The following is a 41,809-nucleotide window of genomic DNA, read 5'->3' as shown; positions in this document are numbered from 1 at the left end:
CTCGACCGGCCGTTCGTCATCGAGCGCCCCGATGAACTGCGCGACCTCGTCACCGCGCTCGCCGATCGCCTCACGTCCTATGCTCGCCAAGCCTGACCGCGAGGAACCAATGTCATGAGATGGCACAGCTAGCCAGGCAACGTCGCCGTCATTGATATGCGAGGGGCCTGGCGGCCAGCCACCGAGCCAGGCCCCTCGCTCATGCAGGGGACTGTCCCAGCCGACGATCTACCACCACCTCAGGCTGCTCAAGCAGGTTGGGCTCATCGACTCCGAGCGGGGCGGAACATGGGTGTACGGCGGGACGCCCCCGCCCTCACCGACGCCTGCTGCGTCCAACCTGCTGACGATCTCGCGCTGCGTTGTATGAGTGAGAGCGTAGGAGTGAGGCTCTCCGCCCCGGACGGAAACCTCCACGAGTACCGACATGCAGCCTGACCAGCGTGGATGTGCTTTCCGGCACCCACAAGGCCGGAGCTGCCACTTGCACCTGAAGTCCCCGCACCGCGGTGTCAGGTGACGGAAGTGGACTGCGGCGTAATGCTCCCCGTGTGCGCTACAGCTGTCGCGTCCCACACTCCCATGAGGTAGCCGACTGCCGCGTCGAGTCTGCCCGCGGGGACACCGTCCCGGGCTTCGGTGGACAGGCCCCACAGGAAGCTGACGAAGACCGACGCCAGCGCTTGGGCGTCGGTGCCGGACGGAAGTTCGCCCAGCGACTTCGCCCGCTCGACGCATGCCACGACGTTGGCGCGCACGAGGTTCCGTCGCCCCGTGAGCAACTCATGCACCGTCACGTTCGCCGGTGAGCAGGTCGCGCCGGACACCAGTAGGCATCCACTGGGGTGCGACGCGTCGGTCTGCATCTGAGCGGACTGCCGCAAGATCCGCTCCACCGCCTCCCGCGGTGGTAGCTCGTCGTCCGCAATCGCGTCCGTCACCCGGCCGAAGCTCGACGCGTACCGTTCCACGACGGCGTCGAACAACTGCTCCTTCGACGAGAACGCCGCATAGAAACTCGCCGACGACATCCGCATGGCCTCACGCAGCTGGGCCAGGCTCGTCGCTGCGTACCCGTGTTCCCAGAACAGCCTCAGCGCCGCCTCCAGGACATCGTCGCGGTCGAACTGTCGTGGCCTGCCTGTGCGCGCCATGCGGTTCTCCCTCCTCGCACCATTTAAAGAATAGTCGATCCAAAAATCCTTGACAAGAGCATCTTCGGGGCCCTTGACTTATGGCATGACCGATCCAAAACTCGGTGTGGAGCAAGTTGCTTCAGTGCACGCAGACTCGACGCGGCTGCCGCACGACCGGCCTCCGCCAGGCGGCAGAAACCGCCCGCGGCTGCCGTGGCCGGCGTTGCTCGCGATGGCCCTGACCGGATTCGTCATCATCATGACCGAGACGATCCCGGCCGGTCTGCTGCCCCAGCTGGCCGACGGCCTCTCAGTGAGCCAAGCGGCAGCAGGGCAACTGGTGAGCGCCTACGCACTCGGGACGGTCATCGCCGCTGTCCCGGCGGTGGCGATCACCCGGGGCATGGACCGCAAACCGGTCCTGGTCACCGGCATCCTCGGCTTCGTCGCGGCGAACACCGCCACCGCCCTCGCGGGGGACTACACGTTCGCACTGGTCGCACGGCTGATAGCCGGAGCCTTCTCCGGCCTGCTCTGGGGCATGATCGCCGGGTACGCCCGCAGCATCGTGCCACCGCAAATCGCCGGCAAGGGACTGGCCGTCGCCATGGCCGGGACGCCCGTGGCGCTCTCGATCGGCACACCGCTCGGCAGTTTCGCCGGCTCGGCCGCCGGCTGGCGCTGGACCTTCGCGGCCATGTCGATCATCACGGTGGCACTCGTCGCGTGGGTGCTCGCGGTCGTGCCGAACAGGCCCGGCCAAACCCGTGAGGACCGCACTCCCGTGCTGCGCGCACTGTCGATCCCCGGCGTCCGTCCAGTCCTCGCCGTCGTCTTCACCTGGATGCTCGCGCACAACATCCTCTACACCTACGCCGCACCCTTCCTCGCCGACGCGGGTGTCCCCGGCCGGGTCGATGCCGTCCTCCTGGTCTTCGGCCTCACCTCCCTGATCGGGATCTGGTTCACCGGCCTGTTCATCGACAGGGCCCTTCGCAGGCTGGTGCTTCTCAGCCTTGGCGGGTTCGGTCTGGCTGCAGTGGGCTTCGCCTTCGCCGAAGGCGTCGCCATCGCCTTCTACGCGGCAACGGTCGTGTGGGGACTGGCCTTCGGCGGTGCGGCAACCCAGCTTCAGACGGCCTCGGCCGACGCCGCCGGAGCCGACGCCGATGTCGCCCAGGCCATGATCACTGCAGTGTGGAACCTCGCCATCTTCGGTGGCGGCGCCGTCGGCGGGGCCTTGTTGGCGACCGCGGGCACGGGGTCCTTCCCCTGGGTGCTGCTCGTACTCGCCGCCATCGCCCTGACGATCGTCGGCAGTTCCCGACGGCACGCCTTCCCGCCCGGCCCCCCGGCAACAGCCAACCGACCACCACGCACATCCGAGCGCGGTCACCGACTCGGTGACCGACCTGCACAAGGAGTTCTGACCACCATGACCTCAACATCCCAGCAGACCAGCCCCAGGCCGACCGGATTCGGCACGGTAACCGGCGTGCCCGATCTTCCTGTGGGCTTCGCCGAGGTCTTCTCCAGCCGGTACGTCGATGTCGCCGGCGTGCGCTTGCACACCGTCACCGGCGGATCCGGCCCGGCCCTGCTGCTGATCGGCGGCTGGCCCCAGTTCTGGTACCAGTGGCGCCACGTCATGCTGCCGCTGGCCGAGCACCACACCGTGATCGTGGCCGACCCACGCGGCACGGGGCTGTCCGACAAACCGGCGACAGGCTATGACTCCGCGACCTCGGCCCGTGAGTTCCATGAACTCATGGCCGTGCTCGGCCATGAGAAGTTCGCCGTCATCGGGCACGACATAGGGATGTGGACGGCCTACGCGATGGCGGCCGACCGTCCCGCCCCCATCGAACGGATGGCCCTGGTGGATGCCATCATCCCCGGCATCTCTCCTTCACCTCCGCTCCTCGGCGACCGACGGCTGAGCGACTTCCTGTGGCACTTCAACTTCAACCGGGCGCACGAAGTCAACGAGCAACTGGTCGAGGGCCGCGAAGACATCTACTTCGGTCACCAATTCGCCACCAAGGCGGCGACACCGACCTCCATCCCGGCTTCGGCGGTGGAGGTCTACGTCCAGGCGCTGCGTCTGCCGGGGGCGCTGCGGGCGAGTTTCGACTACTACCGCGCCATCGACGAGACGATGGACCAGAGCACCCGCCGGAAGCAGAAGAAGCTCGAAATCCCGGTACTCGCCGTGGCCGGGGACGCACTCGGCGGAGAGAACATGGAATCCGAGGTCCGGTCACTGGCCGACGACGTGACCGGCGTCGTCATCCCGAACTGCGGCCACTTCGTCCCCGAAGAAGCCCCCGAAGCCTTCCTCGACGCCGTGTTCCCGTTCCTTAAGCCCTACCGCACAACAGGCTGAGCAGCCGGCGGCGTCGACCAGGCACGGTAGTACCCGCGCCGGTCGCAAGCTGCGCAATCGACGCGGCCCCGCATCAACGGGGCCGCGTCTGCGCATTCACTGGACGACAGGAGCCGGCAGCACGAAGCCTTCCTCCGCCTCGGTTTGCTGCCCGACCCTGCGGGTGCCGATGAACCTTCCGTCCAGGCCGCGACCTTGATCGCCGGGCTCCAGACACAGACGGCGGTCTCCGCAAGCGGTTCTGATCCACTTCTTGTGGAGCGGTCGCGGAGTCCGGTCTTGATGGTTCAGGCGGATTGTGGGACTCGCTCTTGGCTCCGCCAGAAATCCCGTTCGTACTCGCTGGGCGGTACGTAGTCGAGCGCGGAGTGGAGACGCTCTTCGTTCTGCCACGTGACCCACTGGAAGATCGCCCGCTCGACCTGGTCGACGTCCTTCCAAGGACCCTGCATCTCGATCAGCTCGGCCTTGAACGTGCCGTTCAGGGCCTCAGCCATCGCGTTGCCGTAGCTGTCCGCGACGGAGCCGACCGAGGCCGAAGCCCCGATGTCGGACAGCCGCTCGGTATACCGAATTGATACGTATTGCGATCCGCGGTCGCTGTGATGAACCAGACCGGAGTCCTTCTTGATCTTCCGCCGCCACAGCGCCATCTCCAAGGATTCCAGAGGGAGTTCGGTGCGCATGTGGTTCGCGACCTGCCAGCCGACGATCATCCGCGAGTGCACGTCCAGGACGAACGCCACATACGCCCACCCCGACCAGGTGCGGACATACGTCATGTCCGTGACCCATAGCTGGTCGGGCCGGGACGCGGTGAAGTCGCGGTCGACCAGGTCCGGCGGACGAGGCGCCGACGGCTCCGGAATCGTGGTCCGGCGCCGCTGGCCACGGATCACGCCTTCCAGGCCGAGCTCAGCCATCAGCCGCTCAACGGTGCAGCGGGCCACCTCGACGCCCTTGCCCCGCAGAGCGCGCGTGATCCGGCGGGCGCCATAGGTGCCGCCCGACTCGGCGTGGATCTCCTCGATCACCGGCATGAGCTGTTCGTCCCGGAGCCGGCGGGCCGACGCGGGCCGATTCTTGCGGGCGAAGTACGTCGACGGAGACAGTTCCAGCACCCGGCAGACGGGATCGACCCCGAGGCCGTTCGCGCGCAGATGATCGATCACCTGCTCGGCCTCGTCCGGGGACGGTCGATCTCCTGGGCAAAAACACCGAGGCGGCTTTCCGGATCTCGTTCGCCCGCCTCAGCTCCACCACTCTCTTGCGGAGTCGCTTCAACTCGTCATGCTCGGCAGTGGCGAGCCGGTCGTTCCGCTCGCCACGGTCGGCCTCGGCCTGCCGGACCCAGCCACACAGGGCTTCTTTGTTCGTCCGGATATTTACGGGGTGCTGCCATGGTGCTGGTGGTTCTCCTTCGCCAGGACCGTAAGCCTGGCATCACGGACTCCACAAATCTCAGTACAGCTCACTCTTCCGCCGGTCCGACAACTATCTGCTGGGTTTCTACGTGCAGCACGAGAACCGCCGGATCGTCTACACGTTCACCGAGGACGGCAACGACATGGTCCCGGGGGATGTGTACCCACAGGCCCAGAGGTCGTGCTTCCCCTTCCCTGTCACCTATCGCGGCCTCCCCACCATCCAAGTCGGCCGGGGGCATCTGAGGGACGCCGTACTCCAGTTGTTCGACACCGACCCCGGCACGAGCAACCACCATCTGCGGGGCAGCGTCGAGACGCTGGCCGTGGCCCTGGCCGAAGGTGGCGCGGTTCCAGGTGATCCCCGGGCTGATCGCCCAGCACATCCGGGGCGGGCAGGACTGGACCGTGAACCGCCACGCGGATGAGATCCAGAACTGGGGCCAGCGGTCCGAGGTCGTCGTGGACGCGCACCGGGCCGCCCTGAGCGGCAACAGCTCCGTGTGGCAGCGGCAGCGCTCGTACCGCTGGAACGGCACCGACGTGATGCTGACCGGTCTGGACCTGGCCGCCGGCTCTACCTGATCAAGCCGCTGCCGAAGCACTGACGTACTGCCGGTGTAACCTGCGCGAATACCACCGCCAGGCCAGCGCGGTGCACATCCCGTGCACGACATTTCTGATGGCCCGACACATCCGGCGATCGGTGATTTCCTGCGTACGTCATCCGTGACCGCTGTTCGCAGCGGTCACGGGCCGCCGGCTCCCCGGCTCCCCGGCTCGACGCCGACAAGAACGGGCAGCCCGGCGTCAGACGGCTTGGGCCAAGGCTTCGAACCCGGTGTCCGGCAAGTTGATGCCGGCGGCTTCGACGTTCTCCTCCAGGTGTTTGACCGAAGAGGTTCCCGGGATCGGCAGCACAGCCGGCGAACGCTTCAGCAACCACGCCAGGGCGAGTTGCGCGGGGGTCGCGCCGAGTTGCCGTGCCAGGCCGGCGAGTGGTCCGTCGGCCAGCGACAGTCTTCCGGTGGCCAGCGGGAACCAGGGGATGAAGCCGATGCCGTGATCCGTTGCGTATTCCAGCAGTGGCTCGGCCTTGCGGTCGGCGAGATTGAACAGGTTCTGCACCGACACGATCGGGGTGGTCCTCATCGCCCTCTCAACGTCCTCGATGGAGACCTCGGAGAGTCCGATGTGCCGGATCTTGCCTTCCTGCTGGAGGAGTTGGAGCTCACCGAGTTGTTCTTCAAGGGGCACCTTGGGGTCGATGCGATGGAGCTGGAAGAGGTCGATGCGGTCCAGGCCCAGGTGGCGCAGGCTCATCTCGGCCTGCTGGCGCAGGTATTCGGGCCTGCCCACCGGGATCCACTGGTCGGGACCCGGGCGGGTCAGCCCGGCCTTGGTGGCGATCACCAGGTCCTTCGGGTAGGGGTGCAGCGCCTTCTTGATGAGCGGTTCGGTGACGACAGGGCCGTAGGAGTCGGCGGTGTCGATGAGGTTCACTCCGAGGTCGACGGCGCGGCGCAGGACGCGGACGGCCTCGTCCGGGTCCTGCGGGTCCCCCCAGACCCCCCGGCCAGTCATCTGCATGGTGCCGAGGCCGAGGCGGACGACGGGGAGGTCGGCGCCTAGGGGGAAGGTGCCTGCCGCGGTGGCGGGCTGGTTCATGGAGTTCATTTACGGGTCTCCGCGCTGGTTGTACGTGTTGTTGATGTGTGAGCGGGGGGATCGGACGTCCGTTCAGTCGTTCCACGGGCGCCAGTGGCCGGTACCGTCGACGGTACCGAGCTGCTGGTCCGCGAAGTGGACGCCGAAGCCGAAGACCCCGTCTCGGGCGAGGAATTGGACGAGTCGGCGCCGTGAGCGTTCTGCCTCGGCGGGGTCGTGGTCGAGGACGACTTCCCAGTCGGGGTGCCGGACCTGGACGGGTGAGTGCATGGCGTCGCCGAAGGCCACGATCTGACGCCCGTCGCCGGTGTCGAGGATCCAGGCTGTGTGCCCGGGGGTGTGTCCGGGCAAGGCCCAGGCGCGGACCCCTTCGGAGATCTCGGTCCCGTCGGCGACAGTGGTGGTTCGTTCACTCTGCCCGGCCAGCCGTGGGCCCGCCGCGGGGTCCAGACCTTGCAGTTCCCCTTCTCCGACGAGCCAACGCGCGTGGGGGAAGAGGCTGTGCGCATCGTCGACCGCGTCGGGTCGGGCCCAGCCGCTGTGGTCGTCGTGCAAGTGGGAGAAGGCGACCGTCTCCAGGGCTGCTGGGGCGACGCCGAGGCTTGCCAGAGCGTCGGGCAGGTCCTGCACGTGGTCGAAGCCGTGCTGGAAGTGTTCCGGATCGTCGCCCGAGATGCGGCCGTGGCCGGCGTCGAGGAGCAGGCGGGTTCCGCCCCGCTCGACGAGCAGTGCCCCGCAGCCCATGGCCAGGTGGCCGGCGTCCGTCACGTGCGGGCGGTGCGTCGTCCAGTGCTCGTCCCTGGTGGTGGGGTAGACCCGCGTCGGGATCATGTGGACGCCGGCGTCGGGAAGGTAGCTCAGGGTGAGCTGTCCGATGGTGCGGGTCCACGGCCCCGGCAGCCGGCGTCCCGAGTTGTCGGTGCCGTCGTCCTGCGCCGTGCCGGTGGTGGGCGTGTGCATCGTCATGGTCGGTCCTTTTCTCCGTTCGTGTTTCGTGTGGTGGTGGCGTGACTCGCTCACTGCGCGATCACGCGTATCGGTTGGCCCGCGGCGTAGGCGAGGATGTCGTCGAGTGCGTCGCGGTAGAAGGTCTCGTAGGTCCCGGCGGTGACGTAGCCGAGGTGTGGGGTGAGAACCGTCCGCGGCGCGCTGCGCCACGGAGAATCGGCGGGGAGCGGTTCAGATGGGTGGACGTCCAGAGCGGCTCCGCCCAGGTTCTCCGCCTTGAGAGCGGCGTGCAGCGCCTGCTCGTCGACGAGGCGGGCCCGGGAGGTGTTGATCAGGAGAGCGTCCGGCCGCATGAGGGCGAGTTCGTCGCGCCCGATGAGACCGGCGGTGCGCGGGGAGAGCGGGACATGCAGTGTCACCACGTCCGAGGTGGCGAGGAGTTCGTGCTTGCCGACGGGTGTGACGCCCAAGGCTTTGGCGCGCTCGGTATCCAGGTGGGCGCTCCAGGCGACGACGTCCATGTCGAAGGCGAGTCCGACTCGGGCTACGCGACTTCCCACGTTTCCCAGGCCGATGACGCCGAGGCGGGCTCCGTGCAAGTCGCGTCCGACCGTGTGCTGCCAGGCGCCCTCTCGCAGGCCACGGTCCTCGGTGGGGATGGAGCGGGCGAGGGCGTGGATCAGGCCCCAGGTGAGCTCGGCGGTAGGGATCAGACCTGCCGCGCGCGTGCCGGACACCGCGATTCCCGCGCGCTCGGCGGCGGTCACGTCGATGGCCGTGTTGACCGGGCCCGTGGTCACCAGCAGGCGCAGGTTCGGCAGCCCGTCGAGTACCTCGGCCGGGAAGGCGGTGCGCTCACGCATGGCAACGACGACGTCGAACGGCTCCAGCGCGGCGACCACTTGCTCCGGGCCACCCAGGTGCTCGGTGAAGACGCTGAGGCGGGCGCCGTCGGGCAGGGCGCTCCAGTCGGCGTACCGGTGGGCGACCTGCTGGTAGTCGTCCAGGATTGCCACTCGGTGTATCTCAGGCACGAACGGGCTCCTTTGGGCACGGGTCCTCGTGGTCGGTGCGTGCCGCGACTCCCGTCGCGGTAGCACAGGCGCCCACAGTGGCCGACGGGGCGGCGAACGGTTCGGAGGGGCTGGGGCGAAGAAGTTCGAGCGTCCAGATTCCAACGCCGATCAGCGCGATCACGGCGCCGAGCGCGCACACCCCGACCCAGCCCACGAGCGAGTACAGCGCCGACGCCAGCGCGGAAGCGACGGTACTGCCGGCGAACGAGGCGACCATGAGGGCCGTTGTCGCCCGGCTGCGTGCGTGCGGGACTCGGCGGTAGAGGGCGCTCTGATGGCTGATCAGCAAGGCTTGCTGAGCGAGGTTGAGCGCCATGATGCCGACGACCAGCGCGATCACGCCGCCGGCACCACCGGCGTCAGCGAGGGCGAGCACTCCCCAACTGCCCGTCAGCACAAGCAGTCCGCCGGTCACCACCTGGCGGCCACGGCCGCGATCCGCCCATCGGCCGGCGGCCACCGCTGCGGTGGCCCCCACCACCCCGGCCAGACCGAACAGACCGATGGCGGCGGGGCCGTACCCGTAGCGCGGGCCGGCGAGCAGGAACGACGACGCGGTCCACAGGATGGTGAAGCACCCCATGCCGACCGCGGCCAGGCCCATGCGCCGGCGCAGCAGTGACTCGGAACGTACCAGCGTCAGCACCGAGTGCAGCAGCCGGTGGTAGGGGGTGTTCTCGGACGGCGGTATCGGACGGAGAACCAGGCGCAGGATGATCGCCAGTGCCACCATCAGCAGCGCTGCGAAGACGAACACCAGCCGCCAGTCGCCGAATTGGGCGACGAACCCGGCGGCGGTACGCGCGAGCATGATGCCGACGAGCAGGCCGCTCATCACCGTGCCCACCACCGAACCGCGTTCGTGGTCGGCGGCCAGCGACGCGGCCATCGGCACTACGATCTGCGACACGGCCGAGGTCACCCCGACCAGCGCGACCGCGGCGTACAACGGACCCAGCGAAGGGGCGAGGGCCGCTGCGAGCAGGGCAACGGCGCTCAGTCCGAGAAGCACGGTCACCAGTCGACGCCGTTCCAGTACGTCGCCCAGTGGCACGAGCAGGGCCAGCGAGATCGCGTAGCCGATCTGCGAGGCGGTGACGACCAGGCCGCCGGCACCCTCGGTGACTCCCAGCGCGCGGGAGATGACCGGCAACAGCGGCTGCGCGTAGTAGATGTTCGCCACCGTCGCGCCGCACACGACGGCCAGCAGGAGAACTGTCGTGCGGCGCAGTGGTGGCCGGGCGGCGGCACCGCCCGACCCGGATTGTGGATCGTTCATGCCAGAATCCTCACACCGGACACGATGCCAGTCAAGGCATTCTGGATTGATCGATCCAAAGGTGGTGAGGGTCACCCGACCCCACCCGCCCCGGTCGCCGGTCACGCAGGGGCATCGATAAGGGTTACGGAGCGCGTGGTCCAGAATGGAGGAGAAGGGCAGCGCTTCCCCGTGCCGAAGCGTTCGTTTCACGACACAGGAGGTCCATGTGCCGTCCGCCGGGCGACCCCGCGCCTTCGACATGGAGGCCGTACTTGAGGCCGCGATGCTGCTGTTCTGGGAGCAGGGGTACGAAGCAACCTCGATGTCGCAGTTGCGTGCGGCCACCGAGCTGTCCTCGGCGAGCCTGTACGCCGCCTTCGGGTCGAAAGAGGGGCTGTTCCAGCGGGTCGTCGAGCACTATGTGAAGGGTCCGGGCAGCGCCACCGACATCGTCGCGGACGAGACGATAAGTCCCCGTGAGGCCATCTCCGGCCTGCTGCACGGCTCGATCGATATGCAGGCCGACCCGTCACACCCTGTCGGCTGCCTCATCGCCTTGTCCGGCACCATGCGGGCGCCGGGGGAGGATCATGTCGGCATGCGTGCAGTTGTCGCGGCACGCCGACGAGCCGACCGGATGCGCATCAAGAGGTGCGTGGAACGGGGAGTCGCCGCCGGTGAACTCGATACCGACACCGATATCGACGGGATGACATCCATGATCCACGGCTTCCTTCTGGGCATCTCCACGCAGTTGCGAGACGGAGTGACCGCGACGGCCCTGCACACAGCGGCCGACATGCTGCTCTCGAGACGGTGACGTCGGCGCGGCCGTCGTCCCGGGCGGTGGCGGTGAGGTCGCAGGTGACGACGCCGACGTCATCGGTCGTCACCCCGCCGGGGCCGGCGGTCACCTCGTCCGCGTCTGGGCACCGACTTCAGCCCGCTCCGCGGCGACGGCCCGGCGGGAGCCGACGGCTACAGCCAGGCGGCATGACCTCTCGCCCTACAGGCGGGCCGGGAGCAGGGTGATCCTGGCGCTTGTGGCCCAGGTACAGGTTGAACGGAGCCACACCAGCCCCTCGCGCACAGTCTCGGTCAGCCACTGGTCGTCACCGGCTTCGTCGCGGCGCACGTGCGGGTGCCCGTCCAACTCCACGAGCAGGGCGGCCCGTTACAGCCGCTCACGGGCGCCGCTCGTTGATTCGTCAGGGTCGGTCGAACGGCTCCGGAGCCTGGCGTTCTGTCACCCACTGACTGGCGCGCCGAGTACGCGTGGGCGGAATTGGATGACGGCGTCGGCCACCGAGTCGGGGTGGCTCTCCAGGAGGAAGTGGCCGCCGTCGAGCAGGACGATCTCCGCGTCCGGGGCGTCGCGCCGGAACGCCTCCGCACCAGCCGGCGCGAAGATTTCGTCGTTGCGGCCCCAGATCGCGAGGACGGGGACACGGCTCGACCGCAGCCACTCGTGCACCGCCGGGTACAGGGTGCGGTTGCTGGCGTAGTCGCCGAACAGGGCGAGTTGGGCGCGGTCGATGCCGGGGCGGGCAAGAAGCGCCAGGTCGTGCTCCCAGGCGTCGGGATCGATCAGGCTGGGGTCTGGAACGCCGTGGGTGTACTGCCACTCGACGGCTTTCCGGCCCAGAGCGGGCCGTAGCCGTGCTTCGTTCTCCGGGCTGCGTTGCGCTCCGTAGGCCCAGATGGGTTCCCAGAAGTCTGGTACGAACCCTTCCTCGTAGGCGTTGCCGTTTTGTGAGACGACGGCGAGGACCGCTTCCGGGGACGCCAGCGCGAGTCGCCAGCCGATGGGCGCGCCGTAGTCCTGTACGTAGATTGCGTAGCGGTGCACGCCGAGGCCGGCCAGGAAGTCGCGGGTTACCTCGGTGAGGGCGTCGAAGGTGTAGGTGAAGTCCGTCGTGCTGGGCGCCGACGAGCGGCCGAAGCCGATGTGGTCGGGTGCGATCACCCGGTAAGGACCGGCCAGTGCCGGGATCAGGTGGCGGAACATGTGGGAACTCGTCGGGTAGCCGTGGAGCAGCAGGAGGACGGGGGCGTCCGATGGGCCCGCCTCTCGGTAGAAGACGGTCAAGCCGTTGACGTCCACGGTCCGGTGATGAACAGCAACCACGGTAACCTCTTATTTAGGTTTAACAGGTTAGGTTATGCTGATCATGCACAGGACTGAATGACATGTCAAGGAGAGTGAGCCGTGGTCGAGGACGAGGATTTGCTGCTCACCGTGCTCAACAGCGCACCGGTGATCGACGGGCACCCCACGGACGTCCTGAGCGGGGACGGGGCGGCGGACTGGATACGAGCACTGGGCGGGTGTGGCACGAGGGGGGAGTGCGGCCCTTTGCGCCTCGTACGTGACACGCTGCACCTACTGATTCGGGGGACATCCTCAGATGTCAGCAGCCTTGCCTCCGCGCTCGACCGGGCACGACTCCGCCCTGCCGTCTCGCCCGCAGGCGTGTCCTGGCAACTGGAGGCAGCGCCTGATGAGGAGCTTGCGGTCCGCGTAGTACTCGCGTGGTCGCGCGTCACCACGGAACTCCCGCAACGGCTGCGGGCCTGCGCGAATGAGGAGTGCAATCTGTTCCTCATAGACCACAGCCGACCCGGGACTGCCCGGTGGTGTTCCATGGCAGCCTGCGGCAACCGAATGAAGGCGCGAACCCACGCACGCAAGCGGCGCTTCGAGAAGTGATCGCCCGAGCGGAAGCCGGACCGTAGCCGCCGCCGGTGCCCACACTGCGGGCTTTCCGCGAACCCCAGCAGCCCCCGGCCTGTGTGCTGGCCCACCGGGATCGATCTCACCTGGATTTCCGGTACCTCAACTACTCACGCCCGCGCCTGCCTTGCCGTCAATCGATGGCGAGCTCAAGCAGCCAGCGCATCACCGCTGTTCAGGAGGCCGGCGTGGACCTCTGCCGGGGTGCGGTAGCCGTGGGTCTTGCGTGGACGGTGGTTGAGCTCGTCGGCGATGGCGTCCAGGTCGGCCTGGCTGAACGTGCGGAGGTCCGCGGCCCTGGGTCCGAGATGTTCCGCCTCGTGCGCGGGACCCAGCACGTCCTGGATGTGCTCGACGTCCTCCGCCTGATCGTCTCGCCCTGCGCTTCCACGACGGCGCGTTCTCCGCTATGGACCTCACCGTGCGCCACCCGCGCACCGGGGTACTGCTGTGCACGGTGAAGTTCATGGTGCAGACTCTCGCCGGCGTCGGCGAACTCCAGCGTGACCTCCAGCGCGAGCTGACCTACGGCGGGCTGCGGGCAGCCGAGGCCAAGGGCGGCAAGGGCGGCCGCCGCCCGGCCATCGCGGCTGAGAAGGCCAAGGCTGTGCGCGCGGTGTATCCGGAGGGCTGGTCCATCGCCGCCGCCCCGGCCCGCGAGCACGGCGTCAGCCGCGGCGGCGTTCGTACGGCCGTTGCCGACCTCGTGCCTGAGTGCACCGCAGCTGATCGCGAGGACGCCCCGGCCGCGGAGCTGTCAGTCATCCTCGACATGCCGGGCAAGATCGCCGACATCCTCCGCACGGCCGAACTGGAGCCCGCCGAGCGGGCCGCGCCCGACCACGGCGTGACCGTACGGCGCGGCCAGGGCTACACCCTTGGCGTCAGCACCACGCCCGCGGTCCACCGCCGGCTCCTTGCTCGCCGCCAACCCCTCGACGGCGTCCGAGGTGTCCCGGCGGTCCCGGCACCGCGCAAGGCCAGCCGCGAGTACGAGGGCCGCGTCAACGCCCCCACGAGAACAGCCGAGCCGTGATCAACAACTTGGCGTTGACCGCCTTACCAGTCCCAAGTCCGCCGCACAGTCCTATCGTTGGCCGATGCGTGCACACCCTATTGACCGCCCGGCCGATCTCGACGTGGTCCGTGAGTCCTATGACCGCGTGGCCGACAACTACGCCCACATGGTGGTGACCACGGGAGTCGGCGACATCCGTCGCCATCCCTGGCTCAAGGCGGCGATCGACGCCTTCGCCGACACCGTGAGCGGGCTCGGGCCTGTCCTCGATGTCGGCTGCGGACCCGGAACGGTGACCGCCTACCTCGCCGAACGCGGACTCGACGTGTCCGGGGTGGATCTCTCTCCTCGCATGATCGAGAACGCGCGCCGTCTTCATCCGCAATGCCGCTTCAGCGTCGCCTCCGCCACCGATCTCAACCTTGGCGAAGCGTCCCTCGGCGGCGTGCTCGGGTGGTGGTCACTGTTCAACCTGCCCCGTGACGTCCTTCCCCAGGTTCTCGCCCTGTTCGCCCGCGCGTTGAAGCCAGGCGGACACTTCATCATCGGCACACACATGGGCAACGAAGACGCGGTGCGCACCGAGGCATACGGGGGCGTACCCGTTCGTTGGACGACACACAAATGGCGGCCGGAACAACTCGTGGAGCTGATCGAGCAGGCCGGCCTGCACCTGGTCGCCGAACTCCGGCTCCCTCCGGAGGAGTACAGCGGGCCGGGTCTGGTCGTCATGGCCAAGCGCCCCAGCTGACGATCAGGCGTCGGAAGCGGCACAGGATCTCCTGCCGGAACCCATCATCCGGCGCCTACCGCTGTTTTCCGTTCGGATGCTGTGGGCGCGGTGGATGAGTCGGGAGGCTAGGACCTTGCCCCTGCCTGCGGCAAGAACCTCCTGCCGGGGCCCTGCCGCAGTCTCGGCGCGAACCGGGTGCCGCTTGTGCCGGTGGGGTCACCGCATGAGGACGCCGCCGTTGATGTCGTAGGTGGCACCGGTGATGAAGGCGCCCGTATCGCCGGCGAGGAAGCAGACGAGGTCGGCGACCTCAGTCGGCTCGGCGATACGGCCGACGGGGATATCGGCAGCGAGCTCGGCCATCTTCTGCTTCCCGATGGTGTGCACCATGGGCGTTTCGATCATGCCGGGCGCGACCGCGTTCACGGTGACGCCATGGGCGGCGAGGTCGAGGGCGAAGTTGCGGGTCATGGCGATGAGCGCGGCCTTGGACACGCCGTAGTGGACGCTGGTGGGGCGGGCCTTCTGGCCGGACAGCGAGGCGATGTTGACGACGCGGCCGAAACCGCGCGTCCGCATGCCCTCAGCGACAGTGCGGGTGAGGAAGAAGGAGGCGCGGACGTTGACGGCGAACACGGCGTCCCACTCGGCGGGCTCGATCTCCCACAGCCCGTTCATGGGTGCCATCGCCGCGTTGTTCACCAGGATGTCGATCGTGCCGAGGCGTTCAACGGCCTCGCGGTGGGCTCGATCGAGTTGAGTGAGGTCGGCGAGGTCCGCGGTGATAGCGACGGCGCTGTCGCCGATGCGCGTCGCGGTGTGTCGATTGGCCTCGCTGTCCTGGTCCAGCAGGGCCACCTGCGCTCCGGCGTTGTGGAGGGTTTCGGCGACGGCGGCGCCGAGGCCGCCCGCGGCGCCGGTGACCAGCGCGGTCCTGCCCGACAGGTTGATGGTGGTCATGCTCTGCTCCCTGGCGTCTCAGTTGGTGGCGAAAAAGAGTTCGTGGCCGATGCGCGCATCGATCTCCAGGAACTTCCACAGCGGGAAGTCGCCGACCTGCCCGGTGCGCACTATCTGGCACACGGCCTGGACGGCGGTCAGGTCGGGCGCGTCGGCGAGCACGTAGGAGACCGGTTCCCGTGCGCCGGTGCCGACTTGGAGTACGTCCTCGTCGAGGGTGCCGAGCACGGTGATGCCGAAGCGCTCGCCGAGCCGGTCAAAGGCGGGTGGGAGCGCGCGGAAGACACGAGCCTGCTCCTCGGCGGGGGCCGCGTAGAACTCGCGGGTCACCCAGAGGCGGAACAGGACGCGGAGCGGGCCGGGCGTGGACATGGTGGTCCCCTTTGTGGGTTGCGACGGTACGATTCGTAGAGGAACTTCGAACTGTAAGAAGACTATCTAATAGTTAGAGAGTTATCTACATGGTACGTGTCGCAGACTCATCGGGTTCGGCCCCCGCCGACTCGGACCAGCCGGACGTCGCCGACATCGCACTGGATGCCGTGTTGCACGCGGTGGCCGATCCGCTGCGAAGGCACATGCTGTCGCTGCTGGCCGAGCACGGGGAACTCACCGCTGCGGAGATGGATCTTCCGGTGACCCGGGCGACCGGCAGCTACCACTGCCGAATCCTGCGGCAGGCAGGATGGACACACACCCGCGTGCGTGGGCGGGAACGCTACCTGTCGCTGCGTCGGCGGGATCTCGACGAGCTCTATCCGGGGCTGGTGGACGCGGTGCTCGCCGCGGACGGAATCGAGCGGAAACGCTCGCGATGAGCAGTGAGGGGCGAGCTTCCCGGCCGTACCGGGCGAGGGCGGTGGCCGCACCCTCGCGTGTGGTGCGTTGCCGGTGCGGACTTTTCGATGTGCCCTCCCCGAACGCCACATCCCGCACATGGCGCAGCGCCTCGATCTCCCGGTGCCCGCGGACCCGCCGCGCCCGCTCGGCGGCGTCACACGTCGGCCCGACCGCCGCCGCCCCCGCGGATGACAGGTAGTGCCCCCGCCCACTCACCCCAACCGGGTTACCGGTCTCCGAAGTCCCCGGCCTGGGCGGTCTGTTGTGGCCCAACGCCCTGGCGCCGCTACGGCCGTCCTCGATGGCCGGCCGGTCGTCCTGCCCGGCAGCGGGGACAGGACGCTGCGGGTGCGGGACCTGGCCACCGGGCAGCCGGTCGGCGCGCCCCTGGTCCGCTGCGCCGACGGCCTGGTCGCGGTCGCGGTGGCGGTGCTGGACGGCCGTCCGGTACCCGCCACGGGCGACGGGGGCTGTTGGAGGAGATACGCCCGAAGGGCGCCCCCGCGGGGGCGCCCTTCGGGCGTATCTCCTCCAACAGCCTGGCTCACGATCGCGTGGCGGTCCGGCATTCCCTGTCGCTGCCCTCCCGCATCTGCGCGTCCATCGACTTGTTCCGGTCGTACGGGTCGACCCTCTGGCCACTTCCCGGGCCAGTCACGGCGCGCTCGGTCCTGAACTCGGGGATGAAGTAGCCGGTGGCGTTGTCGCAGCCGCCGTTGGTCGTGTCCGCCTTGTAAGAGACCAGGGAGAACGTTCCCGGCTCGGTGACCACCTTCTCCGGGTTGTCCCAGCTCATCACGATCTCGCGGCGTACAATGGTGCGCGCGACCTCGTCGCTTCCCGCCGCGGCGCGCACGACCGGGTAGACGTACGTGACATCGGCAGTCACCTTGAGTGCGCGGCGCTCCCCTTCCTGGTACGTGATCAGGCCCCGAGTCTTCACCACGTTGCCGACAAGCCGCACCTTCGCCGTCGTGAAGCGGCTGAACAACAACAGGGGATCACTTTGCCGACTGGGCGCACGGAACGCGGTGGCCAGGTAGTCCTGGACGTCGCGTTGATGCGGATTGATCAACGCGATCGCCTTCCCTGGGCGCTCCCCACGCAGCACACCGGGATCCAGGTTGGCCCCGGTAAGGAAGTCCTGCGTCCGGACGAGGGCCTGTGCGACCTGCTCCTGGCTCATCCAGCCGGTCGCCCTCGCCTCAGGCAGGTGGATCCCCTCCGCGCCATTGCCCCATCGCTCGGCAGGTGCCCCTCTGAACGGCTCATCGACGGTGGGCAGCTGAGCCGGTCCGTCCGCCGCATTCGGCCCACCCGGACGGTCCGACTCCGCGGCGAGCGGCGCCTTCCCACCACCTCCGCCGCCGAACCAGCCCGCCACTCTGCCCGGGTCCGCTGCCACGACCAGCAATCCGACCACGACCAGCACACCGACCACGTACCAGACTGTGCGCCGTTGACGCCGGGCCGGCTGGTAAGTCCGCCACCCTTGCGGCCGGCCGCGCTCCTGCTGCAGCTGCCGCGCCACGATCCGGGCCCGCGCTGACGGCTCCTCCGGCGCCCCCGAAGTCCCCGCCTCAGCTTCCTGCAGGAAGCGTTCCCACTCCTCGTCCGGTATGGACGCCCCGCCTTTGTCCACGATCCCTTCCCTGCTTCTCTCCTGTCCCCTCTCAGGGACGGCCATCGCCGTGCACCACACGGCTCTGCCACACCATGACGCACCCAAGCTCCGCGTTCCGGCCCCTGGGGACCGCCACGGCCAAGGCACGTTCTCCAGTAGCGTTCCTCGCTGAGGCGACGAAGCCCCGGGTCTGGGTCTCGTTCCTGGCGGGGGCGGACGGGTATGGCCTCACTGAAGTGCCGGGTGGCACAAGTAATCTCATTCCCGGGCCGCCCGGCCGATGCGGCACCGTTGGTCAGGCGTACCTTCTATGCGTACGGATTCCTGAGCACCGTCGGTAGCGGACCGTTGATGAGGTCATCGTCCAGCGGAACACCAGTGAGGTGGCTGAGGACGGCCCAGATCTCGTCGAAGCCGTCATCGCCGTAGGGACGAGCGCTCGCCCTCCTCCGGAAGTCCTCGGCAAGGCTCAAAGGAGCATCCTTCCCGGGAATAGGTTCGGGTAGGCCGAGATCGAAGTGCTCCAGGATCTCTCCGTCCCTCAAGTGCTTGACGAAAACTCCCCCCTTGGGGTTCCGAAAGTAGTGGATAGCGTCAGTTCCGGCCGAGAGGCGCTTGAGCAGACCCGTATCGAACCCTTCAGGCTCCCAGGCGATTTCCAAGCAGAACGACCAGGAGCCTGCGAGCCCGACGCGCAAGACAGACCCGATGTCAGGAGGGCTGTCGAACTCTTCATCTGCCTGTTCCCTCGTCATGGTCCGGGCCTGCGAAGAATCCGCCTCGTAAAGCCTCAGAACATCATCCGGAGTACGTCCCCGCACGAGGTTGAAGCACACCAGATCTTCGTACGTCCAACCCAATTCATCAGCTAAAATCATGGTGCGCCTTGTCGTATTGAATTTGATTTTCTGCGTCTTGTGCGGCTCACCCGGATTGAGGCGAGCCACACAAACGACTGTGTGCGCAGCGGCTTTGTGAGCGTCAGACTTGCTTACTGGATCAGCTCAATGTGCGGATGGCCCGGGGATGCCGGACAGGCGTGGAGTTGCAGGTCGTAGCCGCCGGCGATGTCGATGAGAGTGAAGTTCGCGGGCGGGGTGCCGAGGAGGAGCGGAGTCGGGTTCGTCCGTTCCTCCTCGGGGGCCCAGCTCTCGCTACTGGAGTCCCATTCCGCAGACGCGATGGTGAGGAGCGGCATCGCCTCGGTGCCGCATTCCGGGCAGGGGCGGGGCATGGGGTCGGTGAGGCCCCAGCGGGTCCAGCCGCCGGTCTTCCAGCCGGGGGAGTGGGACAGCATGTTCAGGTAGAACTCCTGCGGGGCGACGTCGTACGAGCTGTCCCACGCGGATCCGGCCGCCTCCCACCGGCTCAGGTCGCCCAGCTGATCCTGCAACTCCTCGCTCAGCTGCATGGGGTTGGGGTACTCGGTGACCTGCTCTGGTGCGAGCAAGCACGGCTCCGGGAGGTACCAGTCGAACTGGATCACGGGCGGCTCGGGCGGTGCGTCGAGCACGTCGGTGACGGTGGCGGAGGACCGCCGGAAGAGGGCGGTCCGGGGGTGTGCCTCCATGTGGTCGAAGGGGCACCACAGGACTTGGAGGAGATCGGCGTCGGGAGGGCTGCTCGGGAGAGGGACGTCGCGGGCGTAGAGCTGGGCCACGGGCAGCATGGGGATCGGGCCGTCGAACCACGGGCGGCCCTTTGCGATCCTCCGCGCGGTCTCCCGCTCCTCAGGCATGGCCGCGGGTGCCTGGGGATCGCGGAGCTGCCGCTCGGCCGCCGCCGCGCGGCCTCGGCGCAGGAGCCGGATGTCGTCCGGGGAGTGCACCACGCTCGCCGTGCGACTGTCGTGCGGTCCTTCGCAGTGGGGCCACGGTTCGTTGGCGGGCCACAGCAGCGGCCCGCCAACGGAGCTGTCGTGCACGGACGGAGACCCGGGCCGCGGGTGCAGCCGGGTCGCCGTTCGCGCCAGCGGGGCTAGTTGAGGGAAGAGCGAGGTCACGTCAAGTGGCCGCGGCGGGGTGGTGAAACTCATGCTGACTCCCGATGGCGCGAACTGGTTGATCAGTTACCGAGGTTGAGCAACCCGGTGTTGCCCTTGGTGTTGGGGACGTAGACGTTGGGGAACAGCTCCTCAGTGGCCCCGTTCGCCCGTTCGATATTAGCCTTCATCGTGACTCCCACCGGGATCGTGCTCGTCGCGTCCTTGTAGACGGGCGTCACCTGGTAGAAGATCGCGTCGTCCGCTCCGAAGAGGCCGACATCACCCTTGATCATGTTCTGCGCCATGGTCTCGTAGGTCCGCATGCTGGGCGTGCCGGTGTTCATCCCCGACTGCCAGCAGGGGACGAGGTTGTTCTGACCGCCGTCCCTGATCTGGCCCTTTCCGCCGAGGATGTTCGCGATCAGGTGGCACCGGGCCTGCGAGGAAGTGGGCGGGTTGTCCGTGTTGAACTTCTGCGCGTCCCTCCAGCCTGTGATGTCACCCGAGGCAGCGGTGCCCTTGACCGTCGCCCTGCCCAGGCACGCCTGCGCCTGGGTCGGCCGGGCGCCGGCCAGGCCGATCGGGGTGATCGTCTTGTTGACGTGCGGGACCGGCTCGGCACTGTTCAGGATCCATCCGTCGCCGTTGGGAAGCGAACCGGCCGGCGTGGTGTTCAGGCAGCGGCCGTGCGGGCCGGTGTCCGGCGTGGTGAACTTCACCTCGAACTGGTCGGCGTCGATCACTCGCTGGTCCGCGAAGCCCTCGGTGAGCTTGGCCTCGGCGAACTGCTGGTCGGCGGCGGAGACATGGGCACGCACACAGGGCCGGGTCCGGTCCAGATCGCGGCTTTCGCCCAGTACGTACGTGTCCCATTCGCGGTTGCCGAGGTTGGGGATCACCTCGACGCACTGGGCGCCGTCGGTTCCCCCTTCCTTCGCCTCGGCGAAGGGGAACTCGCCGCAGGTGTCGGTGTCGACGAGCTCCGGCAGCCCATCGAAGCCTCCGCAGGTGCGGCCCTTGCGGTCGGCCACGTCGCTCGTTGACCGGGTCAGTGGCTTGCCCTTGCCCCAGGCGTCGTTGAGGTTCTTCTGGGCCCACTGGTAGGCGGCCACGGCGCCGCCCGGGTCCGAGCTCTGCGCGCTCATCGGCACGACGGGCATGATCGAGGGGACGGCGCAGCCGGCCGACGAGGTGCCCCCGACCGCATCGTCACAGCGGATCTTGCGCGGATTGTCCCACGATGCATTCGGGTCGACGGCCGTAGCGCCCGGGGACGTCACGTACAGCTTGTACGAGGTGTTGAACTCTGCGACGGCGCCCGCCGCGGGGGCCGAGGAGTAGGAGACGGAGCCGGTAACGGACTGCCCCACAGTGAGGGCGCCGCCGTACCAGGGCGCGGTCTTCGTTGCTGTGCAGCCGGTCGTGCAGGAGGCACGGAACTTGGCGTTGAGGGCGGTGACATCCCCGCTCGCACCAGTCATCTTCACGGTGACCTGCTCGTCCCACGTCTTCTTCTTCGCGGACAGTGACGCATCGGTGGAGATTTCCAGGGTGCCGCGCCCGATCTCCTTGGCGTTGCCGTCGCGCAGGGTGTAGAGGACGTTCACCCCGGTCACGCAGTACCTGAAGCGTTCGTACGAGTAGCTGCCGGGATTGGTGATGTCGCAGCTGCCGGCGGCGAGCGGCCGTACCGAGGCGAGCCGGGCCGAGGCAAGCCGGGCCGGGGAGGGGCGGGGAGGGGCGGGGCTGACGCTCACACAGGCGTTGACGGCGCCCACCCGGCGCTCCTTCGAGCCTGCCTTCGTGGGCTCGCAGCGTTCCCCGGACTCCTTCGGGAAGGAGCTGGTCTCGGTGGCGGGGGTTGGAGCGTCGGGCCGGTCGGTCTGGTCCACCTTGCCGATCTGCCGCGGCTTCTCGTCCGCGTCCTGTCGCACCGGGGCCATGCCCGTCGTGGTGAGCCCCAGCGTCACCGCGGCCAGTACGGCGAGTACGGTCGACCGGGCACGTCTTCGGGCTGCGCCTCTGGGGCGTATCTCGTGCATGTTCGTCAGATCTCTCTTCTTTGTCTTGGTGGAGGGGGCGGCGGATATACCGGACATGCGGTGCCCCCGGGCAGCGGTGGACGGGCTGCGCCCGACCGCACAGGCCCTAACGGAAAATGCCGAAGACTCACGGCCCCACATCTCCGTGGAGGCGTGGCGAAGCGGACATTGCTCACGTGGTGAGCGCATGGCTGCGAAGGCCGGCGCTCACCACGTCGTGCATGCAGTCCAGTTGGTCAGGAAGCGCTGGGCCACATGGCGGGCCCGGCGGCCAGGGTGCCCTTGCCATTGCCGGTGTAGAGGTGCAGGCTGCGGTCGCTCCAGCGGGCGGCGATGTCGGCCTTACCGTCGCCGTTGAAGTCGCCGCCGAGCAGGGCGCGCATATTGCGCCAGGACTTGTCGTACCAGAGGTCAGGGGCGCGGGTGACGGTGCCCTGGGCGTTGCCGGTGTAGAGGCGGAAGCCGCCGTCGGGGTCGGTGGCGACGATGTCGTCTCTGCCGTCGGTGTTGAAGTCACCGCTGGACAGGATGCGCATGCCGTCCCAGGACTTGTCGTACCACAGGTCGCGCTTGGCTCCGCTGAGGGTGCCGTCGGCCTTGGTGGTGTAGGCGTGCAGCGAGCCGTCACCCCACACGGCGGCCAGGCCATCTCGTCCGGAGTCATCGGCGCGGTAGCGCACGATCTGGGACATCCCCTTCCAGGACTTGTCGTACCAGACCTCCACGCGCGGCTTCAGTTTGCCGTTGGGGGTGCCGGCGTAGAGGAAGAGCTGGCCGTCGTCGCCGCGCGCGATGATGTCGCCCTGGCCGTCGCCGTTGAAGTCGCCACCGATGATCTGCTGGTAGCCCTTCCAGGTGCCATCGTGGGTCCACAGCTCGCGGCCGTACTGCAGGGTGCCGTCGGGCTTGGCGTAGAAGGCGTGCAGGTTGCCGTCGTTCATGACGGCGGCAACATCGGTGCGGCCGTCGCCATTGAAGTCGGCCGAGGTGATCACGTCGCTGACATTCTGGAACTTCGTCGTCAGACGCACTGTCTGGATCCAGTCGGCAATGTCGTCGGTGCGGGTGATGAGAGCGCCGGTACGCTTCTCGTCCTCATGACCGAAGCAACCGCCCTGCCAGGAGCGGCTGCTGACCCCGGTGAGCTCGTAGGTGCTGTCGTGCTCGCGCAGGATGGGGCCGCCGGTGTCGCCGGCGCAGATGGCGGCGCCGTCCGAGGTGCCGGCGATGCTTACCGAGGTGTCCTGCAGCTTCTGCAGGGAGAACTGGGCGCTGTGCAGGCGGTCGGGCACCCACTGGTCCTTGGTACGGCCGTAGCCGCTGGCCGTGAGGCTCTCACCCTGGCGCGGGGCAGTAGTGCCGAGGGTGGCGGGGGTGATGCCGGTGACGGGGCTGGCGAGCTTGGCCATGACCAGGTCCCGGTCGCTGCGGGGGACCAGGGCGACGACGTCCGTGACGCTGCCGCCGCCTTGGGTCATGTCCGTGCGGCCGATAGTGGCGGTGGTCTTCAACTTCGGCGCGCCCGCGGGGACCTTCAGGCTCTGGGCGGGGTTGTCGGCGAAGCAGCTGGCAGCGGTGAGCAGCCACTGCTCATCGATGAGCACGGCCGAGCAGTTGCGGATGCCGCCAATGTCGAGGTTCGCCGCGGGGTAAGAGCCGTCCTTTGCGGCTGCGCCTACCACTGCATTAGCGATCGGAGCAGTTATCAGACTGGCTGTGATGGCGGCAGTGGCACATAGTGAGGCAAGGCCGATGCGAGAGCGTCTGGCACGCATGTCGATGTTCCTGTCTACGAGCGATTTGGCATTGAGTGAAGGGGCTTGCGTGAAGTCAGTCCGAGGGCGCCGAGCTCTGCAGGGGGGGCCAGCGGCTGGGCTGTACGGGGCCACGGTGCTTCATGACATTCGAACGCCGCGGACCCCGGGGACCAGCACGGCTCACTTGCGGTGCATTTCCTTCGTGATCGGAAGCGCGACACTTCACTAATCGAAGGAAATGCATGACGTTCTGCTTTTCACGCAAGGATGTTGAGGGCGGCCTGGTGCATGTTTCGATTGCTTAAGAAAAAATCTTTGTGATGGGGGATATGACGTCTTCGGCTACTTCTTCGACCTTTCGGATAACCGGCTTCACGGCGGAAGCGACCTTCCCCGCGCCTCGCGTCATGACCTGCAGTGCTTGGCGGCCAATGGCAGTGACGAATTCCCCGCTCGTGAAGCCGTGCTCGATACCGGTGGCGATGGCGCTGATGCCGGCGGCTGCGAACGAGATACCGAAGCAGACTGCGGAGATGCTGCCGAGGACCGGAGCTGCCGGCCAGAACACGCACGCGACCGCGAATCCGGTACCGAGGAGCCCTGTTGCCACACTCACCGTGTCGGCGGTGTCGGCCCACCACTTGGGATCCTTCCACCAATCCTTCTTACCGGATTCGGTCCCCTTCGGGTTAACCTCGTCGTTGGTCCCGGAATCAGAGGGGTTGCGCTTGTTGTCCCGGTCCTTTTGCGACTCCTGCGCAGCCTCCCGGGCGGCCTTCTCCAGCTCAGCTGCCCGCATATCAGCAGCCGTCTTGAGGGCCTCACTGGCGGCGACGGCCGCAGCCTTCGCGTCTCGGCCGGCGGTGACTGCGGACTGGCGCGCGTTGGCAGCGGACGCACTGGCGCTGTAGGAAGAGGCGAGAGCGCTGCGGGCGGCATCGATGGCGCGGTTCGCTGAGTAGTTCGCCGAGCGGGAGGCGCTTCGGGCGGTGGCGGCCGCGTTCTTGGCCTTGTCTGCCGAGGCTTTCGCGTCGGCGGCCGACTTGTCGGCCGCTTGAGCGTTGTTCCGGGCCTCGTCGGCGTAGCCGCGGGCGGCATTGGCGGAGTTGATCGCCTTTTGAGCCCACTGCTGGGCCTCGGCGGCCTTGCCACGGGCTTCCTTGGCGACCTTGGTAGCCAGTGCTGCGTCCTGCTGGGCTTCCTGGGCGATCTTGGCCGCGGTGGCGATGGACGCCTTCATGGCGGAGGCATGGCACAGGGAGTCGAAGTCGAGCTGCGCGGCGAGGTGTTGGATGGAGTCGACGAATTTCCGGCGCATCCACGCCGGCCCTTCCGCGGCGACGTCGGCGTATGCCTTGGAGTAGGCGCCTCCGTGGGCGATGATCGTCAAGGTGGTGACGGCGTCGTCCTCCTCGACCGCTGCGGGAAGGTCGACGTCGAAGAACTTCTGCAGTGCTTCCGGCGTGTCGGTGTCGATTGCCTTGTTGCATGCGGCGGTGACCGCCTTGCCGGGCTTGGTGGACAGGACGCGGAAGATGTTGACGCGGTTTTCCATCTCCCGGGCCTTGATCACACCGGAGGTGTTGAAGTCACCCGTGGGGCGGTCACTGGCCAGCGCGGTTGCCGCAGCACTTGCGACGGCAGGCTCGGAAACCTGTGCCATGAACAGGGTGGTTTCCCGATCGTCCTGGGAGGCAGCGATCTGCCGGTCGAGGTCGATCCAGGACAGGATGTCGTCGTCGGTCCCGGACAGGGCGAAGCGGGCGGCCTCACGGGTCCAGGTCCCCTTGGTGTCCAGCAGTCCTACGGCCGCCTTGCGCCCGAGCGTCGCGGCGACGCTGAGATCGTCGCGCGCGAGTGCCTGTTCCGCTTTGGTGATGAGGTCCTTGATGGCCTGGTCGGTCTGCTGCTCCTGGGTGCGCTTGTTCGCAGTGGCCGCGCGGTCGGTCGCATCGATCTTCGCGAGGACTGCAGCTTCCTCTAGTCCTTGCTTTCGGTCCTCCTCCAGGCGGGCCATTTCCGCCTCGCGGGCCTTCTGCTCCACCTTGATGGCATCCTCGACGGCCTGGGTGGCGGTGTTGGCTGCCTTGACGGCTTCCTCGGCGTAGGCGGTGGACTTGTTGGCGAAGTCGACTGCCTGTCCGGCGTACTTGACTGCCTCGTCTGCCGCGTCGGCGGCCTTCTCCGCGTGCTCGGCGGCGGCATTGGCGGCCTTGTGGGCGGTACGTGCGTTTGTCGCGGCGGCGCTGGCCAGGGCCTGGGCCCGAGAGGCGGCGTTGGTGGCCTGGTTCGCGGCGGATGAGGCGATCGCAGCTTGCCGCTTGGCCTCAGCTGCCTTCGACTGGGCCGCACCTGCCGAAGCGGCTGCTTGGGCGGAGGCATTGGCGGCGGCGGAGGCGTTGCGCGCAGCGGACGCAGCCGACTGCCCGGCGCTGGCTGCCTGGTCCGAGGCTATGGCCGCCTGATCAGCGGCTGCGGCCGCGGAGCGAGCCTTGGCTGCCGCATTGCGGGCGGCGATGGCGGCGTCCTTGGCCTGGCTGGTCTTCGAGGCGTCCTTGGACGCGGCGATCGCGGCGTTGTAGGCGCGCGATGCGGCGGATCCGGCCGCGGATGCGGCCTGCGAGGCGGCGGTGGCGGCCAGGGAGGCCCGGCGCGAGGCGGTGACTGCGGCGGTGGAAGCACGGATGGCGGTCCGGGCAGCGGAGGCGGCGCCGCTGGCGGCGGCGGCGGCCTTCCGGGCAGCGTCGGCCGACAATTGGACGTTTTCCTTCGCCTTCTCGGCCTGCGACTTGGCTTCCTCGGCCGCTTTTTTGGCATTTTCGGCGGCTGTGGTGGCCCGTTCGGAGGCTTCCACAGCCAGGTCGGTCTTCTCGCGGGTGAGCTTGGCCTCGTGCGTCACAATGGCGACGAGCTGGTCGATCGTGGCTGCTTCCTGGTCCCTTGCCCGTGCGATGTGCTGGCCGGTGTCGAGATACCACTGGACGTCGTCCGCAGTGCCGCTCAGCGCGCGGTTCGCGTACTTTGTCACCTCGGGGCCGGCAGTGTTGAGACTGCGGGTGATCTCCACGCGCAAGTCTTCCAGCCGGGCCTCGTACTGGCCGGCGGTGAGGAACTTCTCCAGAGCCTGGTCCGTCTCGGCGTTCAGTGCAGCATTGCCCTCCCGCTTGACGGCAACACCGCCGGTGTTCATCACGGCGAGGGTCGACACCCGCATGTCCTCGGTGATGGACGAGCGGTACCCATCTTTCACAAAGGCGGCGATGGCATCGTCACCGGTCTTCAGGGCCTCGTCCGCGTCCCGACGAGTCCCCTTGCCGCCGTGGGCGAGGTAGGTGAGAACGGCGACTCGGTTGTCCTCCAGCGTTGCCTTGGGCAACTGCTCGGTGAGGAACACGGTGATGTCCTTGTCGGTGCCACTGAGGGCGTAGGCGGCGGCCTCCTTGACCGCCTTTCCGCCCGTGACCCATGCCTTGACCGCTTTGGCCCGGTCCGTATCCGGCAGGGCCAGGGGAACTGTGTCCGCGGTCTTGCCGGCGGCCCGGGCTGGCGTAGTAAACAGCAAGGGCGTCGACGAGGCAGCCGCAGTGGCCGCTACGGCGGCGACGAAACGACGACGGTTCCAGAACGTTGTCTGCACGAAAAAACCTTGTCTAGTCATGGCCGTCAGAAAGAAGACTGAGCATCACCGGGTTCTGCCGTCCAGCGTCAGCAGAACCCGGTGGCCAAAAATGCCCGCAGTGGTCGCCGGAAAGGACTGCCAGTGGCTGCATGGATCTCCCTGACCGCGCCGCCACCGTACGCAGATCAGCAAAATGCACACTGCGCCACCGGAGAGAGTAGAGCGCGTCCTATTTCTTGGTCGATATCTCTACCAGCGTGTGATTGTCGCCGCCGGTATCCGCAGTCTCGCCTACCGGAGTCCACGTGTTCTTCCTGATGTCGAACGACTTTTCTTCACCGGTATCTACAACGGTCATATCCACGGTGGTTTGGTAGTCATTGCCCTTGAAGCCGAAGACCTGCGGTATTTCGAGAGTCAAGTAGCCCGAGTTCCCCGTGACGCGAAAGCAGACCTTTTCATTCTTCCGAGACCAGACCTCAAGGAGTCCCTGCTCGCTTACACAGGAAGCGAGCGTAATGTGTCCGTCCCCTCGCTTCAGCGTTATGCCCTTTTCGGCAAAAATCTTGTCGGCGTTCGGGTAGTTGAAGTCTTCCACTGCGTACGGCATGTCATCTCCCGCGGGCTGCTCATTCGGCGCAGCGCGAGATTCCCCGGGAATGGCCTGCAGCAAGGAAAGCGCAAGCACGGAAACGAAACCACTCAGCAACCCAATTCTTGCCAGTCGGCGCATTGTTCTCTTTCTGAAAGCTCGTCGAGTTGCTGCGGGCTTACCCACCAGGTGGTGCGTCACCCCCCACCGCGGGCTGGCACCCGCAGACTCACAGGTTGATCACCGGCCAATGAGTATCAATGAAAGGCAAAAGAAGATCCATCCAGTAATGAGCGACATGACGCGCAAAACGGTCATTTTTGCTGTGAGGTATGCCACCATTAGTCATGGTTGTTGCCGTCTGCATTAAAAGATTTGTAAAATCTCTACGAGGATTGCTTCTGGGGGCTCGACCTGTCCAGGCGACCGTCTCTCAGCGCGGCGAGTGCGCACGCCCGGCGGCGCAGCAACGCCCGCGACAAAGCCGAACGGCGGACGGATCTTGCGCGCCATTCATTTCCACCTGACGGATAGCCGGATGCCTCCTGGGCGGCGGGCGTCTGACACAGCTCCAGTCATCGCCAGGAGGAGCCCCTGTGCTGACGCGAGCAAGCGACCTTGTCGTCGGTCCCGTAGCGCGACGAGATCGGTCTTCTTGTTGGCGTCAACATCCTCGAAACCAAGGTGACCTTCGCCGAGCTGGCCAAGAAAGTCGGCAGCCAACGCTCGGGGCTGACGCTGCGACGGAAGAGGCCCCCGAGCGCTGACAGCGCTGCAAGCCCACGTACGGCGGCTGGCCTGCTCACGCAGGAGATCCCCAGTCGAGCGATGGGTCATAGGCGCCGGGTGGGACATGGAGACCTTCGGTGTCGTAGTCACCGAAGCGCAGGACATTGTCACGCCGGTGCGGGCTGATCACAGCGAGATCCTCGCCACACACGCTCCACCCCTCGGCAGCCATCTGCCGCAGGACGGTGGTCATGTCGACCGTCGTGGAGAAGATGACACTGGAAGCCACCAGGCCGAGGAACTTGACCGTCTTCTCCTGCTGCTCCGGATCACGAGACGTGAGCAGGCCATGGTTGCCGAACGCCAGCCATTTCGTGAACCCGTTATAGGCCTCGGCCTTGTTGGTCGCCCTGCTGATCTGCTCCCGCAGTCCGGATTCCGACAAGTGCCTGAGCAGCACGACCGTACGCACGGCGCGTCCGACCTCGCGGAACACCCGGTAGACCTGGTTCTTGCGCGAGCGGTTGTTCAGCTGGCGCAGGAGCGTGACGGAGGAGACGGTGCCCTCCTTGACCGAGAGGGCGACCTGCAGGAGGTTGGGCCAGCCCTTCTCGATCAGCGCCCAGTCGATCGCGGTGCGCGGATCGGAGCTGAACAGGGCGTCGATATGCCGATAGCGCACCGCGGGATCAGGGCGGTGGAAGGTCAGATCCTGAAAGTTCCGGATACGCGGGAGCAGATCGATACCGAGGAGCTAGGCGAGTCCGAAGACCGGAAACGACTGCCCTTGCGTATCCGCATGCACCGCACCGGGCTGCACCGACGACTCGTTGGCGAGCATCGCATCGATCAGATAGACCGCTTCCAGGCCCCGCAGGGTATGAATCGGGAAAAGAGCGCGATATAGGTGTCGGCGACAAGGTGGTACGCGATCCCGCCGAAACCCCCGTAGCGAATGCTGGTTTCGGCCAGGAGGTTGTCGATGACGGTATCCATCATCGTACCGTCCACCGCCGCCACCGAACCGTCCCCCCCACTCCGTAGTGAGGTCGAGATCCGTGTAAGTGTTGATGACATCTGCCCCGGCCCTGCCGAGATTGCGGGTGGTGAAATGGCGCTGCGCGATCGCTCCGAGTTCGTGCGCGGTCACGCTGCCGCGCATATGGCGGGCGGCCTGCGCCGGGCCGAGATTGCATCCATAGGTGAACGCGGTAACTACATAACGGGACAGCGGATCCCGAAGCTTCGGGTCCGACCCGGACAACGGGCCCGGCCGGTGCCACCACCCCGTCCAGTGCGCCGCCCGCCCCAGATGATCCAGCACCGAGCGGGCCGGCAGACGCCCGGACAACTCGGCATCCACGGCCTCCGCCGAGGCGGTACGGTCCGTGCCCTTGCGCGCGTTGAGCGAGGGCACCCCCGTTAGCGGATCGGCCGTCAGGTCAGCATTGTCCGGATAGCCGTCATCCACCCGATGGACCACCTCGGTTAGGTGCTGCTTCAGACGGGCAGTGAAGCCCTGGGCGGTGGGCGGCAATCCAGCCTCCTCACAGAATGCCGCGAGCTTGGGCACGCACTCGTCCCAGGGTAGGAGCATCGTGGTCCAGTCGCCGTATTCCTCGCAGCCGATGACCGCGATATCCCCGCACCGCAGCTCCTCCACCAGGTAGGCGAAGACCATCGTCTCGAAGTGTCGGCGCACCAACTGTCCCGGGCTGGTCCTTGGCATAGACGGTCTTGAGCCAGTTCTTCGACGCGAACGACAAGTCCAACGGCCCCGGTGGCTCAACCGCGGTCCCGTCGGCGGCGTCACGAACGACCGGGGTCGGTGGGGTGTCGGAGATCATCGGGCGGGTCAGGTTCTGGTGTGCGAGCGCGTGCTCCAGGGCGTCCAGCATCGACCGGTCCTGCGAGGTCGCCACGAACATCAGCTTCCGCGCGAGCTCGAACATCGTCGGCCGGTCCGGACGGAAGAACCGCTCCACCAGCGGCGTGAAGTTATTACCGTGGTGCGCTGCCAGGGCCTCGATCTGACCGAGCTGGGCATCGAACCCGCCCGCCCGCTCGACCGCCTCCCGCGCCAGCTTCAACGCCAGCACGTCATCCAGCGAACTCTCAGCGCTCCCGCCGTTCCCGGCGGGGTCTTTCAGCACGGAGAGGACTTCCCGGTAGGCGAGGAGCAGCTGCTCGGTGACCTCCTTTTGCCGCTTCTCGATCTCCGCGAGCTCCTCCTCAGCGCGCCGGACGTGCTGGGCCATGCGCTTGCACAGCATCGTCACGAACTCATCCCGTGCTTTTGTCTGCACCTCCGCGACCAGACAGGCGAGCATGGCCGTCCGGCGCGGCTCGGTGATGTCCTTCATCTCACCCACACTCAGCACGCGGGCCTGCGCGGCCAGCGAGGCCACCTTCGCCGACGCCACCTTCCCCACCCACAGCCAGAATCACCCAGAGCATCCACGCGTTCCGCGTGTGTACGGAATTTCGACCATGTCGCCCGTCGCCCCGGCTCCTTCATCACATCGAACGCACTCCGGCACTCACCATCCGCCACCTCAAGCAAACCAGCGACGCGGGCGCGGGCCGCCCCGCTCATCCGGGACACGATCCCCGCGCAGATCTCCCCTCCACCCGCGCCCGCACCGAGGCCGCCATCCGGTCCAGGGTGGAAAACCCTGGCAGCTCCAGCCCCGCCCGGACTATCTCCTCCAACGCCACATTCACCAGATCCGCAGAGTGTGCCTTCACCGGCGCCGCCGCCTCCGTCGCCGCCACCGCGATCTCCCGCGCCCGCGCCGGATCCCGCACCAATCCGAGACATTCCCGTATCCAGGTACGGTAGTTCTCCCCCGCGCGCACACCCGCGCTCGGCATAACTTCAGTACCAAGGCCCAGACGGGCCCGTACGTGATCGACGACGGCCGCCGGGACAGTGGCCAGCGCGGCGAAGTAGCCCAGTCGCTGGCACGACTTCAGCCACAGCGCCAAAGCCAGCAAGCCCTCCGGCGACCGGGTACGCGACCGCTCCCACGCCGTCTCCTCCAGCGACGGCGTGAAAAACTCCGCCAGCTCCCGTGCCGATACCACCCGCTTGAAGCGCGGATACGCCGTCCGCTCCACCGACGCCACAGTCCGCCACTCCAAGAACCAACACCACGATCTCGGAGAAGATCATCTGACAGGCCGCCAGTCACCGGCCAGAGCTGAAAGCCCCGAACGTCAACGGAACCCACCAACGGCACCCAAGCGTAACCGCCCCACTACTCATCGCCTATGAAATGTGGGTCTCGGCCGTATCTCCTCCGGCCCCACGGGGAGACGGGTGTCGGACCTGACCACCTGCCAGGCCGTCGGAGGCCCCTGCCCAGGCACACCGACCCGGTGCGGGCGGTGGCCGCGACGGTGGTGGCCGGCCGTCCGATCGCTGTCACCGCTGGCTCCGACCGGCCGACGGGGCGGCGACGGTGGGCGATCTCCTGCCCCGGGTGGTTCGTGACGCGGCTCGATGAGCCTGTGTACGAGCGGCCGCTGGTCTGCGCACACGCAGGAAACAGCGGAGGTGACGGGGGCCAGCCAGTCGGCGCCAGCGACCGGGTGGGACCTCGACGCCGCGACCGGCTCCGCCGTCGCTGGGAACGTGATCGAGGCAATTACCGGTCGCGGCCGGGCCCGGCGCCAGGGCTGCTCGGTAGTGGCGTCGTTGCGGTGGCGCCAAGGGCAATCGTTATCAGGGGATCACATGTCGCGGGGGAGCGGGGGCGAGCGGGGGGTGCCGCTGCGCCGCCGACTCCGCTGGACTGCTCGCCCCGGAAGGGCATGGGACAACTGTCCTCCTTCCAGGAGGGGTTCGGGAAACCGCCGGAAGAGCTGGGCCGGCCTGGGCGTTTTTCGTAGTTTTTGCGTTGGACGCGACGAATGTGGATCACATAAATTCCGGTGGCGTGCTGGCCGCTCCGGGAGAGGCGGCCCGGTGCGCAGCAAGCATCAGTTGACCAAGACCCGTGGGGGTTTCCGCATGTCCAGCATTCCCGTCGCACCGCCGCCGCCCGACCAGTACCAGCCCGCTCCGCGAGCCGTTCTCCGCTCTCCTGTCGGACTCGCGAAGGCCGTCTCGATTCTGTTGGCCGTGGTCATCGTCACCGACATGTTCGCGGTGTGGGCCGGTTACCGGTCGCTCGACGTGCTGAACCGGCTCGTGTCCGACTTCGGCTTCGTCACCAGCCAGGAGATCGACAGCGCCGACCTGCGGTACCGCCTGGCCGGGATCGTGCAGAGCGCGGCGCTGATCGCGACCTGCGTGGTGTTCCTCGTCTGGTTCCACCGGGCGCGGGTCAACGCCGAAGTGTTCGCCCCCGAGTACCACGAGAAGAAGCGCGGCTGGACGTTCTGGGGCTGGATCTGCCCGGTGGCCAACCTGTGGTTCCCGCGCCGGATCGCCCTCGACATCTGGAACGCCAGCGCGGTCGAGAACCGGCGCGGCGCAGCGCTGCTCAACTGGTGGTGGGCGTTGTGGCTGATGACCGAGTTCATCGGGTGGGCGGCAGGCCGTCAGTACGCCCGCGCCGAGACTCCGGAAGAGATCCAGCGTGCCCTCGGCTCGATGCTGTTCACCGACGCCCTCGACATCGTGGCCGCGATCCTCGCGATCCTCTTCGTACGCCGCCTCACGCAGATGCAGCACGAGAAGGCCCTGTGCGGCCCGAGCGCACCGCCGTTCGTGCCGAACCTGCCCGCCTTCTAGCGGTACGACCTTTTTCGAGCCGGAATGCCGTCCGGGACCCGGGTGGGAGAGTTTCGGTGCGGCCGCCGGGCAGACCGCCGTCGAGTGCACGTTACGAAACTCCCGCTGGCTGCGTAGGTGAGAACGGAATCACCGCCAAGCCGGACAGGCGCAGGTCTTCGACGAGCTGCTTGGTCCGGGGGCGGCGCAGGACTTCCCAAGGGGGGCTTCTTCCGCCGCCTTGAGGAGCGTGGCGACTGCTTCCTCGCGGAGGCCGGCCTGTTTCTCGCCGATGGCGCGGTCGGTGGAGTGCTGGGAGCCGCGGACGGCGGAGTGGGCGGGCGCGGTGGCGGTTTCCGCGCCGGTGGCGCATCCGGGCAGCCCGTCCGGGGACCGGCCCGCGGGGCGCGGGCATTGCGGGCAGCGGCTCTGAGCAGGCGCACCGAGCGCCGGGTGATCGAGTCTCTCGTTCACCCGGCGCTCGGTTTTGCCTGGTTTCCCGGTCAGCGTCGTGGCAGGTGTCTGGCGAAGAACGTGTGGACGTGGTGCCGCACCGTGGGCACCGACACTGCCGGGGAGATCGTGCCGACCAGGTTGTTCCGGGCGGCGGCGGGGATCAGTCCGGCGGCTTGCAGCTGGGGCGCGATGACGGCGTAGTCGGTGAACACCCAGTGTGTGGCGTGGTCGAGCTGCCGTCGGCGGGTGTGTCCCCGTGGGTGGGCGAGCATGGCCGACCAGGAACGGTCGAAGCGCGCGTCGCGGAAGCCGTCGGTGCCCAGCAGGAGCAGCGGCCGGTCCACCCCGTACCGGGCGACCGGGAACAGCTCACCGTCCTGGCCGGGCTGCTCCGGCGGGTGGTCCAGGTAGCCCTCCAGGTTGACCGCCGCGCCGATGCGCCGGTCCTCGTACATCGCCTCGGCCGCGGCGGTGCCGCCGGCCGAGTGGCCGTAGATGCCCACGCGCCGCAGATCCAGCGCACGCCCGAGGTCCTGCGGCAGCGCGCGTCCCTCCGCGTCGGGATTGCGCCCGGCGGCCAGCACCGCCAGCTGGTCCAGCACGAACCGGGTGTCCGCGATCCGGGTGTCGATCATGGTGCGGAAGGTCTCCGGGCCGGGCTCTCCCCGCAAGACGGTGCAGCGGATCTTCTCCCTTTGCCCTGTCGCGCCGGGAAACTCGACCTCGCTGGTCTCGCCGGGGTGATCGATGGTCACCACCACGTAGCCGTGGCTCGCCAGCTCCTCGGCGATCCCGGTGCCGAGGGTGCGCGGGTCGACGCCTCCGGGGGTGTACAGCACCACCGGCCGCCGGACGGCCTGCGCGGGCGCGCCCGTGTGCGCATGGGTCATGGTGGCCGCCCAGTCCACCCCGCTCACCGGCAGCCCCAGGTGCAGGGGGACGTCGAGCCGCGCGAACCACTCCGCGGCCCCGGCGGTCAGCTGCGGCGCGACCGGGTGACCGCGGACGTCACGCGCCGGATAGAACACCGTGGTCATCACCTCCCGGACGGTGATGCCGCTGTCCCATGGGTCGCGCCGGGAGCGGTCGACCAGGTGCAGCGTGGTGACCCCGATCCGGTGCGGACCGGTCGGCGCGGGCAGCCGCACGGTGACACCGTCGGTGACCCGTGCCCGTGCCCGTAACCGCGCTTGTGTCTGTGACCGTGCCTGCGCCTGGGACCGTGCCCGCGCCTGTGCGACGCCGCCACCCGTGAGCAGCAGCGCGCCGGCCAGTACGGCCGACGTGGCGACGGTCCGCCGGCCCATTCCGGTGGCGCCCGCACTCCCGGGGACGCCATCGGCGCCGCGCTCCAGCGCGCCCTCTCCGCCCGTACGGCCACCGTCCTCGTCCGTACCCCCACCACCGCCGAACTCGCTGTGAAACATGGCCCTCCCCTTGTGCCGTTTTGCTGCTCATCGCTGCGACTTCTCGTGCCGCGTGACCACTCGTGCCGCTGTGACGTCGGCTGATGCTTGCCCTTGTGACGTCCGGCAACCCCCGGCTGAATGAAGCGGACATGGCGGGAATGCTGGCACCCGGCAGAGGCACGGGCAATGGTTCGGACCCCGCCCGAAACGACGGTGCAGCGCCGTGGGGGAGAGAAGTGATCCGTATCGGATGCGCAGCCGCCGACCTCGCGCGCCAGGCCCTGGTCGCGGCCCGGGAGGCGGCCAAGAAGAACGGTGGCCCCCGCGAACGGTGGCCCTCGCGAACGGCGCCCCCCCGCAAGTTGAAGAAGCGGGCCCGGACCCAGGCGGCGCGGCGGGACGACCGCGACCCGCTCGGACCCGGCACCGCGATCACCCCGATGACGGCCGAGCCGGACTTGCCGCCCCGGCCGCCGACGACAGCATCCTGGCCCGGTGGGAGAGCATCCTCGCCGCAGCCGCGCCCGGACCCGCCGGCCCCGTCCAGGCGGTGACGAAGGTCGGTCACCGCGCAAACGGTGTGCACTTCACGGCCGGGGTTCCGCGCGCGTGGCGGTGGTCGAGCGGAAGGCCCGCCGGTAGGCGGAGGGGGTGGTGTCCAGGGCGAGCCGCATGTGCTGCCGCAGGTTCGTGCCGCTGCCCAGGCCGGTCTCGGCGGCGATGTCATCCACGGGCAGGTCCGTCGATTCCAGCAGGTAACGGGCGTGTTTCACGCGGGCGGCGGCGAACCATTCAACCGGGGACAGACCTGTCTCCTGCCGGAACCGCCTGGTGAACGTCCGTACGCTCATGTGGCAGTGCGCTGCGAGGTCCTTGAGGGACAGCCGTCGGTCCAGGTGCTCCGTCATCAGCGCCCGCGCCCCGGCCGTCGATATTCCCGCGTCCTGCGGCACCGGCTGATCGATGTACTGCGCCTGCCCTCCCTCCCTCATGGGCGCGACGACGTTGTACCGGGCCACCTGATTCGCCACCGAGCTGCCGTGGTCCTCCCGGACCAGGTGCAGACACAGATCGATGGCCGCCGCACCGCCGGCGGACGTCAGGACCCCGCGATCGGCGACATACAGCGGATTGATGTCGAGGTCGACCGCGGGGAAGAGCCGCGTGAACTGATCGGCGTAGCGCCAGTGCGTCGCGGCCCGGTGCCCCTCCAGCAATCCGGCGGCCGCGAGAACGAACGCCCCGGTACACAGGGACACCATCCGGGCCCGGAGCCGGGCCGACCGCAGCGCCTCCGCGATGCGGGAGTCCAGTACGCCGTCGTCGAGCAGGTCCGGAGAGCGGGTGCCCGCAACGATCACGGTGTCGGCGTGCGCCAGCAGGGACAGGTCTCCCTGGGGCATGACGTCGTACCCGTTCGCCGTCGGCACCGCGGCGCCGTCCGGCGTGACCGTCCGTACGCGGTACGCCGCACCCGGCCCAGGTGAGGCGACCGTGGCGAGCATCTGGGCCGGGATGCTGAGGTCGAAGGCGACCACCGGCGCGATCGCGAGGACCACCACCTGATGAGGGGCTGCAACAGTCATGGCCCGATAGTTGCAGATAGTGGCCCCTGGGCCACTTCTGCCGTGCGCGTGGAGGCAAGAGACTGACGGCAGTCGCGCGGTTCCGCAGTTCCGCGGACGACATTCCTCCCCACGAAAGGTGGCGTCCCGTCATGCCCGTTCCCCCTGTCGATCCCGAGATCCAATCGCTGCTCGACACGTCCGACGCAGGGGTTTTCCCCCTCTACGGCCTGGATTCCGTCCTTGCCGTTCCCGAGCGGTACCGGCCGTTGCGGGAGCGCCCCGAGACGCCCGCCGACGACCGGGTGCGGGCCGAGGACCTGTTCATCCCCGGCCCCGGCGGGCAGCTGCGGCTGCGGGTCTACCGGCCCGCCACGGACGGCACCCTGCCCGTCGTCCTCTACCTGCACGGCGGCGCCTTCACCTACGGCTCTCCCGAGGCCGAGGAGGAGCACGCCCTGCGGTACGCGCGGGACGCCGAGGCCGTCGTCGTCTCCGTCGACTACCGCCTCGCGCCCGAACACCCGTATCCGGCCGCGGCGGATGACGCCTACGCGGCCCTGACCTGGCTCGCCGGAAACGCGGCAGAGGTGGGCGGCGACCCGGATCGCATCGCCGTCGCGGGAGTGAGCGCCGGCGGGAACCTCGCTGCCGCCACCGCCCTGCGCGCCCGCGATCTCGGCGGACCGCGGCTGCTCTTCCAGCTGCTGCTGTACCCCGCCGTGGACGGCGGCATGACGAGTGCGTCGCTGCGGGAATGCACCGACACACCGGTCCTCAACCGAGCCGCGGTGGAGCTGGCCTGGCGCCACTACACCGGCGGCAACAGCCCTGCGCCCTACGCCTCCCCGGCCGAGGCCGCCGACCTCAGCGGATTGCCTCCCGCCCTCGTCGTCGTGGCAGAGGTCGACCCACTGCGCGACGAAGGCCGGCGCTACGCCGAGCGGCTGAGCGCCGCCGGGGTCACCACCGAACTGATCCAGGCCCCCGGCGCCGTGCACGGCTTCGACGTGCTGTTCCCGAAGGCCCGGATCAGCGAACGCAACCTGGCCGACCAGGTGCGGGCCCTCCGCGAAGCCCTCCACCAGTGAATACCTCCGCCGGACCGCCCACGTCTTCATGCTGCCGACCAGGCGTACGGCAAGGCCGGGTGCGGGCTGCCCGCCCTCGGGCCGGGGGCTGTCGGCGAGGTGGGCGACGGCGGTGAAGACCTGGCGCACTCCCTGAGGGTCGTCCTCGGCGAGCCTCTCCGCCTGGGCGAGCGCCTCGGGCTTCCGGATGGTTCCGTACGGCACGCCTCAGCTCCGCCGAAGGCGCGGGGGAGTGCTTCGTCGTGCGGCGTCGGGCGTTTCCGACCGGGAGCTCCTGCGCCCGGCATCGGGCCCAGGAGCTCGCCGGAGAGGTGACGTGATGGACAGCCGAGCAGGAGTCCACGGCGTTACCCTGTGGCGCAGCCCCACCCCTACGACACTACGCCCAGAATGGGTCAAATCAGCTCAGCTGCCTTGCTCGTTGGCCACTGCGCATCGGTCCGCCCGATCTCGTGAAGGAGACAACATCGATGAGGACGAGGAGGCCATGATGAGGGTCGTTTTCGTGCACGGGGCATGCGTCAAGGACGGCTCGTGGTGGTGGCACCGAACCGGTGAGCTGCTGGCCGAGCGGGGTGTCGCCAGCGAGGCGCCTGCCCTGCCGAGTTGCGGCGAGACGGGTGAGCCGGCGGGCGCGGGAGGACCCGGGCTGGCCGAGGACGTCGCCGCGGTCCGGCGCGTACTGACCGCGAACGACGAGCCGACCGTCGTGGTCGCCCACAGCTACGGCGGGATCGTCACCGCGGAGGCAGCCGCGGGCGTCGACGCCGTCCACCACCTGCTGCTCGTGTCGAGCTACCTGCCGGAGGTCGGGCAGAGCCTCTCCTCGTTCGGCGGCGAGGAGCCCGCCCCGTTTCTCGACATCGATCCGGAGGCCGGCACCTTCACCGTCCGGCGCGACGCACTGGCCGGGACGTTCCTCCAGGACTGCGATCCGCAGATTCAGCGACAGGCCGCGGACAGGACGGCCCAGCAGAGCCTGGCGGTTCTCCAGCAGCCGGTGGAGGCGGCGGCGTGGCGGCACGTGCCCTCCACATACCTCGTCTGCGCCCAGGACAGAGGCACCCCCGCCCAGCTGCAACGCGAGTACGCCGACAGGGCGGGCAACGTCGTGGAACTCGACGCCGGCCATCACCCGTTCCTCTCCCAGCCGGCCGCCGTACGCGAATTGATCCTCGGGCTGTGACGGCGACCGGCCGCGTGCCGGCGGATCGTCGAACGCTCCTGCTCCGGGCGTACGCGGCTCACGACGACCAACACGTCGAGAATCGGTTGGTGGCCAAGCACTCCACGGCCAAGCACTCCATGGCCAACCACTTCATGGCCCGCCACCAGCGTCCTTTCCGGTCGGTGGCCACGGCCAGGACGACCGGCCCGCCGCACCGCCGCCAGGGTTCGGCACGCTCATGCCGGTCGGCGGGACGGGCGCATCGCGTGCCGCCCCGAGTTCCCGGGGGGGGCGGCCGGGCCCCCGTTCGGGTGGTGCCCGCCCCTACTCCGCGCACCCTGTCCGTCCCCCTGGAACAGCTACTGGTGAACCCGCACCCCTGCTCCGGAAAGGCCCCCATGCCCGTCGACGACGAACTCACCCGCTTTCTCGCCGCCCTCAGCCCCGCCCATCTCGAAAAGGTCCGGGCGCAGCCGCGTGAGCGACAGGAACAGCTGGCCGCCGCCTGGGAAACCGAGCTCAGCGAGGACACCGACCTGGACACGCTCAGCGAGCTGTCACCCGCTGCGGCAGCCGACGAGGCAGCCAAGCGCGTGGTACGGGAGTTCTTCGAGGAGTAACCCACGGGCACGACACGGCAGGCGCTCAGTGGACCACTCTGGAGCGCACTGCCGCCCGCCGATCTCCTCGACGAGCGGCAGCACGGCCAGGGCAACCGCAGTCAGCGGCCCGCCCACTCAGCGCGCTCCTTCCCGGCACATTCGGACGAGCTTCGCCCAGGCCCTGTTCAGCGGCGGCGCTTCCTTCTGAAACCCCAGGTCACGAAGTCCGCCCCGGGCGCATGAGGGGCTTGGCTTCGACATCGGCAACTGGCGTACCCACAACCGTGCCGGCCGCCGTCGGCCCTGCCCCCTGACCGGCACACACGGCCACCCCTTCATGTTCTGCGTCACCCCGGACGACGATGCCTGACCTACCACCGCCCACCCAACGCCCGCGTGCCCCCGCACCGGGCGTTTTCTCATGCCAGGAGGCAACCACTATGACCGTCAAGGGGATCGACGTATCGTCGTACCAACCGGCCGCCTACAGCACGAAGGGGCTGGACTTTGTCTTCGTGAAGGCGACCGAGGGCACCTCGTACATCAACCCGCGGATGACCGCCCAGGCCGCCCACGCGCGCCGCAACGGGCTGGTCGTCGGCTTCTACCACTTCCTGCGGCCGGGCGACATGGCGGCGCAGGCCGCGTACTTCGTCGATCTAGGTTCCGCGGTTTCGTGAACACCTCCGCGTGATCACGAGCACTGTTCGAGCATTTCCGCGCGATCATGGGCAGCGGTACCGGCTCGGCGACGCTGCGCTGGCACTGGACGCGGAGCTGTGTGCGGACTTCGCCCCGGGCAGGCCGATGCTGCACAACTGCCGGTGCCAGCCATCGCGGAAGTCCGAGCCTGAGCTCGCCGCCAAGACCTCGACGATTCGCAACGGGGCAGGCTCCGCCAAGAGATCTGGGATGCCTGGCACACTGTGCACCCTGAGCGACCTCAGGGAGTCTCTTCGGACCATTCCTGACTGGCGCACACCCACCCAAGAAGGCAGACCCTCACTCGTCACTTTCGGTGATGCTCACAGAACGTTTGAAGGTCTTGCTGAAGGTCGGCTCCTGACAGCTGTTCAGGTGGCGATGTCGGCGAGCCTCGTGACCTCATCGAGGTCGTCCGTGGCGGGAACGAAGATGATCTCGTCCACACCGAGGTCGGTGTACTCCGTGATGGACCGCTCGATCGTCTCCCGGGTGGTGCGGAGCACCGCGTTGGCGGCGATGTCCTTGGGGGCCAGCCGGTAGAAGTCCTCGATGTTCGCCCGTCCGGCCTCGGGGTCGCCCAGTGCGAAATAGGTGAGGACGACGAGTTTCGGGGCGCCCCGGCGGCCTGCCTCCCGCCAGGCCCGTTTCGCCGCCTCGAAGCTGGGCGCCGTCATGGCCGGAGGCAGCGAACCGCCGATGTAGCCCTCTCCCCAGCGCACCATGCGGTCCAGCGCACGAGCGGAGTACCCGCCGAACAGCATGGGGACTTGCCGGGTGCCCGACGGCACGGCCGGGTTCGGTCCGTTGCCGACCGGCGCCCCGCTCCAGATCTCGCGGTACGTCGCCAGGTCGGATTCCAACCGCGCGCCACGACCGTGCATGTCGTACCCGGGCACGGTGAACTCGTCCTCGCGCGACCCGACGCCGACACCGAGCGTGAGACGGGCGCCGGAGACACCGTCGATGCCCGCGATCTCCTTTGCCAGCAGGGCACCGGGCCACGTCGGGGCCAGCAGGACCGCGCTGAGCAGTCCGATCGTGGTGGTCGCCCCGGCCGCGGCCGCGAGCGCGACGGTGTCGCTCACGCCCGGGTATGCGTAGCGCCCGGTCGTGGCGAGGGTGGAAAACCCCGCTTCCTCGGCCCGGACCGCCCAGCGGGGAAGGGCCGACGCCGTGACATCGCGGACCTGATTCGGAAGTCCGATGCCGATCTGCACAGTGGTTCCTTACGTTGTTGGTGGGGTCAGTCCTGCGTCAGGGTTTGCCGGGCAGGCTTCGGAAGAACTCCCGGATGTCGGCCACGAGTAGCTCGGGTGCTTGGAGGGCGGGGAAGTGCCCGCCTCGCTCGTACTCTCGCCAGCGCGTGATCATGTGGGACCTTTTCGCCAGGTCCTGGATCGCGTGGTCCCCGGGGAAGTTCGCCACCGCTGTCGGGACGCCCGACGGCGACGGCCTTCTCGCCGGCAGTTCGGTCCCGGCCTCGAAGTAGAGGCGTGCGGCCGAGCCCGCTGTTCTGGTCAGCCAGTAGATGGTGACGTTGGTCAGGATCGCGTCCCGGTCGA

38 protein-coding genes and 2 pseudogenes (1 of these 40 only partly in view) are annotated in these 41,809 nt (G+C 68.2%); 14 read left to right on the top strand and 26 right to left on the bottom strand.

Translation table 11 applies throughout. The features are described from left to right. Both ACLJWH_RS27335 and ACLJWH_RS27330 read left to right on the top strand, forming a co-directional pair. Positions 1 to 96 (top strand): annotated as a pseudogene (locus ACLJWH_RS27335) (transcriptional regulator); the annotation flags it as partial. A 55-nt stretch (positions 97 to 151) separates the two neighbouring features. Continuing rightward, positions 152 to 370: a helix-turn-helix domain-containing protein gene (locus ACLJWH_RS27330; protein WP_411144412.1), complete on the top strand. Its 219-nt coding sequence runs from the start codon at positions 152 to 154 to the stop codon at positions 368 to 370. Between the two features lie 142 nt (positions 371 to 512). Here ACLJWH_RS27330 and ACLJWH_RS27325 read toward each other — a convergent pair whose 3' ends face one another. Beyond that, a complete protein-coding gene (locus tag ACLJWH_RS27325; protein WP_411144411.1) occupies positions 513 to 1,154 on the bottom strand; it encodes a TetR/AcrR family transcriptional regulator in 642 nt (213 codons plus the stop codon). A 214-nt stretch (positions 1,155 to 1,368) separates the two neighbouring features. On the opposite strand from ACLJWH_RS27325, the gene ACLJWH_RS27320 reads away from it, so the two are divergent. Further along, the gene (locus tag ACLJWH_RS27320; protein WP_411144410.1) at positions 1,369 to 3,522 is read left to right on the top strand and encodes an MFS transporter; all 2,154 of its coding nucleotides are present in this window, start codon (positions 1,369 to 1,371) and stop codon (positions 3,520 to 3,522) included. A 287-nt stretch (positions 3,523 to 3,809) separates the two neighbouring features. Here the strand turns inward: ACLJWH_RS27320 and ACLJWH_RS27315 are convergent, their stop codons facing one another. Beyond that, the gene (locus ACLJWH_RS27315) at positions 3,810 to 4,694 is read right to left on the bottom strand and encodes an IS3 family transposase (RefSeq protein ID WP_411144409.1); all 885 of its coding nucleotides are present in this window, start codon (positions 4,692 to 4,694) and stop codon (positions 3,810 to 3,812) included. Between the two features lie 609 nt (positions 4,695 to 5,303). On the opposite strand from ACLJWH_RS27315, the gene ACLJWH_RS27310 reads away from it, so the two are divergent. Further along, positions 5,304 to 5,531 carry a hypothetical protein gene (locus tag ACLJWH_RS27310; protein ID WP_411144408.1) on the top strand — a complete coding sequence of 76 codons (228 nt, stop codon included), beginning with the start codon at positions 5,304 to 5,306 and terminating at the stop codon, positions 5,529 to 5,531. A 225-nt stretch (positions 5,532 to 5,756) separates the two neighbouring features. On the opposite strand, the gene ACLJWH_RS27305 is transcribed toward ACLJWH_RS27310, so the two are convergent. The 4 genes from ACLJWH_RS27305 to ACLJWH_RS27290 all read right to left on the bottom strand — a co-directional run bounded on the left by ACLJWH_RS27305 (position 5,757) and on the right by ACLJWH_RS27290 (position 9,917). Continuing rightward, positions 5,757 to 6,623: an aldo/keto reductase gene (locus ACLJWH_RS27305; RefSeq protein ID WP_411144407.1), complete on the bottom strand. Its 867-nt coding sequence runs from the start codon at positions 6,621 to 6,623 to the stop codon at positions 5,757 to 5,759. A gap of 63 nt (positions 6,624 to 6,686) precedes the next feature. After that, positions 6,687 to 7,580: an MBL fold metallo-hydrolase gene (locus tag ACLJWH_RS27300; RefSeq protein ID WP_411144406.1), complete on the bottom strand. Its 894-nt coding sequence runs from the start codon at positions 7,578 to 7,580 to the stop codon at positions 6,687 to 6,689. 50 nt (positions 7,581 to 7,630) lie between these two features. Then, positions 7,631 to 8,596: a D-2-hydroxyacid dehydrogenase family protein gene (locus tag ACLJWH_RS27295; protein ID WP_411144405.1), complete on the bottom strand. Its 966-nt coding sequence runs from the start codon at positions 8,594 to 8,596 to the stop codon at positions 7,631 to 7,633. Beyond that, on the bottom strand, positions 8,589 to 9,917 hold the full coding sequence (locus tag ACLJWH_RS27290; protein WP_411144404.1) for an MFS transporter: 1,329 nt from the start codon (positions 9,915 to 9,917) through the stop codon (positions 8,589 to 8,591). Before ACLJWH_RS27290 ends, ACLJWH_RS27295 begins: the two co-directional genes overlap by 8 nt. Before the next feature lie 145 nt (positions 9,918 to 10,062). Between ACLJWH_RS27290 and ACLJWH_RS27285 the strand changes: the two genes are divergently transcribed. Further along, positions 10,063 to 10,719, top strand: coding sequence for a TetR/AcrR family transcriptional regulator (locus tag ACLJWH_RS27285; RefSeq protein ID WP_411144403.1), 657 nt, complete (start codon positions 10,063 to 10,065; stop codon positions 10,717 to 10,719). Between the two features lie 426 nt (positions 10,720 to 11,145). Here the strand turns inward: ACLJWH_RS27285 and ACLJWH_RS27280 are convergent, their stop codons facing one another. Beyond that, a complete protein-coding gene (locus ACLJWH_RS27280; RefSeq protein ID WP_411144402.1) occupies positions 11,146 to 12,027 on the bottom strand; it encodes an alpha/beta fold hydrolase in 882 nt (293 codons plus the stop codon). Positions 12,028 to 12,108: 81 nt separating this feature from the next. Between ACLJWH_RS27280 and ACLJWH_RS27275 the strand changes: the two genes are divergently transcribed. Beyond that, positions 12,109 to 12,609, top strand: a complete 501-nt coding sequence (locus tag ACLJWH_RS27275) for a CGNR zinc finger domain-containing protein (RefSeq protein ID WP_411144401.1) — start codon at positions 12,109 to 12,111, stop codon at positions 12,607 to 12,609. Positions 12,610 to 12,782: 173 nt separating this feature from the next. Here ACLJWH_RS27275 and ACLJWH_RS27270 read toward each other — a convergent pair whose 3' ends face one another. Next, positions 12,783 to 12,971: a hypothetical protein gene (locus tag ACLJWH_RS27270; RefSeq protein WP_411144400.1), complete on the bottom strand. Its 189-nt coding sequence runs from the start codon at positions 12,969 to 12,971 to the stop codon at positions 12,783 to 12,785. Between the two features lie 71 nt (positions 12,972 to 13,042). Here ACLJWH_RS27270 and ACLJWH_RS27265 point away from each other — a divergent pair, with 71 nt between their 5' ends. Both ACLJWH_RS27265 and ACLJWH_RS27260 read left to right on the top strand, forming a co-directional pair. Continuing rightward, positions 13,043 to 13,669 (top strand): hypothetical protein, encoded by a 627-nt coding sequence (locus ACLJWH_RS27265; RefSeq protein ID WP_411144399.1) that lies wholly within the window; start codon positions 13,043 to 13,045, stop codon positions 13,667 to 13,669. 64 nt (positions 13,670 to 13,733) lie between these two features. Further along, a complete protein-coding gene (locus tag ACLJWH_RS27260) occupies positions 13,734 to 14,402 on the top strand; it encodes a class I SAM-dependent DNA methyltransferase (protein ID WP_411144398.1) in 669 nt (222 codons plus the stop codon). 198 nt (positions 14,403 to 14,600) lie between these two features. On the opposite strand, the gene ACLJWH_RS27255 is transcribed toward ACLJWH_RS27260, so the two are convergent. Then, on the bottom strand, positions 14,601 to 15,344 hold the full coding sequence (locus tag ACLJWH_RS27255; protein ID WP_411144397.1) for an SDR family NAD(P)-dependent oxidoreductase: 744 nt from the start codon (positions 15,342 to 15,344) through the stop codon (positions 14,601 to 14,603). A gap of 18 nt (positions 15,345 to 15,362) precedes the next feature. Continuing rightward, the gene (locus tag ACLJWH_RS27250) at positions 15,363 to 15,716 is read right to left on the bottom strand and encodes a hypothetical protein (RefSeq protein WP_411144396.1); all 354 of its coding nucleotides are present in this window, start codon (positions 15,714 to 15,716) and stop codon (positions 15,363 to 15,365) included. A gap of 89 nt (positions 15,717 to 15,805) precedes the next feature. On the opposite strand from ACLJWH_RS27250, the gene ACLJWH_RS27245 reads away from it, so the two are divergent. Beyond that, complete coding sequence (locus tag ACLJWH_RS27245; RefSeq protein ID WP_411144395.1) at positions 15,806 to 16,162, top strand: ArsR/SmtB family transcription factor; 357 nt, start codon at positions 15,806 to 15,808, stop codon at positions 16,160 to 16,162. Between the two features lie 566 nt (positions 16,163 to 16,728). Here the strand turns inward: ACLJWH_RS27245 and ACLJWH_RS27240 are convergent. The 12 genes from ACLJWH_RS27240 to ACLJWH_RS27185 form a co-directional block, all read right to left on the bottom strand. After that, complete coding sequence (locus tag ACLJWH_RS27240; protein ID WP_411144394.1) at positions 16,729 to 17,826, bottom strand: hypothetical protein; 1,098 nt, start codon at positions 17,824 to 17,826, stop codon at positions 16,729 to 16,731. 290 nt (positions 17,827 to 18,116) lie between these two features. After that, positions 18,117 to 18,755, bottom strand: coding sequence for a DUF6461 domain-containing protein (locus ACLJWH_RS27235; protein ID WP_411144393.1), 639 nt, complete (start codon positions 18,753 to 18,755; stop codon positions 18,117 to 18,119). Positions 18,756 to 18,799: 44 nt separating this feature from the next. Continuing rightward, positions 18,800 to 19,843, bottom strand: coding sequence for a hypothetical protein (locus ACLJWH_RS27230; RefSeq protein WP_411144392.1), 1,044 nt, complete (start codon positions 19,841 to 19,843; stop codon positions 18,800 to 18,802). A 29-nt stretch (positions 19,844 to 19,872) separates the two neighbouring features. Beyond that, positions 19,873 to 21,891: a DNA/RNA non-specific endonuclease gene (locus tag ACLJWH_RS27225; RefSeq protein WP_411144391.1), complete on the bottom strand. Its 2,019-nt coding sequence runs from the start codon at positions 21,889 to 21,891 to the stop codon at positions 19,873 to 19,875. A gap of 179 nt (positions 21,892 to 22,070) precedes the next feature. Continuing rightward, positions 22,071 to 23,516, bottom strand: a complete 1,446-nt coding sequence (locus tag ACLJWH_RS27220; RefSeq protein ID WP_411144390.1) for an FG-GAP-like repeat-containing protein — start codon at positions 23,514 to 23,516, stop codon at positions 22,071 to 22,073. 376 nt (positions 23,517 to 23,892) lie between these two features. Further along, positions 23,893 to 27,228, bottom strand: a complete 3,336-nt coding sequence (locus ACLJWH_RS27215; RefSeq protein WP_411144389.1) for an ALF repeat-containing protein — start codon at positions 27,226 to 27,228, stop codon at positions 23,893 to 23,895. Between the two features lie 211 nt (positions 27,229 to 27,439). After that, entirely contained in the window at positions 27,440 to 27,943 is a 504-nt protein-coding gene (locus ACLJWH_RS27210) for a hypothetical protein (protein WP_411144388.1), read from the bottom strand. An 88-nt stretch (positions 27,944 to 28,031) separates the two neighbouring features. Further along, positions 28,032 to 28,169, bottom strand: coding sequence for a hypothetical protein (locus ACLJWH_RS27205; RefSeq protein WP_411144387.1), 138 nt, complete (start codon positions 28,167 to 28,169; stop codon positions 28,032 to 28,034). A 435-nt stretch (positions 28,170 to 28,604) separates the two neighbouring features. Next, positions 28,605 to 29,213: a Tn3 family transposase gene (locus ACLJWH_RS27200; protein ID WP_411144386.1), complete on the bottom strand. Its 609-nt coding sequence runs from the start codon at positions 29,211 to 29,213 to the stop codon at positions 28,605 to 28,607. Positions 29,214 to 29,380: 167 nt separating this feature from the next. Beyond that, positions 29,381 to 29,527, bottom strand: coding sequence for a Tn3 family transposase (locus ACLJWH_RS27195; protein ID WP_411144419.1), 147 nt, complete (start codon positions 29,525 to 29,527; stop codon positions 29,381 to 29,383). A gap of 551 nt (positions 29,528 to 30,078) precedes the next feature. Continuing rightward, the gene (locus ACLJWH_RS27190) at positions 30,079 to 30,954 is read right to left on the bottom strand and encodes a hypothetical protein (RefSeq protein ID WP_411144385.1); all 876 of its coding nucleotides are present in this window, start codon (positions 30,952 to 30,954) and stop codon (positions 30,079 to 30,081) included. A 169-nt stretch (positions 30,955 to 31,123) separates the two neighbouring features. Further along, positions 31,124 to 31,660 (bottom strand): DUF4158 domain-containing protein, encoded by a 537-nt coding sequence (locus ACLJWH_RS27185; RefSeq protein WP_411144384.1) that lies wholly within the window; start codon positions 31,658 to 31,660, stop codon positions 31,124 to 31,126. 886 nt (positions 31,661 to 32,546) lie between these two features. Here ACLJWH_RS27185 and ACLJWH_RS27180 point away from each other — a divergent pair. Next, positions 32,547 to 33,272, top strand: coding sequence for a DUF4328 domain-containing protein (locus tag ACLJWH_RS27180; protein ID WP_411144383.1), 726 nt, complete (start codon positions 32,547 to 32,549; stop codon positions 33,270 to 33,272). Positions 33,273 to 33,754: 482 nt separating this feature from the next. Here ACLJWH_RS27180 and ACLJWH_RS27175 read toward each other — a convergent pair whose 3' ends face one another. Further along, a complete protein-coding gene (locus tag ACLJWH_RS27175) occupies positions 33,755 to 35,014 on the bottom strand; it encodes an alpha/beta hydrolase (RefSeq protein WP_411144418.1) in 1,260 nt (419 codons plus the stop codon). 689 nt (positions 35,015 to 35,703) lie between these two features. Further along, positions 35,704 to 36,702 carry a GlxA family transcriptional regulator gene (locus ACLJWH_RS27170; protein WP_411144382.1) on the bottom strand — a complete coding sequence of 333 codons (999 nt, stop codon included), beginning with the start codon at positions 36,700 to 36,702 and terminating at the stop codon, positions 35,704 to 35,706. A gap of 131 nt (positions 36,703 to 36,833) precedes the next feature. On the opposite strand from ACLJWH_RS27170, the gene ACLJWH_RS27165 reads away from it, so the two are divergent. From ACLJWH_RS27165 to ACLJWH_RS27150, 4 genes and pseudogenes are all read left to right on the top strand, one after another. After that, complete coding sequence (locus ACLJWH_RS27165) at positions 36,834 to 37,772, top strand: alpha/beta hydrolase (protein ID WP_411144381.1); 939 nt, start codon at positions 36,834 to 36,836, stop codon at positions 37,770 to 37,772. 490 nt (positions 37,773 to 38,262) lie between these two features. Then, the gene (locus ACLJWH_RS27160) at positions 38,263 to 38,958 is read left to right on the top strand and encodes an alpha/beta hydrolase (protein WP_411144380.1); all 696 of its coding nucleotides are present in this window, start codon (positions 38,263 to 38,265) and stop codon (positions 38,956 to 38,958) included. 296 nt (positions 38,959 to 39,254) lie between these two features. Beyond that, a complete protein-coding gene (locus tag ACLJWH_RS27155; RefSeq protein ID WP_411144379.1) occupies positions 39,255 to 39,560 on the top strand; it encodes a hypothetical protein in 306 nt (101 codons plus the stop codon). Positions 39,561 to 39,982: 422 nt separating this feature from the next. Continuing rightward, positions 39,983 to 40,198: pseudogene (locus ACLJWH_RS27150) on the top strand (GH25 family lysozyme); the annotation flags it as partial. Positions 40,199 to 40,615: 417 nt separating this feature from the next. Here ACLJWH_RS27150 and ACLJWH_RS27145 read toward each other — a convergent pair. Next, positions 40,616 to 41,464: an LLM class flavin-dependent oxidoreductase gene (locus ACLJWH_RS27145; protein ID WP_411144378.1), complete on the bottom strand. Its 849-nt coding sequence runs from the start codon at positions 41,462 to 41,464 to the stop codon at positions 40,616 to 40,618. A gap of 37 nt (positions 41,465 to 41,501) precedes the next feature. Continuing rightward, on the bottom strand, positions 41,502 to 41,809 hold the 3' end of the coding sequence (locus ACLJWH_RS27140; protein ID WP_411144377.1) for an epoxide hydrolase family protein. It continues 847 nt past the right edge of the window; only the last 308 of its 1,155 coding nucleotides appear in the window; the start codon falls outside the window, past its right edge; it ends in the stop codon at positions 41,502 to 41,504.

The organism is Streptomyces sp. x-80, assembly GCF_046549095.1.
GTDB classification, from domain to species: domain Bacteria; phylum Actinomycetota; class Actinomycetes; order Streptomycetales; family Streptomycetaceae; genus Streptomyces; species Streptomyces celluloflavus.
The sequence above is the reverse complement of the archived record's forward strand: the minus strand, read 5'-3'. Positions and strand labels throughout refer to the sequence as shown.

Excerpts from the sequence above, each read along its gene's own strand:
- ACLJWH_RS27325 (WP_411144411.1), bottom strand. The coding sequence starts at position 1,154 with ATGGCGCGCACAGGCAGGCCACGACAGTTCGACCGCGACGATGTCCTG.
- ACLJWH_RS27320 (WP_411144410.1), top strand. The coding sequence starts at position 1,369 with ATGGCCCTGACCGGATTCGTCATCATCATGACCGAGACGATCCCGGCC.
- ACLJWH_RS27305 (WP_411144407.1), bottom strand. The coding sequence starts at position 6,623 with ATGAACTCCATGAACCAGCCCGCCACCGCGGCAGGCACCTTCCCCCTA.
- ACLJWH_RS27300 (WP_411144406.1), bottom strand. The coding sequence starts at position 7,580 with ATGACGATGCACACGCCCACCACCGGCACGGCGCAGGACGACGGCACC.
- ACLJWH_RS27290 (WP_411144404.1), bottom strand. The coding sequence starts at position 9,917 with ATGAACGATCCACAATCCGGGTCGGGCGGTGCCGCCGCCCGGCCACCA.
- ACLJWH_RS27285 (WP_411144403.1), top strand. The coding sequence starts at position 10,063 with ATGGAGGAGAAGGGCAGCGCTTCCCCGTGCCGAAGCGTTCGTTTCACG.
- ACLJWH_RS27265 (WP_411144399.1), top strand. The coding sequence starts at position 13,043 with ATGGACCTCACCGTGCGCCACCCGCGCACCGGGGTACTGCTGTGCACG.
- ACLJWH_RS27260 (WP_411144398.1), top strand. The coding sequence starts at position 13,734 with ATGCGTGCACACCCTATTGACCGCCCGGCCGATCTCGACGTGGTCCGT.
- ACLJWH_RS27255 (WP_411144397.1), bottom strand. The coding sequence starts at position 15,344 with ATGACCACCATCAACCTGTCGGGCAGGACCGCGCTGGTCACCGGCGCC.
- ACLJWH_RS27250 (WP_411144396.1), bottom strand. The coding sequence starts at position 15,716 with ATGTCCACGCCCGGCCCGCTCCGCGTCCTGTTCCGCCTCTGGGTGACC.
- ACLJWH_RS27245 (WP_411144395.1), top strand. The coding sequence starts at position 15,806 with ATGGTACGTGTCGCAGACTCATCGGGTTCGGCCCCCGCCGACTCGGAC.
- ACLJWH_RS27230 (WP_411144392.1), bottom strand. The coding sequence starts at position 19,843 with ATGAGTTTCACCACCCCGCCGCGGCCACTTGACGTGACCTCGCTCTTC.
- ACLJWH_RS27225 (WP_411144391.1), bottom strand. The coding sequence starts at position 21,891 with ATGTCCGGTATATCCGCCGCCCCCTCCACCAAGACAAAGAAGAGAGAT.
- ACLJWH_RS27210 (WP_411144388.1), bottom strand. The coding sequence starts at position 27,943 with ATGCGCCGACTGGCAAGAATTGGGTTGCTGAGTGGTTTCGTTTCCGTG.
- ACLJWH_RS27205 (WP_411144387.1), bottom strand. The coding sequence starts at position 28,169 with ATGCAGACGGCAACAACCATGACTAATGGTGGCATACCTCACAGCAAA.
- ACLJWH_RS27195 (WP_411144419.1), bottom strand. The coding sequence starts at position 29,527 with ATGGATACCGTCATCGACAACCTCCTGGCCGAAACCAGCATTCGCTAC.
- ACLJWH_RS27180 (WP_411144383.1), top strand. The coding sequence starts at position 32,547 with ATGTCCAGCATTCCCGTCGCACCGCCGCCGCCCGACCAGTACCAGCCC.
- ACLJWH_RS27175 (WP_411144418.1), bottom strand. The coding sequence starts at position 35,014 with ATGGGCCGGCGGACCGTCGCCACGTCGGCCGTACTGGCCGGCGCGCTG.
- ACLJWH_RS27170 (WP_411144382.1), bottom strand. The coding sequence starts at position 36,702 with ATGACTGTTGCAGCCCCTCATCAGGTGGTGGTCCTCGCGATCGCGCCG.
- ACLJWH_RS27165 (WP_411144381.1), top strand. The coding sequence starts at position 36,834 with ATGCCCGTTCCCCCTGTCGATCCCGAGATCCAATCGCTGCTCGACACG.
- ACLJWH_RS27160 (WP_411144380.1), top strand. The coding sequence starts at position 38,263 with ATGAGGGTCGTTTTCGTGCACGGGGCATGCGTCAAGGACGGCTCGTGG.